The sequence below is a fragment of the Hymenobacter sp. ISL-91 genome, assembly GCF_018613725.1.
GTDB lineage: Bacteria > Bacteroidota > Bacteroidia > Cytophagales > Hymenobacteraceae > Hymenobacter.
Genome location: NZ_JAGGPS010000038.1, coordinates 1 through 57,671 on the forward strand (window position 1 = coordinate 1; position 57,671 = coordinate 57,671).

The 57,671-nt window shown below is 60.7% G+C and carries 48 protein-coding genes and 1 tRNA gene; 31 read left to right on the forward strand and 18 right to left on the reverse strand.

Going from position 1 to position 57,671, the window contains the following annotated elements:
- The first annotated feature begins 234 nt into the window (after positions 1-234).
- The 3 genes from J7E24_RS14570 (at position 235) to J7E24_RS14580 (ending at position 3,155) form a co-directional block, all read left to right on the forward strand.
- The gene (locus J7E24_RS14570) at positions 235-1,536 is read left to right on the forward strand and encodes a bifunctional folylpolyglutamate synthase/dihydrofolate synthase (RefSeq protein WP_215138858.1); all 1,302 of its coding nucleotides are present in this window, start codon (positions 235-237) and stop codon (positions 1,534-1,536) included.
- Between the two features lie 93 nt (positions 1,537-1,629).
- Positions 1,630-2,292, forward strand: coding sequence for a tRNA (guanosine(46)-N7)-methyltransferase TrmB (gene trmB / locus J7E24_RS14575; RefSeq protein WP_215138859.1), 663 nt, complete (start codon positions 1,630-1,632; stop codon positions 2,290-2,292).
- A gap of 26 nt (positions 2,293-2,318) precedes the next feature.
- Complete coding sequence (locus J7E24_RS14580) at positions 2,319-3,155, forward strand: maleylpyruvate isomerase N-terminal domain-containing protein (RefSeq protein WP_215138860.1); 837 nt, start codon at positions 2,319-2,321, stop codon at positions 3,153-3,155.
- Between the two features lie 10 nt (positions 3,156-3,165).
- Here J7E24_RS14580 and J7E24_RS14585 read toward each other — a convergent pair whose 3' ends face one another.
- The gene (locus J7E24_RS14585; RefSeq protein WP_215138861.1) at positions 3,166-3,741 is read right to left on the reverse strand and encodes a hypothetical protein; all 576 of its coding nucleotides are present in this window, start codon (positions 3,739-3,741) and stop codon (positions 3,166-3,168) included.
- 254 nt (positions 3,742-3,995) lie between these two features.
- On the opposite strand from J7E24_RS14585, the gene mnmA reads away from it, so the two are divergent.
- The 3 genes from mnmA (at position 3,996) to J7E24_RS14600 (ending at position 7,799) form a co-directional block, all read left to right on the forward strand.
- On the forward strand, positions 3,996-5,195 hold the full coding sequence (gene mnmA, locus J7E24_RS14590) for a tRNA 2-thiouridine(34) synthase MnmA (RefSeq protein WP_215138862.1): 1,200 nt from the start codon (positions 3,996-3,998) through the stop codon (positions 5,193-5,195).
- Positions 5,196-5,208: 13 nt separating this feature from the next.
- Positions 5,209-5,979 carry a hypothetical protein gene (locus J7E24_RS14595; RefSeq protein WP_215138863.1) on the forward strand — a complete coding sequence of 257 codons (771 nt, stop codon included), beginning with the start codon at positions 5,209-5,211 and terminating at the stop codon, positions 5,977-5,979.
- 104 nt (positions 5,980-6,083) lie between these two features.
- Positions 6,084-7,799 (forward strand): S8 family serine peptidase, encoded by a 1,716-nt coding sequence (locus J7E24_RS14600; protein ID WP_215138864.1) that lies wholly within the window; start codon positions 6,084-6,086, stop codon positions 7,797-7,799.
- A 230-nt stretch (positions 7,800-8,029) separates the two neighbouring features.
- Here J7E24_RS14600 and J7E24_RS14605 read toward each other — a convergent pair whose 3' ends face one another.
- Both J7E24_RS14605 and J7E24_RS14610 read right to left on the reverse strand, forming a co-directional pair.
- Complete coding sequence (locus tag J7E24_RS14605; RefSeq protein ID WP_215138865.1) at positions 8,030-9,010, reverse strand: type IX secretion system membrane protein PorP/SprF; 981 nt, start codon at positions 9,008-9,010, stop codon at positions 8,030-8,032.
- 80 nt (positions 9,011-9,090) lie between these two features.
- Positions 9,091-13,161: a gliding motility-associated C-terminal domain-containing protein gene (locus J7E24_RS14610; protein WP_215138866.1), complete on the reverse strand. Its 4,071-nt coding sequence runs from the start codon at positions 13,159-13,161 to the stop codon at positions 9,091-9,093.
- 448 nt (positions 13,162-13,609) lie between these two features.
- Here J7E24_RS14610 and J7E24_RS14615 point away from each other — a divergent pair, with 448 nt between their 5' ends.
- The 4 genes from J7E24_RS14615 (at position 13,610) to J7E24_RS14630 (ending at position 18,382) form a co-directional block, all read left to right on the forward strand.
- Entirely contained in the window at positions 13,610-13,921 is a 312-nt protein-coding gene (locus J7E24_RS14615) for a hypothetical protein (RefSeq protein ID WP_215138867.1), read from the forward strand.
- 217 nt (positions 13,922-14,138) lie between these two features.
- On the forward strand, positions 14,139-14,846 hold the full coding sequence (locus J7E24_RS14620; RefSeq protein ID WP_215138868.1) for a carboxypeptidase regulatory-like domain-containing protein: 708 nt from the start codon (positions 14,139-14,141) through the stop codon (positions 14,844-14,846).
- A 254-nt stretch (positions 14,847-15,100) separates the two neighbouring features.
- Entirely contained in the window at positions 15,101-15,799 is a 699-nt protein-coding gene (gene rpe, locus J7E24_RS14625; protein ID WP_215138869.1) for a ribulose-phosphate 3-epimerase, read from the forward strand.
- Positions 15,800-15,808: 9 nt separating this feature from the next.
- On the forward strand, positions 15,809-18,382 hold the full coding sequence (locus J7E24_RS14630; RefSeq protein ID WP_215138870.1) for a TonB-dependent receptor plug domain-containing protein: 2,574 nt from the start codon (positions 15,809-15,811) through the stop codon (positions 18,380-18,382).
- 127 nt (positions 18,383-18,509) lie between these two features.
- Here the strand turns inward: J7E24_RS14630 and J7E24_RS14635 are convergent, their stop codons facing one another.
- From J7E24_RS14635 to J7E24_RS14650, 4 genes are all read right to left on the reverse strand, one after another.
- A complete protein-coding gene (locus J7E24_RS14635; protein ID WP_251047211.1) occupies positions 18,510-19,334 on the reverse strand; it encodes a sterol desaturase family protein in 825 nt (274 codons plus the stop codon).
- A 184-nt stretch (positions 19,335-19,518) separates the two neighbouring features.
- Entirely contained in the window at positions 19,519-20,082 is a 564-nt protein-coding gene (locus tag J7E24_RS14640) for a Crp/Fnr family transcriptional regulator (RefSeq protein ID WP_215138871.1), read from the reverse strand.
- A gap of 132 nt (positions 20,083-20,214) precedes the next feature.
- Positions 20,215-21,444 carry a PQQ-dependent sugar dehydrogenase gene (locus tag J7E24_RS14645; RefSeq protein WP_215138872.1) on the reverse strand — a complete coding sequence of 410 codons (1,230 nt, stop codon included), beginning with the start codon at positions 21,442-21,444 and terminating at the stop codon, positions 20,215-20,217.
- 114 nt (positions 21,445-21,558) lie between these two features.
- A complete protein-coding gene (locus J7E24_RS14650; protein WP_215138873.1) occupies positions 21,559-22,560 on the reverse strand; it encodes a DUF2911 domain-containing protein in 1,002 nt (333 codons plus the stop codon).
- A gap of 542 nt (positions 22,561-23,102) precedes the next feature.
- Here J7E24_RS14650 and hisG point away from each other — a divergent pair.
- From hisG to hisIE, 8 genes are all read left to right on the forward strand, one after another.
- Entirely contained in the window at positions 23,103-23,954 is an 852-nt protein-coding gene (hisG, locus tag J7E24_RS14655) for an ATP phosphoribosyltransferase (protein ID WP_215138874.1), read from the forward strand.
- 92 nt (positions 23,955-24,046) lie between these two features.
- Positions 24,047-25,357: a histidinol dehydrogenase gene (gene hisD, locus J7E24_RS14660; RefSeq protein WP_215138875.1), complete on the forward strand. Its 1,311-nt coding sequence runs from the start codon at positions 24,047-24,049 to the stop codon at positions 25,355-25,357.
- A 60-nt stretch (positions 25,358-25,417) separates the two neighbouring features.
- Positions 25,418-26,470, forward strand: coding sequence for a histidinol-phosphate transaminase (gene hisC / locus J7E24_RS14665; RefSeq protein WP_215138876.1), 1,053 nt, complete (start codon positions 25,418-25,420; stop codon positions 26,468-26,470).
- Positions 26,471-26,549: 79 nt separating this feature from the next.
- Entirely contained in the window at positions 26,550-27,665 is a 1,116-nt protein-coding gene (hisB, locus tag J7E24_RS14670) for a bifunctional histidinol-phosphatase/imidazoleglycerol-phosphate dehydratase HisB (RefSeq protein ID WP_215138877.1), read from the forward strand.
- 183 nt (positions 27,666-27,848) lie between these two features.
- A complete protein-coding gene (gene hisH, locus J7E24_RS14675; RefSeq protein WP_215138878.1) occupies positions 27,849-28,439 on the forward strand; it encodes an imidazole glycerol phosphate synthase subunit HisH in 591 nt (196 codons plus the stop codon).
- 161 nt (positions 28,440-28,600) lie between these two features.
- On the forward strand, positions 28,601-29,317 hold the full coding sequence (hisA, locus tag J7E24_RS14680) for a 1-(5-phosphoribosyl)-5-[(5-phosphoribosylamino)methylideneamino]imidazole-4-carboxamide isomerase (protein ID WP_215138879.1): 717 nt from the start codon (positions 28,601-28,603) through the stop codon (positions 29,315-29,317).
- 175 nt (positions 29,318-29,492) lie between these two features.
- Positions 29,493-30,251, forward strand: a complete 759-nt coding sequence (gene hisF / locus J7E24_RS14685; RefSeq protein ID WP_215138880.1) for an imidazole glycerol phosphate synthase subunit HisF — start codon at positions 29,493-29,495, stop codon at positions 30,249-30,251.
- A gap of 90 nt (positions 30,252-30,341) precedes the next feature.
- Positions 30,342-30,983 (forward strand): bifunctional phosphoribosyl-AMP cyclohydrolase/phosphoribosyl-ATP diphosphatase HisIE, encoded by a 642-nt coding sequence (hisIE, locus tag J7E24_RS14690; protein WP_215138881.1) that lies wholly within the window; start codon positions 30,342-30,344, stop codon positions 30,981-30,983.
- 71 nt (positions 30,984-31,054) lie between these two features.
- Here the strand turns inward: hisIE and J7E24_RS14695 are convergent, their stop codons facing one another.
- Positions 31,055-31,681: a hypothetical protein gene (locus J7E24_RS14695; RefSeq protein ID WP_215138882.1), complete on the reverse strand. Its 627-nt coding sequence runs from the start codon at positions 31,679-31,681 to the stop codon at positions 31,055-31,057.
- Between the two features lie 202 nt (positions 31,682-31,883).
- Between J7E24_RS14695 and J7E24_RS14700 the strand changes: the two genes are divergently transcribed.
- Complete coding sequence (locus J7E24_RS14700) at positions 31,884-32,681, forward strand: glycosyltransferase (protein WP_215138883.1); 798 nt, start codon at positions 31,884-31,886, stop codon at positions 32,679-32,681.
- A gap of 11 nt (positions 32,682-32,692) precedes the next feature.
- Positions 32,693-33,403: a lipid-A-disaccharide synthase N-terminal domain-containing protein gene (locus J7E24_RS14705; RefSeq protein WP_317195662.1), complete on the forward strand. Its 711-nt coding sequence runs from the start codon at positions 32,693-32,695 to the stop codon at positions 33,401-33,403.
- Positions 33,404-33,466: 63 nt separating this feature from the next.
- On the opposite strand, the gene J7E24_RS14710 is transcribed toward J7E24_RS14705, so the two are convergent.
- On the reverse strand, positions 33,467-34,486 hold the full coding sequence (locus J7E24_RS14710) for a GDP-mannose 4,6-dehydratase (RefSeq protein WP_215138884.1): 1,020 nt from the start codon (positions 34,484-34,486) through the stop codon (positions 33,467-33,469).
- Positions 34,487-34,772: 286 nt separating this feature from the next.
- On the opposite strand from J7E24_RS14710, the gene J7E24_RS14715 reads away from it, so the two are divergent.
- Complete coding sequence (locus J7E24_RS14715; protein ID WP_215138885.1) at positions 34,773-36,500, forward strand: ArnT family glycosyltransferase; 1,728 nt, start codon at positions 34,773-34,775, stop codon at positions 36,498-36,500.
- Positions 36,501-36,727: 227 nt separating this feature from the next.
- Here the strand turns inward: J7E24_RS14715 and J7E24_RS14720 are convergent, their stop codons facing one another.
- The 6 genes from J7E24_RS14720 to J7E24_RS14745 form a co-directional block, all read right to left on the reverse strand.
- Entirely contained in the window at positions 36,728-37,756 is a 1,029-nt protein-coding gene (locus tag J7E24_RS14720; RefSeq protein ID WP_215138886.1) for a hypothetical protein, read from the reverse strand.
- Positions 37,757-38,634: 878 nt separating this feature from the next.
- Positions 38,635-39,774, reverse strand: a complete 1,140-nt coding sequence (locus J7E24_RS14725; RefSeq protein ID WP_215138887.1) for a tetratricopeptide repeat protein — start codon at positions 39,772-39,774, stop codon at positions 38,635-38,637.
- Positions 39,775-39,870: 96 nt separating this feature from the next.
- A complete protein-coding gene (gene gyrA / locus J7E24_RS14730) occupies positions 39,871-42,465 on the reverse strand; it encodes a DNA gyrase subunit A (RefSeq protein ID WP_215138888.1) in 2,595 nt (864 codons plus the stop codon).
- Positions 42,466-42,681: 216 nt separating this feature from the next.
- Positions 42,682-42,933, reverse strand: a complete 252-nt coding sequence (locus J7E24_RS14735; protein WP_215138889.1) for a hypothetical protein — start codon at positions 42,931-42,933, stop codon at positions 42,682-42,684.
- A gap of 50 nt (positions 42,934-42,983) precedes the next feature.
- Entirely contained in the window at positions 42,984-43,691 is a 708-nt protein-coding gene (locus J7E24_RS14740; RefSeq protein ID WP_215138890.1) for an HAD family hydrolase, read from the reverse strand.
- 88 nt (positions 43,692-43,779) lie between these two features.
- Positions 43,780-44,457, reverse strand: coding sequence for an HD domain-containing protein (locus tag J7E24_RS14745; RefSeq protein ID WP_215138891.1), 678 nt, complete (start codon positions 44,455-44,457; stop codon positions 43,780-43,782).
- A gap of 144 nt (positions 44,458-44,601) precedes the next feature.
- Here J7E24_RS14745 and J7E24_RS14750 point away from each other — a divergent pair, with 144 nt between their 5' ends.
- The 4 genes from J7E24_RS14750 to J7E24_RS14765 all read left to right on the forward strand — a co-directional run bounded on the left by J7E24_RS14750 (position 44,602) and on the right by J7E24_RS14765 (position 47,299).
- Positions 44,602-45,048 carry an antitoxin Xre-like helix-turn-helix domain-containing protein gene (locus J7E24_RS14750; protein WP_251047212.1) on the forward strand — a complete coding sequence of 149 codons (447 nt, stop codon included), beginning with the start codon at positions 44,602-44,604 and terminating at the stop codon, positions 45,046-45,048.
- A 104-nt stretch (positions 45,049-45,152) separates the two neighbouring features.
- Positions 45,153-45,605, forward strand: coding sequence for an RES family NAD+ phosphorylase (locus tag J7E24_RS14755; protein ID WP_215138893.1), 453 nt, complete (start codon positions 45,153-45,155; stop codon positions 45,603-45,605).
- A 288-nt stretch (positions 45,606-45,893) separates the two neighbouring features.
- Positions 45,894-46,466: a fasciclin domain-containing protein gene (locus tag J7E24_RS14760; RefSeq protein ID WP_215138894.1), complete on the forward strand. Its 573-nt coding sequence runs from the start codon at positions 45,894-45,896 to the stop codon at positions 46,464-46,466.
- A 188-nt stretch (positions 46,467-46,654) separates the two neighbouring features.
- On the forward strand, positions 46,655-47,299 hold the full coding sequence (locus J7E24_RS14765; RefSeq protein ID WP_215138895.1) for a flavin reductase family protein: 645 nt from the start codon (positions 46,655-46,657) through the stop codon (positions 47,297-47,299).
- Positions 47,300-47,464: 165 nt separating this feature from the next.
- Here the strand turns inward: J7E24_RS14765 and J7E24_RS14770 are convergent, their stop codons facing one another.
- The 3 genes from J7E24_RS14770 to pdxH all read right to left on the reverse strand — a co-directional run bounded on the left by J7E24_RS14770 (position 47,465) and on the right by pdxH (position 50,170).
- The gene (locus tag J7E24_RS14770; RefSeq protein WP_410779735.1) at positions 47,465-48,076 is read right to left on the reverse strand and encodes a Maf family nucleotide pyrophosphatase; all 612 of its coding nucleotides are present in this window, start codon (positions 48,074-48,076) and stop codon (positions 47,465-47,467) included.
- Positions 48,069-49,391: a DUF1015 domain-containing protein gene (locus J7E24_RS14775; protein WP_215138896.1), complete on the reverse strand. Its 1,323-nt coding sequence runs from the start codon at positions 49,389-49,391 to the stop codon at positions 48,069-48,071. The genes J7E24_RS14770 and J7E24_RS14775 overlap by 8 nt, the downstream gene beginning before the upstream one ends.
- Before the next feature lie 125 nt (positions 49,392-49,516).
- Positions 49,517-50,170, reverse strand: coding sequence for a pyridoxamine 5'-phosphate oxidase (gene pdxH, locus J7E24_RS14780; RefSeq protein ID WP_215138897.1), 654 nt, complete (start codon positions 50,168-50,170; stop codon positions 49,517-49,519).
- Between the two features lie 241 nt (positions 50,171-50,411).
- On the opposite strand from pdxH, the gene J7E24_RS14785 reads away from it, so the two are divergent.
- The 6 genes from J7E24_RS14785 to kdpA all read left to right on the forward strand — a co-directional run bounded on the left by J7E24_RS14785 (position 50,412) and on the right by kdpA (position 57,638).
- On the forward strand, positions 50,412-50,978 hold the full coding sequence (locus tag J7E24_RS14785; RefSeq protein ID WP_215138898.1) for a YqgE/AlgH family protein: 567 nt from the start codon (positions 50,412-50,414) through the stop codon (positions 50,976-50,978).
- Between the two features lie 183 nt (positions 50,979-51,161).
- A complete protein-coding gene (locus J7E24_RS14790; protein WP_215138899.1) occupies positions 51,162-53,501 on the forward strand; it encodes a DUF349 domain-containing protein in 2,340 nt (779 codons plus the stop codon).
- A 158-nt stretch (positions 53,502-53,659) separates the two neighbouring features.
- Positions 53,660-53,732: transfer RNA gene (locus tag J7E24_RS14795), tRNA-Thr, on the forward strand.
- A gap of 309 nt (positions 53,733-54,041) precedes the next feature.
- Positions 54,042-55,397 carry a sigma-54-dependent transcriptional regulator gene (locus J7E24_RS14800; RefSeq protein ID WP_215138900.1) on the forward strand — a complete coding sequence of 452 codons (1,356 nt, stop codon included), beginning with the start codon at positions 54,042-54,044 and terminating at the stop codon, positions 55,395-55,397.
- A gap of 371 nt (positions 55,398-55,768) precedes the next feature.
- Positions 55,769-55,846, forward strand: coding sequence for a K(+)-transporting ATPase subunit F (kdpF, locus tag J7E24_RS18025; RefSeq protein WP_410779737.1), 78 nt, complete (start codon positions 55,769-55,771; stop codon positions 55,844-55,846).
- A gap of 91 nt (positions 55,847-55,937) precedes the next feature.
- A complete protein-coding gene (kdpA, locus tag J7E24_RS14810) occupies positions 55,938-57,638 on the forward strand; it encodes a potassium-transporting ATPase subunit KdpA (RefSeq protein WP_215138902.1) in 1,701 nt (566 codons plus the stop codon).
- The last annotated feature ends 33 nt before the right edge of the window (positions 57,639-57,671 follow it).

Genomic DNA, 57,671 nt, shown 5'->3' on the forward strand with positions numbered 1-57,671 from the left:
TCGAGGTATATTTGCTTATTTTTTGTTTTTTGAAGGCGAAAAAGGAAATGGGAGATGGAGAGGGGGCTCGGGGGCTGGGAGATGTGTATAAGAGACGGGTGTGGGGGCGGGGCTTGTCCCCGCCCGCCCTCAGAGCGATACGTTAATCCTGTTTGGAGGCCCTGCAAAGTCCTTGCTAACGGCGGGCGGGGACAAGCCCCGCCCCTACACCGTTCCGCTAACAGCTCAAGTAAAATGGACTACCAGCAGACTCTCGATTATCTCTATGCCCGGCTGCCCATGTTCCAGCGGGTGGGGGCTGCAGGCTACAAGCCGGGGTTGCAGCGCACCGAGGCGCTGGCCCAAGCAACCGGCCACCCCGAGCGGCAGTTTCGCAGCGTGCACGTAGCCGGCACCAACGGCAAGGGTAGTTCCAGCCACTTGCTGGCGGCGGTGCTGCAGGCGGCCGGCTACCGGGTAGGCCTATACACTTCGCCCCACCTGAAGGAGTTTACCGAGCGGATCCGGCTGAACGGGCAGCCGCTGGAACCGGCGTTTCTGGTGGAGTGGGTGGCGCGCTGGCGGGCTACGTTTGAGCAGGCTGAGGCCTCATTTTTTGAGGTATGCGTGGCGCTGGCCTTCGATTACTTCGCCCAGCAAAAGGTAGACGTAGCCGTGGTAGAAGTAGGCCTGGGTGGCCGGCTCGACTCGACCAACATCCTGCAGCCGCTGGTGTCGCTCGTCACCAACATCAGCCTCGACCACCAGGCCCTACTCGGCGACACGCTGCCGCTGATTGCGGCCGAAAAAGCCGGCATCATCAAGCCCGGCATCCCGGCCATCATCAGCCAGACCCAGCCCGAGGTAGCGGCCGCATTCGAGCAAAAGGCGCAGCAGGAGGGAGCCCCGCTGGTATTCGCCGACCAGCACTACCGCGCCGAGTTGCTACGCGCGCCTGCCCCCGATGAGGCCAGCCAGCACCTGCGCATCTGGCACGACGACGAAGTTGTGCTGGACGATGTGGAGCTGGGCCTGGTAGGCGACTACCAGCGCCTGAACCTGCCCGGTGTGCTGGCCACGGTAGCTGAGCTGCGCCGCCAGGGTTTCATCATCGAAGAAGCCCACCTGCGCGAAGGCCTGCGCGACGTGACGCGCCTGACCGGCCTGCGGGGCCGCTGGACCATCCTGGGCCGTCAGCCGCTCGTCGTCTGCGACACAGGCCACAACGAAGCTGGCATCCGCTTTATCGTGGAGCAACTGGCGCGGTTGCCGAAACGGCGGCTGCACATGGTGCTGGGCGTAGTCCAGGACAAGGATGTGAGCAAGATGCTGGCCTTGCTGCCCCACGAGGCCACGTATTACTTCTGCCAGGCCACCATCCCGCGGGCCCTACCGGCCGCCGAGCTGGCCGTGCAGGCTGCCGCTTTGGGCCTGCGCGGCACCACCTACGTCTCGGTGCCGGCCGCCGTAGCCGCCGCCCGCGCCACCGCCGAGGAAGCCGATGTAGTGTTTATCGGAGGTAGTACCTTTGTGGTGGCCGAAATCGAGGATCTATAGGTTCGTTTTTCGTTGCTGGTTCTTCGTTTTTCGGCTCTAACGGAAAAGGAATTCAGCAACGAAAAACGAAGAACCAATAACAAAAAACGAAAAGTGAGCAGAAGTAAACTCCGGCGCTTTGCCGCCAACGCCGAGCGGCCGACCATTGTAGAACCGGGCAAAGAAACCTACGAGCAGCTGGCCGGGCGCTGGCACACCGAATTTTTTGATAACCAGCACCCGATTACGCTCGAAGTGGGCTGTGGCAAGGGTGAGTACACCGTGGGCCTGGCCGCCCGCTACCCCGAGCGCAACTTCCTGGGCCTCGACATCAAGGGCGACCGAATCTGGAAGGGCAGTACCCGGGCCCTGGAGCAGGAGCTGACCAATGTGGGCTGGCTGCGCACCCGCGCCCACGAGCTGGCCGCGCACTTCGCCGTCGGCGAGCTGCACGAAATCTGGATTACGTTTCCCGACCCGCGCCCCCGCGACCGGGACATCAAGCGCCGCCTCACGTATCCGCGCTTCCTCGATCTGTACCAGCGCATCCTGCGCCCCGGCGGCCGCCTGCACCTAAAAACCGACAACGCCGACCTGTTCGACTACACCCTCGAAACCCTGCAGCAGCGCCCCGGCGCCACCATTGTGGCCCAGACCCGCGACCTGTACGCCACGACCGAGCTGCTGCCCCACGCCGAAGACATCCAGACCACCTTTGAGCGCAAATACCGCGAATTGGGCGTCCCGATTAAGTACGTGCAGTTCGAGCTGAGCTGATTACGAAACCGCTTAAAGCCCCTGCCATGCATTCGTTGCCGCCGGTTCAGACTATTGACCTGTTTCCGGTGCTGGACCGGCATTTGTTCGACCTGCTGGCTTCTCTCGCCCCGGCCGACTGGGAGCGGCCCACGCTGGCCCCGCAGTGGAAGGTGCGCGACGTGGCCCTGCATCTGCTCGACGGCAGCCTCCGGGCGCTGTCGATGCTGCGCGACGGGCACTTCGGCGTGGCACCGGCTGGCAATTCCTATTCAGAGCTGGTGGTTTTTCTCGACCAGCTGAATGCCGATTGGGTGAAGGCCGGCCAGCGGCTGAGCCCCACCGTTATCCGAGAGCTGCTGGAGCAGGCGGGGGCCGAGTACAACCAGTATCTGGCCAGCCTCGACCTTTGGGCTCCGGCCATTTTCGCGGTTGGCTGGGCGGGCGAAACCACCTCGCCCAACTGGTTTCATATTGCCCGCGACTACACCGAGAAGTGGCACCACCAGCAGCAAATCCGGCAGGCGGTGGGGCAGGAGGGCGCGCTGCTGGTGCCCGCGCTCTACCAGCCGTTCCTCGATACCTGCGTGCGGGCGCTGCCCCACCACTACCGGGCGGTGCCGGCCAGCGCAGGGAGCGTTATTGCCTTTACGATTGTGGGCCCGGTGGGCGGAACCTGGTATTTGCAGCGTGAGGAGGAGGCCTGGGTACTTGGCCAGGGATACGTCGGCCCGCTGGCTGCTACCGTTGAACTGGATGGCGCGGTGGCGTGGCGGCTGTTCACCAAAAGCCTGCCACGGCAACAGGCCCAGGCGCACGTGGCCATTAGCGGCGACGAACGGCTGGGCCTGCCGGTTTTTGGCCTGACGACGGTAATGGGCTGAGAACCGGCGGCTATTCTTCCAGCGCCTCAAAAATGGCTTCTAGCTCGTCGAAGTCGCGGATGCCGGGCTTGATTTCGTCGCCACCTTGCAAAATAAGGCCGGCGGGTTGCAGCCGGGTTAGCAGGTCTGTAACCTGAGCGGGAGCTGGGTTGCCGCTCAGCCAAAAGGGCTGCTGGCTGCCTACCGCTCCGGCCAGTGGGCTAATCAAGTCGAAGCCGGCGGTCAACACGGTGCGCAATCGGGCCAGGGTATCAGGGGCAGCGGCCGGCAGCTCGACCAGCGCCGGAACAGCTACTGGGGCATCGGGTACCGAGCCGGTAGCCGGTAGGTTGAGCACAATGCGGGTAAGGCTGCATTCTTCCACGAGTCGGTTGATTTCCGATACGGGCATTTCGCCGCCGAATTCACCGATGATTTCTACGCCGGCCACCCAGCCGGCTAACTCCTTCACCGTAACCACATCCACGGCCCCAGGCAGGGCAGGGTCGAGGGTGAAGATGAGGCCGTCGGCGCCCATGCCCGCGCAGTAGCGGGCATCGGAGAGGTTGTTGATGCCGCGGACGAGGACGGGGAGGAGCAGGGACATGCGGGAACGAATGAGTCGGTGAAGTAGTAAATGTGGGAGCAAAGATACTGTCATCCGCTATCTGTCATTCTGAGCGGAGCGAAGGACCTTCCCCCGGTAGCACTATATTATTACGGCGACACTGCTACCGGAAGAAGGTCCTTCGCTCCGCTCAGGATGACAGCGCTTCTTCCTCACCCCACCTCATCCTCCGAAACCGTATCTTTGCTTATTCGGCCGGAACCTTTCACGCTCCGGGCGCAATTACAACAGGTATGAACACAACGAAAGGACGGGTGCTGGTAGCCATGAGCGGCGGCATCGACAGCTCGGTAGCGGCCGTGATGCTGCACGAGCAGGGCTATGAAGTGGTTGGTATGACCATGAAAACCTGGGACTACGCTTCGGCCGGTGGCAGCAAGAAGGAAACCGGCTGCTGCTCGCTCGACTCCATCAACGACGCCCGCCAGATTGCCGTGGAGCTGGGCTTCCCGCACTATATCATCGACATCCGCGACGAGTTCGGCGAGGCCGTCATCGACAATTTCACCGACGAGTACCTGGCCGGGCGCACGCCCAACCCCTGCGTGCTCTGCAACACCCACATCAAGTGGGATGCCCTGTTGCGCCGCGCCGACCAACTCGGCTGCGAGTTCATTGCCACCGGCCACTATGCCCAGGTACGCGAAGAAAACGGCCGTTACGTTATCACGAAGGGCATCGACGACAACAAGGACCAGAGCTACGCCATCTGGGGTGTGAGTCAGGAAAGCCTCTCGCGCACGCTGTTCCCGCTGGGGGAGCTGCGCAAGTCGGCCATCTACGACTTTGCCCGCGAGCGGGGCTTCACCGAGCTAGTAAACAAGCCCGAGAGCTACGAAATCTGCTTTATTCCCGACAACGACTACCGCAGCTTTTTGCGGCGGCGGGTGCCGGGCCTGGAAGAGCGCGTGGCCGGTGGCGAGTTTGTGCTGCGCGACGGTACGGTGGTGGGCACCCACGAGGGCTACCCGTTCTACACGATTGGGCAACGCAAGGGCCTGGGCATTGCGCTGGGCTTTCCGGCCTACGTTACGGCCATCGACCCCGATACCAACCGCGTGGTGCTGGGCAACTTCGAGGAGCTGGCCAGCTCGCGCACGTTGGTTGGGAAGCTGAACATGGGCAAGTATGCCTCGCTCGAAGGCCGCGGCCTGGTGCCAAGCACCGTGAAGATTCGCTACAACCACGACGGCGCGGCGGCTTTTCTGGAGCAGCGGGGCGAGAAAATTTACGTGTATTTTGAGGAGCCGGTACATGCCGTGACGCCCGGGCAGGCCGCCGTGTTTTATGAGGGCGACGACGTACTGGGCGGCGGCTGGATCGAGCGCCACACCATTGGCGAAGTACCCGAGCCGCTGGCCGAGCTGAGTGCCTATGAGTGCCTAGGCGCCAATACCCCGTTACCAACTTCTCACTCGTTACCTTCCGCTTAGCAACTGCTACCTGATGAATAAGAGCTATATGAGTCGGACTGGATTGGTTGGTTTGCTGGGCCTGTCGGCGGCGCTACTGCTGGCCGGCTGCGGCGACAACGCCGAGATACAGCCGCAGCTACAACCCGATTACTACCCGCTCAGCGTGGGCAGCACCCGCATCTACGATGTAGCCGATACCGTGTGGCGTGACAACGTGCCCACGGCCAGCCGGTTCCAGTTTCGCGAGCAGGTACTGGCCGCTCCGGAAGCCAATGCGGCCGGCCAACTGGTGTATCAGGTGCTTCGGTCGCGCCGCGCCACGGCCGCCGCAGCCTGGCAACCCGATTCGGTACTGACCGTAACGGTGGCCCCGCTGAATGTTACGGAGCAGTTCAACAACCGCCGCACGGTGGCGCTGGTGCTGCCGGCCGTGGAGGGCAAAAGCTGGAGCTACAATGCTTTTAACAAGAACTACAATGCCGCTGACAGCCAAGATTCGATAGCAGCTGTCACGCGCATATATCGGAACGTGAACCAGCCATTCCGTATAACCCGAGGCGGTCAGACTTATCAGTATGCCAATACCGTTACAACGGTCAACGACAGTGACCCTGGCTCCAAAAATAATAATGCGGTCAGCCAGGTCATCCTGCGCACCACTTTTGCACTAAATGTGGGACCAGTAAACCGCGTCAGCCGCAGTTACAAAAACGACTGCTCAGGGGCTGAGGGATGCCGGAACCCTTTTGTTCGGAAGCTCGGCCAGTCGCGCAACGAGGTGCTGATTGAGAGCAGTAACTAGCCCGCCCCGCCAGGAAGTACAATAATACGTTTGACGCCCGGGGGGACCTGACGGTTGAACGGCAAAGTAAGGTCCCCAGAACGTTCCACCTACTTTGCCCCCGCATGCGTCGTTTGCTACTGATTGGATTGCTGGTAGGCCTGAGCCTGCCGACCCTGGCTGCCCGCCCAACTCCGCCTACTCGGCCCACTGCGGCAACGGATGAGGCCAAAAACACGGTACGCCGGCACCTGATTTACTTCCGCGACAAAACCGGCACGCCGTTCAGCACAAGCCGGCCCGAGGAGTTCCTTTCGGGGCGGGCACTACAGCGGCGCCAGCGCCAGCAGATTGTCGTGCTGCCCCGCGACCTGCCGGTGAGCCCCGGCTACGTGCAGCAGGTGAAGGCGGTGCCCGGCGTGCAGCTTTGGTACACCTCGCGCTGGTTCAACGCCGCCGTGGTAGCCTGCGACTCGGCCACGCTGGCGCAGGTGCAGGCGCTGCCCTTCGTGCAGAGCGCCCGCACCCTCAACCGCGGGCAGGCCGGCGGCAGCGCCCAGCCCAAACCTACGCCCGCCGTACCAACCCCCGCCCAGACTGCAGCCGACCGTAGCCAGTATGGCAAGGCCTACGCGCAGGTCAAGCAGCTAAGTGCCGAGAGCATGCACGCCGCGGGCTTCCGGGGCGAAGGCCTGCAGATTGCCGTGTTCGACGCTGGCTTTACGGGCGTGAATACGGCCTCGGTATTTGCCTCAATGTTCACTGAAAACCGCCTGCTCAGCACGTTTAACGTGGTGGAGAAAACGCCCGCCGTGTTCGGTCGCAACAGCCACGGCACGCAATGCCTGAGTATTATTGCCGGCGACGAGCCGGGCCGCTACCTGGGTACGGCACCCAAAGCCTCGTTCCGGCTCTTCATCACCGAAGATGACGTGGACCGCACCGAGCACCCCATCGAGGAAGTGAACTGGCTGATAGCGGCCGAGTACGCCGACTCGGCCGGGGTCGATATCATCAGCTCCTCGCTGGGCTACACTACTTTCGATGCGCCCTCGCCCAGCTACTCCTACGCCGACATGAACGGCCGCACGGCCCTCTCGACGCGGGCAGCTACCGTGGCGGCCCGCGTGGGCATGCTGGTAGTGAACTCGGCAGGAAACGATGGCAACAACGAGTGGCGCTATATCGCGGCCCCGGCCGATGCCGACTCTATTATGACAGTAGGCGCGGCCGACTCGCTGGGCCGGGTGGGCAGCTTCAGTTCGCGCGGGCCCACTGCCGACGGCCGCATCAAACCCAACCTATCGGCCATGGGCGTGGCCACGGCTATTGTGAACCCGAGCGGCACCATCTCGCGGGGCAACGGTACCTCGTTTGCCTGCCCGGTGCTGGCAGGTGTGGCGGCTGGTTTCTGGCAGGCCAACCCCCGCCTAACGGCCCAGCAGGTCATCACGCTGCTGCAGCAGTCTGGCTCGCAGGCCACCGCTCCCGACAACAACCTGGGCTACGGCATCCCCGACTTTGTGCGGGCCTACAACCTGGCTAACCCCGGCACGCCGCTGGCCAATGCCCATTCCCGCGCCCTGGCTGGCGTGTACGCCTATCCCAATCCGGTCGGGGCAGGCGAGCCGCTGTATCTGCTGCTCCCTGCCGGACTGGGCACGGGGGGGCTGGAAATCCAAATTTATGATGCCCGCGGGGCGCTGGTAGCCAGCCAGCGGGTGGCGCCGGCGGCTACCGGTGCGGTACGCCTCGAAACGGCGGCACTGCGACCGGGCATCTTCACCTGCCTCATCGGGCAGGGGCCGCAGCAGCAGGCCGTGCGCTTCGTGAAGCAGTAGCAGCGTACGTAGCCGTACATTGAACAGCAACAAAAAAGCAGGCCTACCGGACCTGCTTTTTTGTTTTACAAAATCATAAGAACGTCATGCTGAGCGGAGCCGAAGCATCTCTATCGCTTCGTTGTATTGGTAACCCAACGAAGCGATAGAGATGCTTCGGCTCCGCTCAGCATGACAGTTCCGTGACCATTGCCGGCGTAATACAAATACATGTTACAGGCCAAGCGCGGCTACCAGAAACGGTTGGTGCAGACGACTTGTGCCTTTTTCTTCAGCCGCAGGCCGAGCATTATTTCGTGGGTGCCGTTATGGTAGGGCGACAGCCGCGAATGGCCTATGTCGTAGGAGTAGCCCAGGGAAAACTGCTCGTAGTTAACGCCGGCCATGGCCACGGCTGCATCGGAAGTGCGCCACGAGATGCCGGCCCATAGCAAATCCTGATATTTGAGCTTGGCATTCACATCGACAGATAGCGGAGCTGGACTAACGGCTTTAACCAACACAGAGGGGACCAGGGACCAGTCATCGGTCAGCGGCAGCATCACGCCACCCGTGAAAAAGTAGTGCCGCCGGAGTGAGTTGCCCGAGCCGGACGCTAATTGGTTGGGACCGTAGGAGAAATCGAGCTTATTGGCCAGCAGCTGGGTGCTGGATACGCCCACGAAAAAATTTGAGCTGTACACCCAAAGGCCCACCGAGCCGTCGAGCACCCGCGAGGATTCGTTGGGGGCCAGCACCAGCGGGTCGGGGCCGGGGTCGAAGAACCGCAGCTTGCTGCCATCGACGGCAAACTGCTGCAGGCCCGCCGACATGCCCAGCGCCGCCCGCAGGTTGGGCCTGAGCACCACGTTATAGGCATACGAAACATAGGCGCTGGTGCGGCTGATAGGCCCCGTTTCGTCGCGGTACACCATGCCGCCGATGGCATGAAACGGCCGGCGCAGGTCGCGCCGGGTGCGCTTATTCGTGGTGAGCCACTTGCCCAGCGACGAGTTGACGCTGGCGTAGTAAGTTCGGGGGCCGCCCTCCAGCCCCACCCACTGGGTCCGGTAGCTGAACTTCACATCAATATAGTCCTCCGCACCCGTCGCGCCGGGGTTGATGAGGTAGTTGTTGTTCATGTACTGGCTGTACTGGGCCTCCTGCTGGGCCAGGGCCGGCGCGGCGGTTAGCAGCAGTAGCAGCGACAGGAGGGGAAAAGATGCTCTCATAACAGCAGGAGTATTACGTATCAGGTGTCATCTGCCAGTGCCCGGCCGCCAGCTGGTGGCCACCGGGCACTGATAGCAACTTAATAAAGTACCGTCAGCGACCCGCTGAAGGATTTGCCCAGAGGGCCTTTGGTCACTACCACGTAGTAGTAGGTGCCGACCGGCGCGGGCTTGCCGTTGATGTTGCCGTTCCACTCGTTGGCCCGGCTGTAGTTCTGGGCCGAGAAAACCTGGGTTCCCCAGCGGTTGAACACGGTAACGGTGTTGTCGGGAAATTGCTCGATGAACTCAATCTGCCAGGTGTCGTTGCGCCCGTCGCCGTTGGGCGTAAAGGCGTTAGGAATCCGGATGGCCTCGCGCACGGTTACCGTTACCTGGTCGGTGGCGGCGCAGCCGCCGGTTCCGGCCGAGAGCGTGTAAGTAGTAGTGGTGGTGGGGGAGGCCCGGGGCCGCAGCGGGTCGTTGCCCGAAAAATCCAGGCCGGCTGCCGGGGCCCAGGTAACAGGGTAAGTACCATCGGCGGTACCTTCCAGCACCACCGAGTTGCCGAGGATAATCTCCTTGTCGGGGCCGGCGCTTATTTTCACTACCGGCTGCACGCGCACCACTACGCCATTGGAAACCGCCGTTGCCGGCCCGCAGCTGTTGGCCGTGCTCAGGCGCAGGGTCACGGTCTGGCCGTCGCGCAGGGTGCTGCTGGTGAACACCGGGTTCGTGGCCCCGGGTACGTCGTTGCCATCCACCTGCCACTGGTAGGCGGGGTTCGTGCCGCCATTTGTTACGCTGGTGGCCCGGAAGGTCTGGGGCTCGCCCGCGCAGGCGGCCTGACCGGCTTCCTGGGCAATAACCAGGGTAGGTGTGGGGGTAGGAGTGCGCGTAACAGTAACGGTGGCCGTAGCCGGCCCGGTGCTGCACAGGCCCGGACTGGCGGTTACCTCCACCCGCACCCGGTCGCCGGTAACTACCGTGCTGCTGGTAAAAGTAGGCCCGCTGGCCACCGGAATGTCGTTAACAAACCACTGGTAAGCCGGCGTGGCTCCCGCGTCGGTGGCCACGGCCGTGAAGGTGAGAGGGGTGCCGGGGCACGAAGCGGGCGGAGTAGCCACGGTGACGGTAGGCGTTACCGAGGGCAGCACCCGAATAGTAACTACGTTGGAAACCTGGGTGGAGCAGGTGCCGGTGCCCGATGTAACGCGGCGGCGGAAGAAGGTGGTAGCCGTGAGAGCAGCCGGCTGGTAGGTAGGTCCGGTTGCCCCGCCAATAGCCGTCCAGGTGCTGTTGTTCAGCGACGACTCCCACTGGTAGGCAAACGTGCCGGTACCACCGCTGGCCGGGCCGGCGCTGCTCAGCGGCGCGGGGGCCGTACCGGTACAGACGTCCTGGTCGGCGGCAATGCTGCCGGCCAGCAGCTCGGGCAGCACCGTTAGCGTCACCACGTTTGAGGGAGCGGGGGCGCAGGTTGCGGTGCTGGCCTGGCGGCGGAAGTAGGTAGTTACCGTAATCGGGCCCGGCGCGAAGCCGGCGCTGGTGGCCCCGCTTACCGGCGTCCAGGTGGTATTGTTAGTCGAAATCTCCCACTGATACGTTACGGCGCCCAGGCCGCCGGTGGCGTCGCCGGTGCTGGTCAGTGGGGCGGGCGTGGCTCCCTGGCACAGCGTTTGGTCGGCGGCAATGGTGCCGGCTACTACTGCCGGGGCTACCGTAATGGTTACCACATTGGATATAGCCGGAGCGCACCCCGCGCCCGAGCTGGCCCGGCGGCGGAAGTAGGTGGTAGCCGTAAGAGCAACTGGCTGGTAAGTAGCGTTGGTAGCACCGGGAATAGGCGTCCAGGTGGCGTTATCAGCCGACGATTCCCACTGGTAGGTAATGGGGCCATTGCCGCCCGTGGCGGCCGTTGGGCTGGTAAGCAGATCAGGCGCGGCCCCGGTACAAACGGTCTGGTCAGCCGCAATAGTACCGGCCGTCAGGGCCGGCGTAACCGTGATGGTAACCACATTAGAGGCAATGCTGTCGCAGGGGCCGGAGCTTACCTGGCGCCGGAAGAAAGTGGTGACCGTGAGCGGGCCGGGCGCATAGGTTTCGCCCGTGCCGTTGGCTACGGCCGTCCAGATGGCGTTGTCGAGGGATGATTCCCACTGGAAAGCAAACGAGCCGGTACCCCCGGTGGGGGCCGCCGTGCTGGTAAGCGGGGCCGGCGCGCTACCCACGCACACCGTCTGGTCGGCGGCAATGGTACCAGGCACTACGGCCGGCGTTACGGTAATCGCAACCGTGTTTGAAGTTGTGAGCGGAGGGCAGAAGCCTGAACTAACTAGGCGCTTATAGTAAGTAGTAACATTGAGAACGGGCGGCTGATAGGTTTCACCGGTTGCGCCCGTAATGTCGGTAAACGTTACATTGTTTGTTGACTGCTGCCATTGGTAACTATACTGCCCGGTGCCTTCTGCCGCCGGGGTGGCGCTGGTAAGCAAAGCCGGGGTGTCACCGGCGCACACGGCCTGGTTGGCCGCAATGGTGCCCGGGGTAGGAGGGCCGAAAATCCGAACGATGCTCTTGCTTTCCCGGCAAAAGCACTCCGTTGTAATACGTAGCGTTACCTCGTAGTCGCCGGGGCGGGGGTAGAGGTGCGGGGGCGGGTTCTGGGCCGTTGAGGTGGTGCCGTCGCCAAAATCCCAGGCGTATTGGGGGTTCTCAAAATCAACTGGGGGCGCTTCAAATGTGTATTCCAGGCAGCCCGTCGGTTGTCCGCTGAAGCCAAAGCGTAGCAGGGAGCTTTGATTGAAATTAACCAGACCCAAGCCGCTGAGCCGCCCGCCCAGCTGCAGGCTGTCGTCGGCGTAGCCAATGGCGGCACCCAGCGAATCAGGGTAGGAAATAAAGCCCAGGGCTGGTTGGTCTTCGCGGGCCACGTAAATCTTGCCGTCGGGGGCTGTCTGCATCGAGCCCAGGTTCACCGGCGTAGTCTGCCCAAGCGGAATAACCTCGCGGCCCACCGGCCCATTGCCGGCGCCGGTACCAATAGTACTGATATCGAACTGCAACAGCTGCGGCAGCCGGGGCGCAGCGCCCAGCACCGTGGCGTATAGCCGGCTGCGGCCCGGCGAAAACGCCACGCCGTAGTAGCCACCCTGGTCGGCATCAATAGCTTTGCGGTTGCTAACCGTGCCCGACCCCTTATCAAAGCTAAACAGCTCGACGGTGCCGGTGCTGTCGCCAGCCAAGGCTACTTCGCTGAAGCGGGCTACGGCCAGCTGCTGCCCATCGGGCGTAATCTTCATCTGGCCCCGGTAGCCCTGTGTGTTCGTTGGGCTTGGGGCGTGTAGGGCACCAATGGTAGAAAGAATTGGTGGGTCGATAGTAACCGGCCCCGTACCCATGCCGCCGGTTGGCGGCTTCACGCGGTAGGCCAGAAAGGCGTCGCCGCGGTTGGCGGTACCCGAAGTAGCAGTGCCCCAGCCGTGCACGATGAGCCAGATGTCGCAGCCGTTCTTATGAAATACGGCCGTCATCTTCTCAGCGGTGCCCGTGGTGAGCAGTACGTTTTTAGTTACTACTTCCCCCGGCCCGCCGCCGGCCGGAATAATAATTTCGGAATAACGCAGGCCATTAGGACCGCCCGCCGCGTCCTGGGTGAACAGCAGGTAGCGCGTTGCCACACCCGTTGAACCCGGGGGCGGGCTGCCGGGCATCCGGATGGGCAGGGGGCCATCGGTAACGAGCCGGCTGCCGAGCAGGCCGGTGCCGTTGGTCATTACGGTGCCATCACCGTTCCATACGGTTTCGCCGTTGCTGTAAAACAGAATCTTGCCGTCGCCATCCGACATGACGCCGGCTCCGGCCGGCGCGTCCATGGCCCCGTTGGTCAGCACTGTAGGCAAAATGCTGTCGGTGGCCATATTGAAATCGAGCCCCGCCTTGAAGCCGAAATACCAGGTGTTGGCAAACTTCTCGTCCTCGCTGCATTCCGGCGGGCCCGTGGGGACTTGCGCGTAGGCTGCCCCACTCGTAAGTAGCAGTAACAGGGTAAACAGCCATCCAACAGCTGCCTGCCGCCGGCTGTTCAGGTACCGGCAGGCGGGTATCGGGCGAGTAGCCTTGGTCGGTAACAAAGAATGAGAAACGGGCAGGAGAATAAGCGTTGCGGGCATAAAGGGGCAGGCAAGTGGGCGGGCACTTATCAACAGGCAGGCGGATGGCTCTCAAACAGAGGGTTACCCGCTATTTTAAACGAACATAGTCTGCTAGATAATACAGTTATTCTAAAGAATCTACCAGCAGTACTTGGTAAAGCTACAGATTGTCGGTTAGGTTCGCTCCAGAGGCTGCTGAAGTAGAAATAAACGCATTAACCGAACTGCAAAAGAGTCAAGTGGATGATTGTCAAAAGCGTATGGGTTGGCTGCAGAGGCAATAACTGTGCGGGTGGTCTGTGAATCTTAATTGCCAATTTATTTAGTTTTGATGATGCAAAAATTATTAGTAATTTGGCATTGATTTCCAGTTGAAGTAGGTTGCCGGCAGCATCTCGGTTTTGGGCCAAGCCCTCCGCGTCGCTGTTAAGCAAGTCATCTTCTTTTCTCGTTCGTTATGCTGCAAATGATGGTTACCAGGCGCCTAGGGCGCCGCCAGTTTCACTTCACGGTCCAGGGGGCCAACTTCCACGAAACCGTGGCCGAGTACGACCGGCTCAGTTTCCCCGACGTGGCCAAGTGCGGCCTCTGCGGCTCCGATAACCTTGATCTGACCGCCCGCGAGGCTCAGGGTAAGTTCAAGTACACCAGCCTGCGCTGCCTCGACTGCCGCGGCGACGTTACCTTCGGTAAGCGCCAGGACGACGACCAAACCGTATTCCTGCGTAAAACTGAAGACGGCAAGCTTGACTGGCGGGCCTTCGAAAAGCCGGCTTAGGTAAGGGCTTAATCACACGTAAGCGCCCCCTCTCCGGAAGGAGAGGGGGCGCTTATTTCCGGGTCCTCCGCCTAAACCGCAATAGTGGCTACAGGCAAGTAGGTGCAAACCCTATCGCCCGGTAACAGATGCGCCTCTGACTTTGAGTATTGGTACAGGCAACTCCCACCCGGCTATAGTTTTTGCGCGCCTTCAACTTTCTGCTTAGTAATCGTCTATGTTTAAGTCTATTTTAGTGGGTCTGGTAAGCCTAGCTTCGCTGACCTCCGGCCAGGCGCAAACGGTCACGGGCCGCGTGGTATCCCAGACCAATGGCGCGCCACTGTCCCATGTTACCGTCCGCCTCGAAAGTCAGGTTGGCGTCACTACCACCACTGACGATAACGGGACTTTTCACCTCCCGCTGACCGCTGCTACGTCCGATGCCCAATTGCTCATCTCGCACTTGGGGTATCAAGCCAAAGCGCTGCCCCTAAACAGGCTTGGCCCAACCATAGCGCTTGAAGAATCATTGTATCAGATCGGAGAAGTGGTTATTAGGTATGAGCGTGTTCGTGAGTTGCTACTTAAGAGGTGGAAAATTGACGAAGGCTCGGTTGTGGCGGTTGCCGACAACGCCATCGCTGAACTGCAGCAGTCGGATTCGCTTAAAGCGAAGAAGCTGTTGCAAAATCCTGGCTCCCTACGGGCCGCGTTGAAGTTGGCGCGGCTGGTGTTTTTAGCTGATGGAACGGTTAAGACCAAGTTTGGACCGTTGGGTGCAAGTGCCGAGTGGCAGTTGGATGAACAGGAGCATACGCTACGCATAGTGAGGAAAAATGGCAGAAATACCCTAATGATTGTAGTGGAGCTCACTGCTGATCGTTTAGTAGTTTGCGAATCCAGGCTCGATAGGCAACCTGAAGTATACATTCCGGCTAATTAAAGGGGGCAACAAGTCAGTAGGCTATGATTCTGCGGAACGGCTGATGGCGGTTAACCTGCCGGACCTGGGCCTGCCCGGTGCCGGTATGTGGCTCTTTAGGCGATGCTGCCCTTGCTCAGAGCACAAGGAAGGAAGAGCAGGTTTCCGGCATACCAAACCGCGCCGCCGGGCGTTGGAAGAGCCGTGGCACCGGCCCGGGCAACTTCCTCAGGCGGGGTTGCCGTTAAGCCGTTGCTAACCCGTACTTTCGTGGCATGAACCCGACTCGTCGCCAGGCCCCGCTGCTGGCCCCCTCGCTTCTTTCCGCCGACTTTGGCAACCTGCAGGCCGAAACCGAAATGCTGGCCGCCTCGGCCGCCGACTGGCTGCACTTCGATGTGATGGACGGCCGCTTCGTGCCCAACATCTCGTTCGGCATTCCGGTGCTCGAAGCCGTGCATCGCTACGCCAGGCAGCCCATCGATGTGCACCTGATGATTGAAGAGCCCCAGCACTACCTGAGTGCCTTCCGCGACGCCGGAGCCGCAATTATAACGGTGCACTACGAGGCCTGCACCCACCTGCACCGGGTGGTGCAGCAGATCAAGCAGCTGGGCTGCCGGGCCGGTGTGGCCCTCAACCCGCACTCGCCCGTGAGCCTGCTCGAAGATATTGCCGCCGACCTCGACGTGGTGTTGATTATGTCGGTAAACCCCGGTTTTGGGGGGCAGGCCTTCATTCCGAACACGCTGCGCAAGGTGGCCCAGCTGAAAGAGTTGCTGGTGGATAGTGGCTCGTCGGCGCTGATTGAGGTGGATGGCGGCGTAACGCTCGACAACGCGCCCGCCCTGGTGGCAGCCGGCGCCGATGTGCTGGTGGCCGGCTCGTTTGTGTTCAAGGATGGCGACCCCGTAGGCACCCTGGCCCGGATGCGGGCCGAGCTGGCCCCCGAAGCCCTCGAAACCAACGACTAAGCCCTGCGGATGCTGCCTGATTTCCGCGCCCGTTTCTGTGCTCCGACTCGCCTGTGGCTCCGGCTCCTGACGGCCCCCGTCGTCCGCCCGGGCACTGCGGCGCTGTTGCTGCTGGCCGGCCTGGCCACGCCGGCGCTGGCCCAAACCAGCCGCGTAACGGTAGCCGGCCTAGTGCGCGACGGCAGCGGCCGGCCCCTGGAGGACGTAACAGTAGGCGTGGAGGGCCAGACTGGCAGCACCAGCACCAACGAGCAGGGCCGCTTTTCGCTGAGCGTAGCACGGCCGGCGGCCGGCGCGGCCGCCCCGGTGCTGGTACTACGCCGCCTCGGCTACCGCCTCGAACGCCTCAAGCTCGACTTAGCCCAGAACCCGGAGTTGCGCCTGGTGCTGGCCGATGATGGCCGGGCCCTCGACAACGTAACCGTACGCGGCCGCCAGGATGGCACCGATACTCGCGAGCAGGTGAGCATTATGCAGCTGGAGCCGCGCACAGCTAAAGAGATACCCTCGCCCTTCGGCGACTTTTCGGCCGTTCTCAAAACGCTGCCCGGCGTAACCAGCACCAACGAGCTGACCAGCACGTACTCGGTGCGGGGCGGCAACTACGAGGAAAACCTGATTTACGTCAACGGCTTCGAGGTGTACCGGCCGTTTCTGGTAACCACGGCCCAGCAGGAGGGCCTGAGCTTTGTGAACCCCGATCTGGTGAACACGATTGAGTTTTCGAGCGGGGGCTGGCAGCCCAAGTTCGGCGACAAGCTTTCGTCGGTGCTCAACATTGAATACAAGCGTCCCCTCAAGTTCGGGGCGTCGGCTACGGGCAGCCTGGTGGGCGGCACGGCCCACGTAGAGGCCGCTTCGCCCAACCGCCGCGTCAGCTACCTGGCGGGCGTGCGCTACAAAAATGCCACCTACGTCTTCAATTCGCTCCAGCAGCAGCAGGGCGGCTACAACCCTACTTTCTACGACGGCCAGAGTCTGATTACGCTGGCCTTAGGGCCCCAGGACAATCTCGACCGGACCACGGTGAGCCTGCTGAACACCTTTGCCCACAACGATTTTCGGTTCAATCCCGAAAGCGGCGTCAGCACGTTCAGCACCGGTGTCAACCAGTTTTCGCGCCTCGTTATCGACTACTCGGGCCGCGAGCGGATGCAGTACGACACCTACCAGGGCGGGCTGAGCCTGAGCCACCAGCTGCGAAACAACCTGCGCCTGGAGCTGCTGGGGGGGCTGCTGTACTCGCGCGAGTTTGAATACCGCGACGTGGAGGCAGCCTATTTCATTGCTGAAATCAACCGCGACCCAAATTCGCCCGACTTTGGGGCCGACCGCAACCGGCGGGGTGTTGGCTCACTTTTCAAGAACTCGCGCAACTCGCTCGACGCCCGGGTGGCCTCGCTCGAAACCCGCGGTACCTGGACGCCGGGGCTGCGCCACACCGTGCGCTGGGGCCTGAAAGCCGGCCGCGAGCAGATAAGCGACGTGCTAAATGAGTACAGCTTCGTCGATTCGGCCGACTTTGTGCCCGACTTCCGCCGTACCCGCCTGCGCTCCGACCTTAGCTTGAACAGTACCCGCACCCAGGGCTACGCCCAGCACACCATTCGCTTCGATTCGTTGCGCACACTTACCTACGGCGCCCGTCTCAACCACTGGACCGTGAATGGGCAGACCACGCTCAGCCCGCGGGTGCAATACGCCTTTCGGAGTGCCCGCAACCCGCGGCTGGCCTGGAAAGCGGCCGCCGGCGTGTACGTGCAGCCGCCCTTCTACCGCGAGCTGCGCTTTCAGTCCGGGGCCCCGCAAAGCCAGGAAGGCGCGCTTAACCTCGATTTGCGCGCTCAACGCTCGTTGCACTTTATTGTAGGCAACGAGCTGCGTTTCCAGAGCTGGGGCCGGCCGTTCCGCTTCACCGGCGAGGCCTACTACAAGTACCTCACCGACGTGGTGCCCTACGACATCGACAACGTGCGCCTGCGCTACCAGGCCAACAACAACGCCAAGGCCTACGCCGCCGGTTTCGATGCGCGGGTGAGCGGCGAGTTCATCCCCGGCACCGAATCGTGGTTTAGCCTGGGCGTGCTCACGACCCGCGAAAATCTGTTCGGCGACTCGCTCAATGTCTTCGATTCCGAGGGTCAGGTTATCGGCCGCCAGCCTAAGGGCTACATCCGCCGCCCTTCCGATCAGCGCCTGAACTTGGGCATTTTCCTGCAGGACAACCTGCCGAACGACCCCTCGGTAAAAGGCTACGTGAATTTCGTGTTTGGCACCGGCCTGCCCTTCAGCCCCCCCGACGCGCCCGATTTGCGCGGGACCAGCAAACTCACCCGCGCCTATCGGCGGGCCGATCTGGGGTTTACCAAAGTAGTGAGCCTGCGCTCGGCCGCCGAACTGGCTGCCCGCGGCCGCAGCGTGCAGCTGCAAACGCTATGGATTAGCCTGGAAGTGCTCAACGTGTTGGGCGCCAGTAATCTGGCCGGTTATAACTACGTGCAGGACCTCAACGGCCTCACCTACAGCGTACCTAACTTCCTCTCGAACCGCCTGGTAAACCTGCGGGTGATTGCTCGTTTTTAGCGGGGGAGAGAAGGATAAGGAACGTCATGCTGAGCGAAGTCGAAGCATCTCGCCTACTGACACTGCAACAGTAATCTGACATCAGCACGCGAGATTCTTCGCTTCGCTCTGAATGACGTTTCCTGTATCACTTCTCTGTACTCACTTCCCCGGCATGTACGTCTTTAAAGCGTAGCATATCGGTGAGGCGTTCCTCCATTTCGGGGTCGAAGCCGCAGGTGGCCTCGAAAGTGGCAGGGTTGCGGTAGGTACCGAAGAGGTAGTCCCAGACAACCAGGTCGCCGTAGTTGTGGCTGTGCTGCTGGTACTGATGATGGACGCGGTGCATTTCGGGGCGCTGGAAAATGTAGCCCACCCAGCGCGGCGTGCGCACGTTGGTGTGGTAGAAGAATTCGCCCAGCGCCGTGCAAAGCGTGTATACGGCCCCGACTGCCGGGCTCAGGCCCAGCACGGTAAACACCAGCAGCCCGCCCAGCACCGAATTGACGGTCATTTCAAGCGGGTGCTTGTAGAAGGACGTGATGACTTCGAGGCGGCGGGGGCTGTGATGAATCTGGTGAAAATGCAGCCACAGAAAGTCGTGGGTGTGGCGCCAGCGGTGCCACCAGTAGAAAATGAACGTGGCCACCACGTAGGCAAGCAACCCGCCTGCCACCGGCCCAAGGTAGCGCGAAACGTGCAGCAGCGAGTAGGCCGAAAACCATTTCTCCCAGGTGAGGCCCGCCACTACTACAACCAGCAGCTGAGCTCCGTTGATGACCAGCACCCGAAAGGGCCAGGTGGCCACCCGCGGCAGCTTCCAGCCCGGCACCACACGTTCCAGCACAAAGCAGAACGCGAAGGCTGCGAAAACAACAACCAGCATGGGTGGGGCGCCCCATTGAAGGAGATGGGGCAGGCTAAAGACAAAGTCGCAGCTTAACAGCAGCGGCAGGGAAAACAGCGGATTCATAGGAGCAGGGTTAAGGGGTAAAACCATGCTCCAAAGGTGCGGGCCGCTTCGCCCGCAACCCTTGACATTTGTCAAGAAAGAGCCGAGTGCCTGTAGCGCGAAGCTCCAGCTTCGCGTGTCGTTGCTGACTGCCACACGACGTCGTTCAACGACACGCGAAGCAGGAGCTTCGCGCTACGGCTGTTCAGCGGCGGGCGCGCAGGCGGCTCAGGGTTTCAGGGGTAATGCCCAGGTGCGAGGCCAGCATGTGCAGTGGCACCTGTTGCGTGAGGTCGGGGAAGTCGTGCAGCAGCCGGGCGTAGCGTTCGGCGGCGGGCAGCATGCGCAGGTCGAGGGCGCGCTGCTCGCTGAGCACGTAGTAGCGCTCGGTAAGCACCCGGCCGATGAAGTTGAACTCAGGAAACTGCCGGTACAGGGCCTGTACCTGCTCGTAGGTGAGCGACCAGCCCCGGCACTCGGCCAGCGCCTGCAGGTACTCGTGGGACGGCCGGCGCGAAAAGAAGCTCAGAATCGAAATCACGAAGTGGCCCGCCGGCATAAACCACGACGTTACCTCTTTGCCTTCCTTCAGATAAAAGCCCCGCACCAGGCCCGATTCCAGAAAATAAAGCCGCTGCGCCACATGGCCGGGTTCGAGCAGCAGGGTGCGGGCCGCCACATTTTCGGGTCGTGCCAGCCGGCACAACTCGGCCTGCAGGCCCGGGGAAAGCGGATGAATAGCGCGGCAAACTGCCAATAAAGCGTCCATGTGGGCCAAGGTAGCAGGACTTGCGCAATGCGCGTGCAGCGCCAGCCATAGGAGAATCGGTAAAATAAAAGCAGCCGCTGCATATAGCAACGGCTGCTTTATTTCGGGGCAGTAGTCTGTTGGAAACCGCGGTTAGCCGCGTTTCCGGGCTTTGCCGGCGGGCGCGGGTTTGCCGTTGCCGGCATACGCTACCCGGTACACAACGCCGGTAGCGTCGTCCGACACCAGTAGCGAGCCGTCGGCGTGCTGGGCAATGCCGCACACACGGCCGAACTGCTCCTTGTTGTCGTTCACGAGCCAGCCGGTCACGAAATCCTCGAACTTCTCGGGCTGGCCCTGCTCATTGAAATGCACCCGTACCAGCTTGTAGCCCGCGGGCTCGGCGCGGTTCCAGGAACCGTGCATGGTTACAATGGCGTCGTTCTGGTACTCTTTCGGAAACTGCTGGCCGTTATAGAACGCCATGCCCAGCGGAGCCGAGTGGGCCTTATAAAGCAGTTTGGGGTTGATTGTTTTGGCCGCGTACTCCGCGTGGGTCTGGCCGCCGGGCGGCTCGTCGGCCAGGTTGGCCTTGCCATTCTCGAATACGAAGGGCCAGCCGTAGTTGCCGCCCTGCTTGATTTCGTTCAACTCCTCGCGCTGCTGCTCGTCGCCCAGCCAGTCGATGCCGTGGTCGAAGCCGAACAGCTGCCCGGTGCGCGGGTGCCAGCCGAAGCCGATGGTATTGCGCAGGCCCTGGGCATACACGGTGCGGCCCGAGCCGTCGAGCTTCATTTGCAGCAGGGTGGCGTTTTCCTTATTGCCTTCGTCGCAGGCGTTGCAGGTGCTGCCCACCGAGAGGTAGAGCGTGCCGTCGGGAGCGAAGTTGAGGGTGCGGTTGGGATGCTGGCCGGCATCGGGCAGGTCGTCGTAGAGGCGCTTGAGGGGGCTGAGCGAGCCGTCCTTCTGAATATCGGCCACGTACAGCTCCCGGATGGCCGAGGCGTAGAGCTTGCCGTCGCGAATGGCCAGTCCGTGCAGGTGCTCGGCCTGGGCTACCTGCCGGGTCTGGTCGGCGCGGCCGTCCTGGTTGGAGTCGCGCAGCAGCGTGATGGTGCCTTTGTCGCGGTTCGACACGTACACGTCTCCGTTGGGGGCCACGGCCAGCATTCGGGGCTTGTCGAGCTTCTCGGCAAACTTGGTGATGGTGAAGCCGGCCGGCACCTTCAGCTGGGCCACGCGGGCGTCGGTGGCATCCACCTGCTTGGGCTTGAAGATGTGGCCTTCGTAGGAAGCGCGCACCGACTGCTGATAATCGTTCTGAGCGGTAGCCGTAAAGCCTGCTGTCAGCAGCGTAGCCAATAAAAAAGGGACCTTAACCATAAATCGAGTTGAATGCAAGCGAGTAATTTGCTTGCATTCAACTCGATTTAGGCCATCGATGTTACAAACCTGTCTGCCTAAGCGCTGGTAACCTGCGTGCTTGGCGGCGCAGTTTTAGTAGGCCCGGGCCTGCCATTCGGTGAGCGAAAGGCGCATATTAGGCAAGCGCGATTTGAATGCCTCGTCATCTTTATCGCCCATTTTGATTGCTTTGCGGGCATACACAATGGCCGTGCCGTAGTCTTGCTGCTGGGCCAGCAGGCGGGCTTTTATCCAGTTGTTGCTCACCTCGCTCTGCAGTCGAATCGACTCGTTTATCCAGCTCAGGGCGCGCTCGGGCTGCAGGTTGTTCTGCACGAGGTAGTCGGCGGCCTGGGCCAGCAGCTCCCAGTCGTTGGGCTGTTGCAGCAGCGCCCGCTCTACGCCGGCCAGTACCTGTTTGTGTACTTCCACTTCAAACAGCAGCACCACGGTGCGCTTTTCCCAGGTCAGGTTGAGGTGGGCTCCGTTGGGCCGCACGTTGGAAAACCAATACAGCAGGCTTTCCTGAAACTGCGCCTGCTCCGTCTGGACCGGCACCCGGATAACGTCCTGCTGCGGGTCGTAGCCATCGGTACCCCAATGAGTGATTACGCGGTTGAGCGCCACTTCCCAGTCGCGGTCCTGGTGCGGAATCACGTAGTAAGAGTACTGGCCGGCGGGCACGCTCTGCCCATTCAGCAGCACCGGGGTCGAGAAGCGGATGAGCGTGTTTTCGTTGGCGCCAGCGCGCCACACCTGCTCGTAGGGCACCAATCCGCCCCATACGGCCCGGCCCCGCACCGAGGGCGAGTGGTACTCCACCGTCACGTCGGTAAGGCCTACGGTTTGAGAAACCAGGGCCCGGGGGCTGGCCTGGGGTAACAGCAGCTCGATGCCCGTAGGCACGCCCGTGCTGGGCGGCGGCAGCGCCGCCGGTGCCGGCTCGCCAGCCAGGGGCGGCGGGGTAGCCGCCGATGCGGGCACCGGTGCTGGTGCGGGCGCCGGGGTTGTCTGGGCCAGGGCCGCCAGCGAGCTGCCAGTGCTCAAGGTAAGCAGGAGGCCGAAACGAAGAGCAAGAGAGCGGGCAGTAAACATAGAGCAGAAAACAAAGCGGGGCAGGAAACTGTACCATAGCCGGCACGGCAACCGCACCGCCGGTTATGCAGTAACAATGGTGCCAAAAGTAGGTTGACCTGTTACGGGAAACGTGAAGTTCCCGGTTTTTTGATAATTTTTTTGGGGAAAAGTTTTCATCCTATTGGTCTGCTCGTACATTTGCCCCGCTACTTAGCCCTTATGATTTTCTCCGCGCCCCGTATTGTTGTCCTCAGCCACCCGGCCGCCCCCGTAGCGGGCCGCCCGGCCGGGGCCGGCGCGTCTGAGTCTGCCGCTTGGCATCATCACGGGCACCATTCCTCTTTCTAGAGGAATATACGCATCATATTGACCCCGTTGGGCGAACCGCAACCGGTTCCCCGGCCACCCGAAAAACCGGTGGCCCGGCCTTGTTCTGGCCCATTTCCAACGTCCGGGTCCGCTTCTTGTTTTTCCCGAAACCTGTTTTGAGTTAGCTATTAAGAAAGCCCCAACAAACGGCCAGCTCTTAATTTTTAATTCCTACTTCTTAATTAAAAAACATGCTCCGTCTGGCTATCCAGAAATCCGGCCGCTTAAGCGAAGACTCCCTGAACCTGATTCGGGAGTGCGGTATCAGCTTCCTTGCGGCTTCCAACAAGCTCAAAACCGAAGCCACCAACTTCCCGCTCGAAATCCTGTACCTGCGCGACGATGATATTCCCGGCTACGTGCAGGACGGCGTGGCCGACCTGGGCATTGTGGGCCAGAACGTGCTGGTAGAGGCCGGCTTTCCGGAGCTGGAAGTAGAAGGGCTGGGCTTCAGCAAGTGTCGCCTGAGCCTGGCCGTGCCCCGCGCCGCCGCCTACGACTCCATCCAGAGTCTGCAGGGCGTGAGCATTGCCACTTCGTACCCCAAAATACTGGGTGATTACCTGGCCGGCCAGGGCGTGCAGGCCAACTTGCACACCATCAGCGGCTCGGTGGAAATTGCCCCCAGCATCGGGCTGGCCGAGGCCATCTGCGACATTGTGAGCAGCGGCTCAACGCTGCTTGGCAATGGTCTGCGCGAAGTGGAAACCGTGTTCCGCTCCGAAGCCGTGCTCATCGCCAACCAACACCTGAACGCCGAGAAGAAGGAGTTGCTGGAGCAGTTGATGTTCCGGATGCAGGCCGTGCGCCGCGCCCGCCGCAACAAGTACATCATCCTCAACGCGCCCGTCGCGGCCCTCGATGCGGTAAAGCAGCTGCTGCCCGGTATCAAGTCGCCTACGCTCACGCCGCTGGCCGAGGAAGGCTGGGTGTCGGTGCAGTCGGTGGTGAATGAGGACGATTTCTGGCACATCACCAGCCAGCTCAAAGCCGTCGGCGCCGAAGGCATTCTGGTGCTCCCGATTGAGAAAATGATCAGCTAACTCCGCTGTTAGCTACTAGCTGTTGGCTGATAGCTTCCGTTAGGGAAGCCCGGCCAGCGAGCTATCAGCTAATGGCTATCAGCTAACAGCTTATGAACGTAGTCCAATATCCTGCCCGATCTGAGTGGGCAGCGCTGCAGCAGCGGGCGGCTCAACAGCAGGCCCAGGACGTGGAGCAGCGCGTGCAGCAGATTTTCGAGGACGTGCGCACGCGTGGCGACGCGGCCCTGCTCGATTATGCCCGGCAGTTCGACCGCGCCGACCTTTCGGCTGCCGGTGGGCTGCTGGTGGGCCCCGAGGAGTTGGCCGCTGCCGCCGCCCGGGTGCCTTCGGAGCTGCAAACGGCCATCCGGCAGGCGCATGCCAATATTCTGCGGTTTCATCAGGCTCAGGTGCCGGCCGAAGAGCGGGTGGAAACCATGCCAGGCGTACTATGCTGGCGGCGCGCAGTGCCCGTGCAGCGGGTGGGCCTGTATATTCCGGGCGGCACAGCGCCGCTGTTCAGCACGCTGCTTATGCTGGGCGTACCGGCCCGGCTGGCGGGCTGCCCGCACATTGTGCTCTGCACCCCGCCCCAAAAGGATGGCTCGGTGAACCCCATTATCCTGTTTACGGCCCAGCTGCTCGGGATTGATATGATTGTGAAAGCCGGCGGGGCGCAGGCCGTAGCCGCTCTGAGCGGCGGCACCGAATCGGTGCCGGCCGTTGACAAGATTTTCGGGCCCGGCAACCGTTACGTGACGGCCGCCAAGCAACTGGCCACCCGCTACGGCGTGGCCATTGATATGCCCGCCGGCCCTTCGGAAGTTTTGGTGCTGGCCGATGCCACGGCCAACCCGGCTTTCGTGGCGGCCGACCTGCTCAGCCAGGCCGAGCACGGCCCCGATTCGCAGGTGATTCTGCTGGCCGACTCCTTATCTATAGTGGAGCAAACCAAAGCCGAAGTAGAACGCCAGCTGCGGGAGCTGCCCCGGGCCGAAGTGGCGGCGCAGGCCCTGACCGAAAGCCGCGCCATTCTACTGGAAAGCCCACAGGCTATGCTCGACTTCTCGAATGAGTATGCGCCGGAGCACCTGATTCTGGCCGTGCGCAACCCCGAGCAGCTGGCTGCGGGCGTCACCAATGCCGGCTCGGTTTTTCTGGGGCATCTGACCCCGGAAGCGGTGGGCGACTACGCTTCGGGCACCAACCATACGTTGCCCACCAACGGCTACGCCCGCAACTACAGCGGCGTCTCGCTGGATTCGTTCCTGAAGAAAATCACCTTCCAGCGCCTGACTCCCGAAGGCCTGCTGAATGTGGGCCCCGTAGTGGAAACGATGGCCGAAGCTGAAGGCCTGCGCGCCCACGCCCGCGCCGTTACGCTACGGCTGGAGTCGTTGGCGGAGGCAGGCAACGAGTAGAAACAAGCTATACACCTGTCATTCTTCGCGCTGCACCGGATGACAAAATAAACGAATACCATGTTCAATCTTGATAGCCTGGTGCGCCCCAACCTCCGGGACATGAAACCTTATTCCTCGGCCCGCGACGAATTTCAGGGCGAGGCCCAGGTGATGCTCGATGCCAACGAGAACAGCCTCGGCAGCGCCGGTCCCGAGCGGTTCAACCGCTACCCCGACCCACAGCAGCGTGCCGTGAAAGCCGAGCTGGCGAAGCTAAAGGGCGTGCTGCCAACCCAGATTTTCCTCGGCAACGGCTCCGATGAGGCCATCGACCTGCTGGTGCGCCTGACCTGTGTGCCCGGTCACGACAGCCTGCTGATTCTGCCGCCCACTTACGGCATGTACGAGGTGGCCGCCAACCTGAATGATGTGCGCGTGGAGCGTATCCAGCTCACGCCCGATTTTCAACTCTCACCCGAAATTGTGGCCGGGGTACTGGCGTCGGAGGCCAAGCTGGTGTGGCTCTGCTCGCCCAACAACCCCAGCGGCAACCTGCTGCATGCGGAGGCCATTGAGGAAATTCTGCGTGGTTTCCGGGGGCTGGTGGTGGTAGATGAAGCCTACGCCGACTTTGCGCCGGCCGCCAGCTGGATTACCCGCCTGGCCGAATTTCCGAACTTGGTGGTGCTGCAAACCTTCTCCAAGGCCTGGGGGCTGGCCGGGCTGCGCCTGGGCATGGCCTTCGCTTCGCCCGAAATTATCGGCTACCTCAACAAAATCAAGCCGCCCTACAACATCTCCGAAGCCACCCAGCAGCACGCGCTGGCCGCCCTGCACGACGCGCCCCGCGCCGAGCGGCTGCGCCGGCAGCTGCTGGAGGGCCGCGACTGGTTGGCCGAGCGCCTGCCCGCGCTGCCCATCGTGGAGCAGGTGTTTCCCTCGGATGCCAACTTCCTGCTGGTCCGGTTCAAGCCCGATGCCACGGCGCTCTACAATTTCCTGGTGAGCCGGGGCATCATCGTGCGCAACCGCACCACCCAGCCCGGCTGCACCGGCACGCTCCGCCTCACCGTGGGTACGCCCCCGGAGAACGAGTTGCTGCTGGAGGCCCTGCGGGAGTTTGCGGGGTAGGGGATATACGGAATAAAATACGTCATGCTTTGACTCCGGCTTCGGATATGCGCAGCATAACAACGACTTTTAATCACTCATGAAAAAAGTACTCTTCATTGACCGCGACGGCACCATTATCCTTGAGCCGCCGACGGATTTTCAAGTGGACGCGCTGACACGGGAAAAATTTCAGTTTGTGCCCGGCGCCATCACTGGTCTGGCGCGCATTGCCCGCGAGCTGGATTACGAGCTGGTGCTGGTGAGCAACCAGGATGGCCTGGGTACCGCGAGCTTCCCCGAGGAAACTTTCTGGCCGGCCCACACGATGATGCTCGACGTGCTGCGCTCGGAAGGCGTGGAGTTTGCCCGCGAGCACATCGACCGGAGCTTCCCCCACGAGAACCTGCCCACCCGCAAGCCCGGCACCGGCATGTTGCAGCAGTACTTGGCCGAAGGGGCTTATGACCTGAAAAATTCCTTTGTTCTCGGCGACCGGCTGACCGATGTGGAGCTGGCCCAAAACCTGGGTTGCCAGGCCATCCTGCTGCAGCCGGAAGGGGAGGAGGTAGCCGATGCGCACGCCGCCCTTCAGACGATGAGCTGGGAAAAAATATACCAATTCCTGCGCCTGCCCGCCCGCACCGCCGTGGTACAACGCGACACGAACGAAACCAAGATCAGCATCGCGCTCAACCTCGATGGCAACGGCCGCCCCGAGATGCACACCGGCCTGGGCTTCTTCGACCACATGCTCGACCAGCTCAGCAAGCACTCGGGCGTCGATATGAAAATTACGGTGCAGGGCGACCTGCACATCGACGAGCACCACACCATCGAGGACACGGCCATTGCCCTGGGCGAGGCCTTCACCCAGGCCCTCGGCGACAAGCGCGGCCTGGCCCGCTACGGTTTCCTGCTCCCCATGGACGACGTGCTGGCCCAGGCGGCCATCGACTTCTCGGGCCGCCCCTGGATTGTGTGGGACGCCGAATTCAAGCGGGAGAAAGTAGGGGATATGCCCTGCGAAATGTTTTACCATTTCTTCAAAAGCTTCTCCGACGCCGCCCGCTGCAACCTCAACATCAAGGCTGAGGGCCAGAACGAGCACCACAAGATCGAAGCCATCTTCAAGGCCGTTGCCAAATCCATTAAGATGGCGCTGGTGCGCGACGCCGGCCGCATGGAAATTCCCAGCACTAAAGGCATTCTGTAGTCTATCCATTTGTTTATTCAAATGTGTAAGATACCGACGTTGACTGGCCTGCCCGGAATAATGCTTTCCTATTTTCCGATAGGAGTGTTATTTAAGCTAACGGGCAGCGCATTACGAGAATAATGACTTAAAACATTTGTTTAAACAAAAGGATAGGCCTCGCTCATCACTCGATATATTCAAATGGAAATAGCTGTTGTTGATTATAAAGGCGGTAACGTGCAGTCGGTGCTGTTTGCCTTGGAACGGCTAGGCGTGCAGGCCACGCTCACGGCCGACCACGAGGTGTTGCGCAGGGCCGACAAGGTGCTGTTCCCCGGTGAGGGTGAGGCCGCATCTGCTATGCAGGAACTGCGCGCCCAGGGCTTGCACGAAGTGCTTCCCACGCTCACCCAACCCTTCCTTGGCATCTGCCTGGGCATGCAGCTGCTGGGCCAACACACGCAGGAAGGCGGGGGCACCGATATGCTCGGTATCCTTCCCTTTGATGTAGTGCGTTTCCCGGCCTTACCGGAATATAAAGTGCCGCACATGGGCTGGAATAATCTGCAAACTTTGAACAGTCCGTTGTTCGAAGGCCTTAGCGCCGAGGATTACGTGTACTTCGTGCACAGCTACTACGCGCCGGTCGGAGAGTACACCATTGCAGAGGCGGCATACCCGGCACCCTTCAGCGCGGCCGTGCAGCATGAGAACTTCTACGCCGTGCAGTTCCACACCGAAAAGAGCGGCCCCGTCGGCACCCGCATTTTGGAGAATTTTCTCAAGCTGTAAGTGGGTACCAAAAGAGCGTCATGCTGAGTGAAGCCGGAGGCACAGTCGAATCATCTCTACTGCTTCGTTGCAATCAGTAAGAATACCATTACACTAAAGATGCTTCGGCAAGCTCAGCATAACGTTCCATTGATCCGCTACCAGCACCAAGCACTAACCCCATGAACATCATTCCCGCCATCGACCTTATCAACGGCCAGTGCGTGCGCCTGACGGAGGGCGACTTTGCCCAGCAGACCACCTACGACGCCGACCCGCTGGCCGTGGCCCAGCGCTTCGAAGCGGCCGGCGTTAAGCGCCTGCACCTCGTCGACCTCGACGGGGCCCGGGCCCGGCAACCCGTGAACCTGCCGGTGCTCGAGCGCATCGCCCGTCACACCAGCCTGCACATCGACTTCGGGGGCGGCCTGCAGAGCGAGGCGGCCGTGCGCCAGGCCTTCGACGCCGGGGCCCAACAGATTACGGCCGGTAGTATTGCCGTGCGCGAGCCCGAAACGGTGAACGGCTGGCTCCAGGCTTTCGGGGCCGGCCGCATCATCATCGGGGCCGACTACCGCGACAACCACATTTCCATTAATGCCTGGGCCGAGCAGAGCGAACGGACCCTGCGTGAGTTTGTGGAGGGTTACCTGGCCAGTGGGGCCACTACCTTCATCTGCACCGACGTGAGCAAGGACGGCAAACTTCAGGGGCCCTCACTGGCCACCTACACCGAGCTACGCCAGCAACTGCCCGCCGCCGAACTTATTGCCAGCGGCGGCGTGACCACCATTGCCGATGTAGAGGCCCTGGCGGCTGTGGGCATGCACGGCGCCATCATTGGCAAGGCCATCTACGAAGGCACGATTACGCTGGAGCAGCTGCAGCCCTGGCTGTAGCGGTTACCGAACAGTTCTTTTGTCATCCTGAGCATGTTGCGCTTTGAGCAAGGACGAAGGACCTTATCGCGTTTGAAGGAGATATACCAACGGTTTCATGCCAGCGTGATAAGGTCCTTCGTCCTTGCTCAAAGCGCAACATGCTCAGGATGACAGTATATTTCAATAGCCAACCATGCTGACCAAACGAATCATTCCTTGCCTAGATATAAAGGATGGCCGCACCGTGAAGGGCGTGCAGTTTGAGGGGCTGCGCGACGCCGGCGACCCGGTGGCGCTGGCCGCCCGCTACGCCCGCGAAGGCGCCGACGAGCTGGTGTTTCTCGACATCACGGCTACCAACCAGAAACGCGCCACGCTGATAGCGCTGGTGCGCGACGTGGCCCGCGAGCTGGATATACCGTTCACGGTGGGCGGCGGCATTGGCTCGGTGGCCGATGTGGAGGCGCTGCTGCTGAACGGGGCCGACAAGGTGAGCATCAACTCGGCGGCTTTGGCGCGGCCCGAACTGATTGACGAGCTGGCTGCCCGTTTCGGCTCCCAGTGCATTGTGGTGGCCGCCGACGCCCGCTTTAATGCCGCCGACGGCTGGCAGGTGTACACCCGGGCCGGCACCCATAACACCGGCCGCGACGCCGTGCAGTGGTGCCGCGAGGCTGCCGACCGGGGCGCGGGCGAAATCCTGCTGACTTCCATGAGCAACGACGGCACCAAGGACGGCTTCGCCCTCGATATCACGGGGGCCGTGAGCCGGGCCGTAACCATCCCGGTTATCGCCTCGGGCGGCGCCGGCTCGAAGCAGGACTTCACCAATGTGTTCCAGCAGGCCCAGGCCGACGCTGGCCTCGCCGCCAGCATCTTTCACTTCGGCGAAATCGGTATTCGCGAACTAAAGGAGCATTTGCGCCAGGACGGTATTCCGGTTCGGCTATAATTGAGTTGTCAGTTGGTAGTTGCCGGTTGTCAGAAGTGATGATGGCGTGCCGGTACTGACAACAGACAACTATCAACTGACAACTACCAAATGGATTTTGCCAAAATGCCCGATGGGCTGATTCCCGTGATTGTGCAGGATGCCGCTACGGGCCAGGTGCTCATGCTAGGCTACCAGAACGAAGAAGCCCGGCGCGTTACGCGCGAAACGGGCCGCGTGACGTTCTTTTCGCGCTCCAAGCAGCGCCTCTGGACCAAGGGCGAAACGTCGGGTAATTACCTCACCGTAGTGAGCGAGCACGAAGACTGCGACCAGGACGCGCTGCTCATCCGCGCCATTCCCGACGGGCCCACTTGCCACCGCGGTACCACCAGCTGCTTCGAGCAGCCCAATGAGGCGGCTTATCCGGCCCCGGCTGTGGGCTTTATTGCCGAGCTGGAGCGGCTGGTGCAGCGCCGCCACCAGTTTCCCGACGAGGACCCCAACTCGTATACTGCCTCGCTCTTCCGCAAGGGCATGCCCAAAATCGCCCAGAAAGTAGGGGAGGAGGCCGTGGAAACGGTTATCGACGCCGTGGGTGGTAATGTGGATGGCCTCAAGGGTGAGGCCGCCGACCTGTTGTACCATTTGGTGGTACTGCTAACGGCCTCTGGCCTGTCGCTGGATGATGTAGTAGCCGTGTTGCGCGAGCGGCACAGCACCATCTCGGGCGGGGTGCGGCGGCCGGAGTAGGTAAGTAGTAAAGAAACAGGCTCTAAACACTCAAACGCTGGGGCGGCCGTTTACGGACGCCCCAGCGCTGGTTAAAAAGCGTAGCCGACCTGTAAATCCGCACCCGTAGTAACGTGCACATCCATGCCGCCCTTGCGCGGCCGGCCGGGCACTACATACGACTCGCGGCGGGCCGTGAAGTCGTAGCCGTAACTACCGCTTAGCAGCCAGCGGCCCTTGCGCAGTTGGTAGCCCACGCGGGCCGTAACCGGGGCGTGCACTTGAATGTCGCTAACGTAGCCGCCGGGGCTGTTGCTGTCCTGTTGAAATTCCTCCGCTACCACCTGCAGACCGCCGCCCACGAACAGGCCCGCGCCGGCTTTGCGTTGGGGCCAGAGAAAATACCGGAGCTGGGTGCTTACCAGAGCGCTGTTGAATACGCCGCGGCTGAGCCTAACCCGTTCGTATTCCCCGGTAGACGGGTTTAGCAGTACCGTGTACGTGCTGGCATCTCGATGCACGCCGCCAATTCCCACGCGCATTGCCCATCGCTCATTCATCAGCCACTCGTAGCTGAGGCTGGGATAGTGCGTAGCTCCGCCGTATTCTGCACGGTGTACGCCCAAGTACAGGGCGCGGCGCGCGATGGGCGGAGTAAGGACGGTCGAGTCGGCCGGTGCCGATAGCAACAGGCTGGTAATACTGGTTAAGAGTAACATCGTACAAAGACAATAAAGCTGGTAAAGATGCGGTAATAACGGTTGTAAACGCTGGAAATGATATGCTCCGTTGTGGGAAATCCGGCTCATACAATATAGTTTTCGCACAGCTGGGGTAATATACTCCCGATAGCGGGGCAGTTGCAGGGATGCCCCTTTTACATTCCTTCCGTACCTTGCCAGTTCGCCTCTTAGTCGTTCTATGTCCGCTGCCAACTCCATCTACTTGTCCGAGCAAAGCCTGACGGTGCTCGTGCCCGTGTATAACGAGGAGGAGAGCCTGGGGCAATTTGTGGTGGAGATGGACAAGTTTCTGGCCCTCACGCCGGTGGCCACCACGGTGCTGTTCATCAATGATGGTTCGACCGATGGCTCGCTGGCGCTGCTGCGGGCGGTGTGCGGCAGCAAGCCAGGCTACGAGTTTATCAGCCTGAGCCAGAACCGGGGCCTGAGCACGGCCATCAAGGCCGGCATCGACCACGCCCGCACCACGCTCATCGGCTACATCGACTCCGATATTCAAACCACGCCGCTCGACTTCCTGACTTTCTTCGAGTTTCTGCCCGAGTTTGATATGGTGAACGGCATCCGGGCCAAGCGGCAGGATACGCTGGTGAAAAAACTGTCGTCGAAACTAGCCAACGGGGTACGCCGCACGCTCATCAACGACGGCATCCAGGATACGGGCTGCCCGCTGAAAATCATCAAAACCGACTATGCCCGCCGGTTGCCGCTGTTCCATGGCCTGCACCGGTTTCTGGGGGCGTTGGTGCAGCTGCAGGGCGGCCGCGTGAAGCAGCTGCCGGTGCGCCACTTCCCGCGCTTTGCGGGCACGGCCAAGTACACCCTCTGGAACCGGGCCTGGAAGCCGCTCATCGACACGTTCGGCTTCCGCTGGATTCGCTCGCGCTGGAAGAACTATGAAATAGGGGAGCAGTACCGTGGTGCTCCTGCCGGCCCGGTTGGGCTGGCCGCTGCCAAACCGGCAGACAACCGCTAAGCTGGCTGGAGGTGGAGCTGCTGAAGCTACAGGCGCTGCTGACAACGGCCAACGTGGCGCTGGCCATTGGGCTGGTGTCGCAGCTCTTGTTTTCGAGCCGCATCGTGCTGCAATGGATCCAGAGCGAGCGGGCCCGGCGGGTGCTGGTGCCCACGCTGTTCTGGCAAATTAGCCTGGTTTCGTCGTTTCTGATGCTGGTGTACGGCCTGCTGCGCCACGACCCGGTGATTCTGGGCGCCCAGCTCATCAGCTACGCCATTTATGTGCGCAATCTGCAGCTGCTGGGCGAGTGGGGCAAACTGCCGGCCTGGTTCCGGGCCGCGGCCTACGGGCTGCCGGTGGCGCTGCTGAGCTGGTTTGTGGCCGGCAACCGTCATTTCAGCCTGCGGGCCATGCTGGGCACCGAAATACCCGGTGGCCTGCTGGTGCTGGGCACCGTGGGCCAGGTTATTTTCCTGCTGCGCTTCGTGTATCAATGGGTCTATTCCGAGCGCCGGGGCGAGTCGAGCCTGCCGCTGAGCTTCTGGGTGATTAGCCTGGTCGGCTCACTCCTGATTCTGGCCTACGCCGTGCTGCGCCGCGACGTGGTGCTGTTTATCGGCAACGTCTTCGGTACGGTGGTGTACGCGCGCAACATCGTGCTGCTGCGCCGGCAACTGCGGCAGGAGCCGGAGTCGCCCAGGGGCCCAGCCCAATCTGCAACGCCACCGGCGGGCCGCTAGGTGTACACCCCACAACGCCGGGGCGGAGCTTCCCCGCCATTGAACGGGGAAAACAGGTTTCGTTTAATGGTGCATGGGTACAGGTCCTGCCCCGGCGTCGTGGGGCAAAAGGCCCGTTGGCTGCTGCTTAAGCCACTCCACAAAAGCCCGGAGACCCTCGTCTAGGCTGGTCTGGGGCGCATAGCCCACTAGTTGCCGGGCTTTACTGATGTCGGCGTAGGTTACGTCGACGTCGCCGGGTTGCATAGGCCGGAACTCCAGGCGCGGCTCGCGGCCTACGGCCTGGCCTACGGCGGCAATAAGGTCTAGTAGCGGCACGGGCTGGTGGTTGCCCAGGTTCAGGGTTTCGTACACGCCGTCGTGTGCCAGCAGGTAGTTTACGCCCCGGGCAACACCGTCAACCGTATCGAGCACAAAAGTGTAGTCGCGGGCCGTGTTGCCGTCGCCGAATACGGGAACAGGCTCTCCGGCCTGTAACAGTCGCACGAACTTGTGGATGGCCAGGTCGGGCCGTTGCCGGGGGCCGTACACGGTAAAGAAGCGCGCATTGAGCACATCGAACCCATGAAGGTGATGATAGGTGGCCGTAAGCTGCTCGCCGCTGAGCTTGGAGGCCGCGTAGGGCGAGATGCAGCTGGCCAGTAGGTTCATATCCTCGCGGAAAGGCTGCTCGCGTGTGTTGCCATATACGGAGGAAGAGGAGGCGAAAAACAGCTTCGAGATGTCGCGCTGGCGCATCCACTCCAGCAGGTGGGCCGTGCCCAATACATTGGTGTCGAGGTAAGCCGCTGGTAGTTGCACCGAGGGGCCAACGCCGGCCTTGGCGGCCAAGTGCACCACTACGTCTATCGGGTCGGCGGGCAGGGCGTCCACCAGCGCGTCGGGGCCACGGCGCAGGTCGGTTTCGTGGAAGCTGAAGCGGGGGTGATTCCGGCAGGCCGCCAGGTTGCGCTCTTTCAGGGTGCGGTCATAGAAAGGGTCGAAGTTATCGAGACCGATAACGCGGTGCCCATCGTGAAGTAGGCGCTCGGCCAGGTGTGAGCCGATAAAGCCCGCGCAGCCTGTAAGCAGAATGGAAGCCATGGTATGAGCCAGAGAAAAGGTCAATCGGAGCCCGTAGAGGCGGATAAGCAAATGTAGTTCGAATTCGGCTCCCGTCGGTTCGTCGGTTGGTAGTTGTTTGGTGTCGGAACTGCCCACTGCGCGGCAAGCACTATGCGGCGTATTACCTGTAGTATGCCTGTCTGCGGCAGTGACAGCACGCGCTATAGCGTTGGCACCCAAAGTGCCGGTAGCCGACTACGTGCCAAGTGTGCGCCATTTAGCTGCTGGCATTACCTTGCCTGTTCTATCTCCTTCAACTGCTCTTATGCCGGATCAAGCTGCTTCCTCTCAACCCCACGTCTCATTTATCACCCGTTTGCTGACTTCGCAATGGGGCCGTGCATTAGTGTTGGCGTTGGTATGCGGGGTGAGTTTTTTCCTCTATAACGGCGCATCGGCAGTCAGCCTGATGGAAAGCCGCAACTTTGTGGCCGCCCGCGAAATGGTTGCCGGAGGTTCGTGGCTGATTCCGACAATGAACCAGGAATTGCGGTTGGCCAAGCCGCCACTGCCTACCTGGGCTGTAGCCGGCCTGCAGCAGCTGACTGGGCCTACCGATAATCTGGCGCTGCTACGACTACCTGCCGCAATGGCCGCTACGCTGCTTGTTTTCTTTTTCTGGGGCCTGTGTTGTGAGCTCACCCGGCGCCAGACCCACGACGACGATGCGCCGGGGCGTACCGCCTGGCTCGCGGCGCTGGTGCTGGCTACCAGCCTGCTCGTTATTACCACCGGGCGTGAAGGGCAGTGGGATATATTCGCCACCAGTATGGCAATGGGGGGGCTTTGGCTGCTGGTTGGCGGGTGGCAGCGGCCGGTTCGGCAGGCGTATCGGTGGCTGGCAGGGGCAGGGCTGCTATTGGGGCTGGCCGTGCTAAGTAAGGGCCCGGTACCTCTTTACGCGCTGGTTCTTCCTTTTTTACTGGCTTATTTGATTGGTCAGCCCTTCCATCGGCAGGCGGTACGGGCCCGGGCCGGAGCCACTGTGTTGGGGTTCGTGCTGGCTGTTATAATCGGGGGCAGCTGGCCCCTCTACGTCTGGCTGAAAGTGGCCCCGGCTGCCCGTTCTGTGGCCCGGGTCGAAATAGCGTCGTGGGCCGACCGGCATGTGCAACCGTTCTGGTACTACTGGCCTTTTTTTGCCTTCACTGGCCTATGGGCGCTGGTGGCGCTGGCCGCCCTGGTGTGGCCGTATGCCCGCCCGAGGCTGCGAGGCTTTATTCCGTACGCAGTGGTGTTGGGGTGGGCGCTGTTCGGGTTGCTGCTGCTGAGTATAGTGCCCGAAAAGAAGGAACGCTACATGTTGCCGCTAATGCCCCCACTGGCCTTGCTGGTGGCCGGCCTGCTGCGTGCCTGGCAAACCCAGCCCGCATATCCAGTCGGCCTCCGCAGTGCCCCCGATGCCTGGCTTCCCCGGGTCTGGGCCTTTCTGCTGCTGCTGTTACTGCTGGCTCTGCCCGTCGTCATGGCCTTGGCCGATTATCCCGGCTTCGGGGTCGGTTCGCTGCGGTTTGGGCTGATGGTGGCGCTGGCTACTGTGGTGGGAGTAGGGTTAGTCAGGGAAGGGATTATGCGGCGCCGGGTGAGTTTTCTTATCAGCAGCACGCTGACGATGGTGCTGGGTATTGTTGGGTTGGCTATGCCAGCCTACCCGCGTTGGGAAGGCCGGCGTGATGTTACCGACCGTCAGTATATGGGGCAGGTAAAGCAGTTGCCAGTCTTTCGGGGGGTGGGGGAGTGGTATAGCCTCGATACCCTGCATGTCAAGCAGGTGTGGGCCGCCGGGCAGTCTGTACCCATCTGGCATCCTACAATAAACCAGCTGGCTGACTTGGCCCGTCCGGTAGTTGTTGTATCGGAACGTCCGGCTGCGAAAAAATTGCCAGCGGGCTGGTCTAGGTTTATTCGCATCTCCCGGCAGGACTCCTTCTACTTAGATAGAAGCCGGAATTCGGGGTTATGGTTTATTTCCAGGTTGGAGCCAATTAGATAATAAGCTATTTTAATGCAAAATGACTGGCATTCAGCTACTAACAAATTATGTTTACTTAACATAATTATTAAACGTATTGAAATTTATAGATTTTTAAACTGTAGGGGCGGAGTAGACTACCTATGGAAAAGAACTACACCGGAGAGCCAGAAGAGTTCCTGCCTCTCCGGTGTAGTTCGGGTGCACACTAAAGGGTTGGAGTCTAAACCCAAACTACTATAACTATTCTAGCGCGATTGGTCGCCTAGCTGGCGCTTGATCTTGTTCAACAGCGCTTGAACAAGCTCTACATCATCAACATGTTCAATAGTAAGATGGGTGTTCAACCCAGGGCCGTGTAGATGGATAGCAAACGTATTTGAAGGGACAGTAAGCTCCTGTGGCACTGCTGCAGCTGCTCCAGGAGTGACTGCCATACCTTGGCTGGTAGTGGCCGGTGGTGTCTCCCGGGACTCTGGCTGGTCATGAACTTCGGCGGGCACAAAGTCGGAAGCTTGTCCAGGGCCTGAAGTAGCAATAGTATTAGCAGAAGTGCCGGCTTTGGGCTGATCATCCATATCGTTCGTGTCGAGTCCGAAGAGGCTGGATACAGCATCCGGGAGGCGTGATATTGGGGAAGGCTGAGGTACAAAGGCTGGGTTTGCCGATATACCGGACACCGTGGGTGTGCTAGATCCACTGCTGGGTATGCCCCCGGTGGTTGTAATCGCCACCGACTGAAAACGACTCAGTGGTAATTCAGTAGTGGCTAACTCCCGGCGAGGCTGTTGCTGGGCGGTAAGCTGGTCGATATCGGCAATAATATTCTGCTCATCGAGTACACCAACCATACGGGCACCATCAATGAACGCCTTGGTTACAGCCTGAGCATTTATTTCCTCCACACCGAACTCGCGTACCAGCATGACATCAAACATGTGTACGGGTAGCTCACGATTCCTGAACTTACGGCATATCTGGGTGAACAGGGGCGGATGCAGGAAGGCTTCGCGTTCATATATGCGCTCTTCCTGTTTGTCATACGCGTTTTTTATACGACGAAATAGGTTGGTAGTAGTAAGCAACTCCCGTTTACTGGTCAGGAGGCCAAACTTAACGGCTGAACCGATGATGGCCTTAAAAGAGCCACTCACCTTGCGGTTAAGCTTGCGGGCGGCTGTCTCAATAGCACATTTTCCCCCAGTGTCATCAACAACTTCAGCAACTTCCCAAGCACTCTGATAAGATGTGCGGGGATAATCTATGGTCTTAGGCATAAAGAAGCAAAGTGAGAATTAAGAGTTATAGCAAAGTATTCAAAAGTAGCATAAATAGTAATAACAAGCAATATATAGTATATAAAAGTAATACTTTCTTATACTTTTTGTGCTTTTTATTACTATCAAAGCTTCTCTCTCCATTATTTAATAGCCTTCAATGCTATCCATACCAGTGTTATAAATACCCTCTATAGCCGGAGCGAAAGAAGCGGGAGCAGGGAGTAGTTTAATGTATGGCAGCTTCTTCTGTATCTACAGCCACTCAACAGCATTATTTGTCAAGTTAACCACACCGGAAATCAACTATCGACAGAAGCCCGCTAACAGCGTTGAAATTGATGCATCATCAGGCGCCGAAGTGTTATTTTTCTTCAGCAGCTTTTCTGAGGAATCGGGTAAGCATAATTTCAGGATAGTGGCCAGCATACTGTAAAAGATCAACCAATGAAGGCCAGCCTGTTTTGTAGGGTAGTTGTAAAGCGTATGAGCAAGGCCACGAATAATCAAGCTAGTTAGTCGGTCTGCCAATCGGTTGAATACCGGTTGTAAGGGATACAAGTCTATGAGAGTTGCCTTATATCACTAGATTTCATGAAGCTGCTGGAGAGTCTACGCAGCAACCCGCGATGCAAGATGTATATACTTTGTATTGTAGTTCACGCAAATGACCCTGTGTCAATGTCAATTAGTGGAATCTTATAATCAGCATAGTGTAGCTGACGGTAACTATGCTGATTTCTGTAACATACTATTGTCTTATAATTTATATTATGTTAAGTCATGTATAGTAAAACAGGGCCGACTGTATAGCCGGCCCTGTTTTGACACTCCCCTACACTCACTATACAAGAAGTAGTACGGAAGCTCTGGTAAGCTTACTTAGCTGCATCCAGTTTACTCATCATTCGCTGAGAATCTGCTTTACGGTCTAGGCGCAGATACACTTTCTGAAGCGCGCTCATCGTGCCACGGTCATCGGGCTGTAACTCGAGCGACTTCTCGAAATACGGCAACGAATCGGCAAAATACTTTTTACCCTCCGTTTCCAGCTTTTTGCCCGACTTCTGGTATTCCGCCAAACTCATCTTGCTGGCCCGGGTATAATAATCCGCGGCCTTATTGTAGTTATAGATACCCAGGTTGAAGTTGGCATCGAAATTATTTGGGTCAATTTCAACAGCCTTCCGGTATGCGGCCAACGCTTCGGCCGGTTTCTTGTCACTGTCCAGAATGGAGCCTTTAACCGCGTAGAGATTCGCGTTGGTTGGATCGGCTGCAATGGCGCGGTCGATTTTATCAAGTGCCTCTTTGCCACGGCCGGCGCTCAGGTACATATTCAACTCTTCCAGCATGAAGCCTTTGTTGTTGGGATATACCTTCAGCGCGTCCTGCACTACTTTTAAGGCAGCAGCATCGTCTTTCTGCTGACGGGCAATCTGTAGCATCCGGCCATACATCTGAGTTGACTGGTAGCCGATGCCCTGGAGCTTGCCGTACATTTCCTTGGCGCCGGCGAAATTCTCATTCGCTTCAGCCGCGTAAGCCGCGTACAGGTACGCCGTCGTATCCTGTGGCTTGATTTGCTGAGCCATCCGATAGGAATCCATGGCCTTCGCGAAGTCTTTGCTATTGTAGCTTTCGACTCCGGCGTTCAGGGCCATACCGTACAGGCCATCGAGCTTGGCCTCGGCCTGCTTACCGTACTCTCCGTCCTTACCATCCAGGCTCAAGGCCTTCGTATAGGCTTCAAAGGCAATTTTAGCCCCGTCTTCGGTGCCGAGGCTTTTCTTATAGATGGGGCTGTTCACCATGCCCTCATAGATTTCGCCCCGGGTAAACCAGGTTTTAGCCTTACCAGACGTTTTTTCGTTGGTAACGGCCTTATCGATTTCGGTCTTGGCCTTGTCAAGCGTACCCTGGCGCTGGTAAAGAATAGCGTTGGTAACGGCCGAGTTCTGGGCCGAGGCCGTGTGCAGGGCGGCGGCGGCTACAAGCGTTAAAAGAACTTTCTTCATGAGAGTTGAGCGAAGAATCTGCAGTTTAGTGGAAGGAATTATAGCGCAAACGGCAGAACTTCCGGGGAAGTTCTGCCGTCGCAAGTTAACAACTGCTTAATTAGCGCTAAGCGTGTCCGGGTCGGTCAGCTCCGTTAGGTTGTCGTCTGGGGCGGTAGCTGGCAAGTCGGCCGGAGCACTACCGTTGGGCTCTGCTCCTTCCACCAACGCTGCATCCGCCTCAAGTTCCTCGATTTTCTCTTCGGCCGCTACTTTAGCCACCGACGAAATCTCGTCGCCATTGCTGATTTTCAGCAGCCGCACGCCCTGAGTGGCGCGACCGATACTGCGCAGCTCACTCATCCGCAGGCGAATGGTAATGCCCGACTTGTTGATGATCATCAAATCATCGGTGTCATCCACAGCCTTGATAGACACGAGCTGACCGGTTTTCTCAGTCAGCTTCATGGCCCGCACGCCTTTACCGCCACGGTTGGTGATACGATACTCGTCGAGCGGGCTGCGCTTGCCATAGCCGTTTTCCGACACCACCAGCAGTTCCTGCTCGCTTTCCTTATCCAGGCACACCATGCCCACTACCCGGTCGCCGCCAACCAGGTCGTCGGCCAGCGTGATGCCGCGTACTCCGGCAGCAGTGCGGCCCATCGAACGGACTTTGTGCTCGGGGAAGCGCACGGCCCGGCCCGAACGCAGCGCCAGTACCACCTCATCGTTGCCGTTGAGCAGCTGCACGTCGAGCAGCCGGTCGCCCTCGTTGATGCTGATGGCGTTGATGCCGGCGGTTCGGGGGCGCGAGTACGCTTCGAGCGGGGTCTTTTTCACCGTGCCCTGCTCGGTGCAGAACATCAGGAAGGTGTTGTCGAGGTAATCGGGGTCGCGCAGGCCGCGCACGTTGAGCACCGAGCGGATGCTGTCTTCGCGCGGAATCTCAATCAGGTTCTGAATCGGACGGCCCTTGGTGTTCTTACCGCCTTCGGGCACTTCATACACTTTCAGCCAGAACACCCGGCCGGCCTCGGTGAAGAAGAGCAGGTACTCGTGGGTGGTGGCCACGAACAGGTGCTCGGTGAAGTCGTCCTGTTTGGAAGCGGCCCCGCGGGCTCCTACCCCACCCCGGCCTTGGCTGCGGTACTCGTCCAGCGCCGTGCGCTTGATGTAGCCTTCGCGCGAGATGGTAATCACCATGGCCTCGTCGGCAATCATGTCCTCCATCGAGAAGTCGCCGCCGGCGTACTCGATGTTGGTGCGGCGGGCGTCGCCGTAGCGCTCCTTGATTTCGGCCAGCTCCTGGCGGATGATGTCGCGCTGCATATCCTCGGAGGCCAGCACGGCCTTGAGGTGGTCGATCAGGGCCATCAGCTCGTTGTACTCGGCCACGATTTTGTCGCGCTCCAGGCCCGTAAGGCGCTGCAGACGCAGATCGAGGATGGCGCGGGCCTGCACCTCGCTCAGCGAGAACCGCTCGATGAGCTGCTGGCGGGCCACTTCGCCGTCGCGCGAGCTGCGGATCAGGGCAATGACTTCATCCAAATGGTCAAGCGCAATCAGCAGGCCTTCCAAGATGTGGGCGCGCTTCTGGGCTTCGGCCAGCTCGTAGCGGGTCCGGCGCACCACTACGTCGGCGCGGTGCTCCACGAAGTAATGGATCAGCTCCTTGAGGTTGAGCGTCATCGGGCGACCCTTTACCAGGCACACGTTGTTGACGCCGAACGAGCTTTGCAGCTGGGTGTACTTATAGAGGTTGTTGAGCACCACGGTTGGCATGGCGTCGCGCTTGAGGTCGTACACAATGCGCATACCGTCGCGGTCCGACTCGTCGCGCAGGTCGGCAATGCCCTCAATCTTCTTATCGTTGATGAGCGCGGCCGTCTTCTCGATCATCGAGGCCTTGTTCACCATGTAGGGAATCTCCGTCACGACCACCTGCTCCTTGCCGGTAGCGGTGGTTTCGAAGTGAGCCTTGGCCCGCATCACTACCCGGCCACGGCCGGTTTCGAAGGCCTGTTTCACGCCCTCGTAGCCGTAAATGGTGCCGCCGGTCGGGAAGTCGGGGGCCGTTACGTGCTCCATGAGCTCGGCAATGGTGATATCGGGGTTGGCCAGAAAGGCCACGATACCGTCCACCACTTCCGTCAGGTTATGCGGGGCCATGTTGGTGGCCATGCCCACGGCAATACCGGTGGTGCCATTAACGAGCAGGTTGGGAAACTTGGCCGGCAGCACCGACGGCTCCTCCAGCGAGTCGTCGAAGTTGGGCTGGAAGTCGACCGTATCCTTGTCGAGGTCGCCGAGCAGCTCATCGGCCAGACGCTTGAGGCGGGCCTCGGTGTACCGCATGGCGGCCGGCGAGTCGCCGTCGATGGAGCCGAAGTTGCCCTGGCCATCCACCAGCGGGTAGCGCAGGCTCCACTCCTGGGCCATGCGCACCATGGTGTCGTACACCGAGGAGTCGCCGTGCGGGTGGTACTTACCCAGCACTTCGCCCACGATACGGGCGCTTTTCTTGTAGGATTTATTGTACGAAACGCCCAGATCGGACATGCCGTAGAGCACGCGGCGGTGCACGGGCTTGAGACCGTCGCGCACATCGGGCAGCGCCCGCGAGATGATAACCGACATCGAGTAGTCGATGTAGGCCCCGCGCATCTCATCTTCGATGTTAATCGGAATGATTTTTTCGCCTTCCGCCATAGGGAGCTGATAGTCGGCCGGTAAAATCCCCGGGATAAAAGAGGAGCTTACCGGCCCGTGAAAATGAACTTCATTGAAGCCTGCAAGATACGCAAAAAAGCCCGTTTTATCTAGCCTGAAAGCCTATTCCAACCAGCGCCGGGAGCCCCCTTACCAACCCGGCCGCAATGCCTGTCGGGCCCGGGTTCGAGGCACCATGCGCACCCGCCAATCCGCTTAGTCGTTGATGGTCCGGCTCCGGTCGTTTTTGCGTTTCACCGCATCGGGCTTATACACCTTTATTTTCTCGCCAATGGCCGGGTTCTGCTTTTTCCAGAGCGGCTGTCCGCGGAACTTGGTGCCGTTGTGTAAATGCACCTTACGGGTGTGGCAAGACTCCATGGGACAGGTGCGGCACGACGAAACGGCCAACAGGCAACCCACAGCCAGCAGGCCAATACGGGAGGAAAACGAACGGGGAGTAGTCATTGGCGTAAAGGTACCAAATATGACGAAGCGAAGATGGCGCCCGGCTGCGCTTAACAGGGCCCGGCCGTAGTGAGCACCGCATAAACCTGCTCCAGCGGCTCCAGGCTATCCAGCTCGGCTACTTTCGGTAGCAGCCGGGCGGCCCCGGTGCGGTTCAGCCACACCGGCCGGATGCCCACGGCCTGCGCCCCCACCACATCGGCCACCCAGTTGTCGCCCACCATCACGGTTTCGGCGGGCCGGGCCCGCAGGCGCTGCAGGGCCACGTGGTAGATGGCGGGGTCGGGTTTGAGCACGCCCACGGCCTCCGAGGTGATAAGTGCGTCGACCAGCCCGCTCATACCCAGAAGATCCAGCTTTTCCTCCTGCTCGGTGGTGCGGTTGTTGGTGACTACGCCAATCCCAAAATCGGGCTTGAGCCGCTGCAGCAGCGCCAGCGCCCCGGGCACCGGCTGCCGGAACTGCCGGTAATGGCCGTAGTGCTCCTCGGCCAGCTGCGCCAGGCTGCCGGCCGTCGGGCCCGACTCGTAGGGCGCTAGCAGCTGCCGGAACCGCAGCTCCCGGGCCGTCAGATAATCCAATTCGCCGCGCATCACCCGCGGGTGCATCTCTTCCAGCAGGTCGCTGTAGCGCTGGTAGAGCGCCTCAGCCGGCACACCGCGCAGGCTGGTGCGGCCGGCCGCTGTGGCTGCCAGCGCCGCCCGGGCCGTAGCGGTGTGGTCGTAGAGGGTATCGTCGAGGTCGAAGAGAATGGTCATAGTTTTTAGCTGAGAGCTGTCAGCTGACAGCTCTCAGCCTCTCAGGCTAACGTAGTGATAGAATGAACAGGAGCTAACGGCTCAACAGCTACGACGAAACATCCTCCCCTTCCCACTCGCGCAAAAACTGCTGCAGAAACTGCTCCATATAGGCATGGCGCTCGTCGGCTACCCGGCGGGCGGCGGGCGTGTTCATCCGCTCGCGCAGGTGCAGCAGCTTTTCGTAGAAGTGGTTAACGGTGGGTGCCGTGTTCTGCTTGTAGCTCTCGAACGTATCGTGGCTGACGGGCGGGATGGCGGGGTCGTGCAACTGGCGGTTCTTGTGGCCCCCGTAGGCAAAGGCCCGTGCAATGCCAATGGCCCCAATGGCATCGAGCCGGTCGGCGTCCTGCACCAGCGCCCCTTCTATGGAACTCATGGGCGTGGGTACGCCGCGGCCCTTGAAGCTGATTTCGCGGATGATGGCCTCTACCCTATCCATTACGGCCTCGTCGGCGTGCTGGCTGGTTAACCAGGCGCGGGCGGCGCGGGGGCCGGCTTCTTCGTCGCCGTCGTGGAACTTCCAGTCGGCCACATCGTGTAGCAGCGCCCCCAGCTCGGTCGTCAGCAGGTTGGCTTCGGGGGTTTGAGCGGCCAGGCGGCGGGCCACTTGCCACACCCGACGGATGTGCTCCCAGTCGTGACCCGAGCCCTCGTGCAGGAATTTTTCGCGGATGAAATCGGCTGTGGCCGTAATAAGCCGGAAATCGGCAGCGGAAAGCGACATAAGCAATCAGGATAAGAGAGGGTGCCGACAAAAGTAGGCCCAACCAACGGCCCCAACCAGTGCGCCAACAGGGAATTATTGAACGGTCGCGGAAGTTTACCGTATATTGCCTTCAGATGACGCTTTAAAAATCCGCAAATGACAATGGTTCGCAATACTTCCGTCGCCGATATGGTGGCCCTGATGGGTGGCCCGGCCGTTATTCCGCAGCTTGTGCGCAACGAGATGGACCTGCTGGGTGTGGCCATCAGGGGCCTGTCGGTACAGGCCGTGCGGGCGCTACAGCGCCACCTGGGCTTTTCCAACAAGGAGATGAGCGCCGTGCTGGGCGTCTCGGAAAGCACCCTGACGCGACGCGAGCAGAACCGCAAACCCCTCACGCTCGACGAAAGCGAGAAGGCCATTCAGCTCTCGGCCGTGCTGGCTAAAGGCATGGAGGTGTTCGAGGAGGAGGCCGACCTGCATTTCTGGCTCAACTCCCCTATTCCCGCGCTGGGTGGTCAGAAACCCAAAGACCTGCTCTATTCCGTTATTGGCCGGGGCCAGGTCCACGACATCCTGGGCCGCATCGAGCACGGACATTTTTCTTAAGCTGTTAGCTGACAGCTATTAGCTGTTAGCTTCCGTTCATCGAGTCAGAAATAAGCTAGCCCGAGAAGCTAGCAGCTAATAGCTCTCAGCTAACAGCTTATAAAATGAAGCTTTACCGTTTGGGCAAGGCCCCGTATATATCGGATACTTCGGGGAAGGGCGGGCTGTACTATGGAGGGCGCTGGCATCCGGTGGGGCGGCAGATTCTGTACACGGCCGAGCATTTGTCACTGGCCAAGCTGGAGGTGCTGGCCAACTCGCCGGTGCTGCCGCGGCACTACTTCGCCCTGACGCTCGAAATCCCCGACGACACGCCCTTTCTGGAATACGCCCCGGCCGATTTGCCCGCCAACTGGCAGCAGGTACCCTACCCGGCCGAACTAACCGAGCTGGGCCGGGCTTGGCTGGATGCCGGCTCGCACTGGGTGCTGCGCGTCCCTTCGGCCCACGCCCCGGCCGAGTGGAACTACCTGCTCAACCCGCTGCACCCCGACCACGACCGGCACCTACGTGCACTGAGCATAGAGCCGCACCCCTTTGATGAGCGGCTGAAGTAAGCATGATGGGCGCCCCTTTGCCGAATACCTGATACCATGGTCGCTGCTCTGTTTTTTTACTGCACCCTGTTTGCATATTTTACCCTTTTTATTAGCCATTAATTTTACTTTTCCAACCTTATTACTTGTTATTATACATACTGAACCAGGTGCATATGCTTTTTCATAAATCAGCTGCAGCCTGGCTTTTATTTTATTTTGAGTTGTAGTAAATCCGGAGTGCGGCAAAGGGGCGTAAGTGGGGGCAGATTGTTTCAATTGTCTCTTCTACATTCCCTTTTGTTTCCGATGAAAAAGCAACTTCTTTCCCTCGCTTTCGTGGCCCTGTTGGGCGGCGCTTCTGCTACTACCGCTTCGGCCCAGGCCAAGATGACGCCCAACACCGTAATGGTTGGCGGCATGGCGATGTACCCCAACAAGAACATTGTTGAAAACGCAGTAAACTCCAAAGACCACACCACCCTGGTAGCGGCTGTAACGGCCGCCGGCTTGGTAGAAACCCTGCAGGGCAAAGGTCCCTTCACGGTTTTCGCCCCTACCAACGCCGCTTTCAACGCCCTGCCCGCCGGCACCGTTGAAACCCTGGTAAAGCCTGAGAACAAGGCCACGCTCACCAAAATCCTGACTTACCACGTGGTAGCCGGCAACATGACGGCCGAAAAAATCATGGCTGCCATCAAGGCCGGCAAGGGCACGGCCACGCTTAAAACGGTAAGCGGCGGCACGCTAAAGGCCATGATGAACGGCCCCAAGAACGTGGTACTGCAGGATGAGAAAGGCAACGTATCCAGCATCTCTACCTACGACGTAATGCAGAGCAACGGCGTAATTCACGTAATTGACAAAGTGCTGATGCCCTAACCAGCATAACAATTAAAATAAATAAGCCCGCCCCGATATAAATTATATCGGGGCGGGCTTATTTATTTTAATTGATTGACAAACTAGAATAAGCATCAATTTACAGGAACAGCCAACCGGGTTTCCGGCTGGCCGGTGACTTTTACGAGCCGTCGTGGTTACCCTCTCTCCTACCATCTCCCCGCCGTATGCGCCACTTTACCGCCGCCGACCTCGGCCAGCTCGAAAAGGTTTACCGCCTCAACCTCATCAACGCCATCACGGGCTTCAAGCCGGCCAACCTGCTGGGCACGGCCGATGCGGCCGGGCGCACCAATCTGGCCATCATCAGTTCGGTGGTGCACCTGGGGTCCAACCCGGCGCTGCTGGGGCTCATCATGCGCCCACCCACCGTCGAGCGCCACTCCTACGACAATATCCGGGCAACGGGCTGCTACACGCTCAACCACGTGCATGAGGGCATCATCAAGGCGGCGCACTACACCTCGGCCAATTTCCCGCGGGAGGTTTCGGAGTTTGAGGCCTGCGGCCTGACACCCGCGTACCACGACGATTTTTCGGCACCCTATGTGCAGGAAAGCCGCTTGCAAATCGGGCTGGAGCTGCTGCAGGAAGTTGCTATCGAAGCCAACGGCACGGTACTGCTCATCGGCCGGGTGCAGCACCTGTACCTGCCCGACACGCCCGGCGTGCTCCGCCCCGACGGCTCACTCGACCTAACCGCCGCTGGCACCGTGGCCCTCAGCGGCCTCGACACCTATTACGCAGCCCAACCTGTAGCCCGCTATGGCTACGCCCGACCCAACCAGCATCTGGAAGAGTTGGATATGTAACCCAAGTTGAGGAGTACGCTGTAGGGGCGGAGCTTGTCCCCGCCCGCAGTCAGAAAGAAGCACTGAACAGTTATTTTGAGGCTCCCAACGTCCGGGCTAACGGCGTATTGACGGCGGGCGGGGACAAGCCCCGCCCCTACAGCGTGCTCACCTTGAGTCACCGTTTCAGACTACGCCAAACGCCGCCAACTCTTCCCAGACGCGGTGCACCGGTAGGCCCATTACGTTGAAATAAGAGCCTTCGAGGCGGGTGATGGCCACCATGCCAATCCAGTCCTGGGCGCCGTAGGAGCCCGCTTTATCAAAGGGCTGGTAGTGACGGACGTAATGTTCGATTTCGGCGGTGGAAAGCGCCCGGAAGTGTACCCGGGTTTCATCAGCGAAAACCACCTGGCGGCCGTTGGCAGCCAGCAGACATACGCCGGTGTACACCTCGTGGGCGCGGCCCTGCAGGCGTTGCAGCATGGCTATGGCCTCGGCTTCGTCGGCGGGTTTGTTAAGCACGTCGTCGTCGAGGCAGACAATGGTGTCAGCCGTGAGCACGATTTCGCCGGGAGCCAGATCGGGGGCATAGGCGGCCGCTTTGTGGGCGGCCAGGTACTCGGCAATTTCGGCCCGGCGCAGGTGGTCGGGGAAGCTTTCATCCACCTCCCGCAGGCGGATTTCGTAATCCAGGCCCAGATCGGAAAGCAGCTGGCGGCGGCGCGGCGAGCCGGAGGCCAGCACCAGCCGTGGCTGGTCCGCCATCGGGGCAGTAGTCAACACAGAATCAGGCACGGAAAACATCGGTAAACGGGGCGTTGGTTTCGCGTTCGGCAATGCTGCTGAACAGGAAACCGCCAATGGTTTTGGGAAAGAAAAACGTGGATTTGGCCGGCATTACGGCCCCCGAGTGGCACACGCGCTCCACTTCGGCCATGCTTACCTCGTTGGTGATGAAAGCGGCCCGGGCCTCACCCTTATCTACGCGGGTGAGGCACTCGGGAAAGTTGCGCACGTAGGCCACGCCGGGCCACTGCCGCTGCGCCTCCGAGCCCACAATATCCAGCACTTTTTCGAGCACGAAATAGTGAAGCACCGTTAGGTCGAGGTTTTTGACCTCCGTGGTTGTGGGCCAGCCGAGCTGGGCGTGTACTTCGGGGCGCAGGCGGATTTTGTACACCTCGCCTTCGCCCAGGTACAGCCCAAACGCCCACTGCTTGCCGGCAATCCGCTCAGGCAAATCGTAGGGGTCGTCGAGGGTGAGAACGGTGAAGTACGGCTCCAGGCGGGCCAGCAGATCGGCCGTGCCGGCAATGCCGGGCAGCTCCAGCAGCAGCCGGTGGGTGGGCAGAATCCGTAGGTCGTCGGCGGCCGCGTTGGTGAGGTACATGAGGTGAAAATTCCAGGCCTCGTGACCAGTGTAGGCCTCACCGGCCGCCGCCTGGCGCGCCTGGCGGTAGGCCAGCGAGCCTTCGTAGCGGTGGTGGCCATCGGCCAGAATCACCTCGCGGGCCGCCAGCACGCGCTGGAAATGGCGGATGACGTCGGCATCCTGAATAACGGCCAGTACGTCGCGGGCACCCTGGTAGTCCTCCTCCGTTTCGTAGAGCGGGCTGCGCATGGCCTCATCCAGGTAGGGCTCCAGGTTGAACTCATCGTCGCGGTACAGGCCGTGGGTGGCACTAGACTGAAACTCGGTGCGGGCCAGCAACTCGGCCCGGTCATTCACGGCGGCGGGCAGCGTGCTTTCGTGGCGCAGCACCACGTTCTCGGCCCAGTCGGTGGCCTTAATGTGGCACATAAACCCCTTGCGGCAGTACTCGCGGGGGCTGCCTGGCAGCCGGAAATACTGGTAGTACACGTAAATACCCGGCAGCTCATCCTGCTGCAGCACGCCGGCCTGCTCCCACTCGCGCAGCCGCGCCAGGGCCTGGCCGGCGGGGTCGTCGCCGCGGGGCACCGAGAGGTGGATGCTGTTGAGCGGATTTTGGTAGAGCGCCTCCCGCTGCCGGGGCGACACCACATCGAAGAGCGGCGAAACGAGCCGGTCAATCTGGGTACGTAGTCCGGGCCCGTAGCGCCAGCCCCGGATGGGTTGAATTTCAGCCAAACTTTTGGGTAATTATGAATTTTGAATTTTGAATTGGGCCGGGCCGCCGGGCAGTTCAGCGCCACCAGCAGGCCAGTCAATTCAAAATTCCTAATTCCTACTTATTAATTGCGCGCGCAGCGCGCCTACGGGGCCAGACGGTTCAGGTGCCACTGCCCAGTGGCCGTGCGCTCGTACACAATCCGGTCGTGCAGGCGCGAGGGGCGGCCCTGCCAGAACTCGACGCGGTGGGGCCGCAGCAGGTAGCCGCCCCAGTGCGGCGGGCGCGGCAGCGGCTCCTGGCCGGCGAACTGGGCTTCAATTTCGTGCTCGCGCTGTTCCAGGGCTTCGCGGCTGGCAATGGGCTGGCTCTGGGGCGAGGCCCAGGACCCGATCTGGCTGCTGCGTGGGCGGCTCTGGAAGTATTCGGTCGAGTCGGCATCGGAGGCTTTTTCTACCCGGCCTTCGATGCGTACCTGCCGCTCCAGGCCCGGCCAGAAAAACGTGAGGGCCGCCAGCGGACTACCAGCCAGTTCCCGGCCCTTGCGCGAGTCGTAGTTGGTGAAGAACAGAAAGCCTTCATCCTGGGGCAGGCCCTTGAGCAGCACGATGCGGGCGGCGGGCTGGCCGGCGGCATCCACGGTGGCCAGGTTCATGGCCGTGGGCTCATCGAGGCGGGCGGCCAGGGCCTCATCGAGCCAGGCCCGGAACTGGGCCACCGGCTCGGGCAGCACGTCGGCCTCGGTGAGGGTGCGCTGGGAATAGGTCTGGCGCAAGTCGGCCAGCTGCGGGTCGGTCATTTTAGTAGCTGTAAGCTGAAAGCTATTAGCTGGTAGCCTTTATTCTGACAGCCTCCAACCGGAAGCCAACAGCTAATAGCTTTCAGCTAACAGCCTATCGTAAGGTAAAGGTAGTACAATGCGGCGGGGCCGGAACCTTGCGCCCCCCGCCGGCCGTAAGAACAGTTTTAGCCGCCACTGTTCCCGGCATCTTCCCAAAAAAAGCTAACCGTTATCCGCTAGCAACTAACACCGTAACCCAATGGCCCGACTTCGCCCTGGCAACCTGCTTATTTCCCAGCCCTTTCTGGGCGACCCCAACTTTGAGCGCAGCGTGGTGCTGCTCTGCGGGCACTCCGAAACCGAAGGCTCGTTCGGGCTCGTGCTCAACCGCACGGCCAACCTGCAGCTTTCCGACGTGCTAACGCTGCCCGGCGGGGAGGTGCTGCCCGCAGCGGCCACGCCCCTGGGGGTGGGCGGGCCCGTCGAACCCGATACGCTGCACTTTATCCACCAGCGCGCCGACCTGCCCGAGGCAGTTGCGCTGGGCGGGGGGGTGTACTGGGGTGGCGACTTTGCCCGGCTGCTGGAACTGCTCATCAGAGGTGAGCTGACGCCCGCCGAAGTGCGGCTGTTTATCGGCTATTCGGGCTGGACCAACGGGCAGCTGGCCGACGAGGTGCGCGAGAAAGTATGGATTGTGGAGCCTGATGCTGCCGCGAAAGTGTTTACTTTGACTACCGATGCCTTTTGGCAGGCCATTTTACGCGAAAAAGGAGGCCGCTACCGGATGCTGTCCAACTACCCCACCGACCCGCGCCTGAATTGATTTTGAGCTATTAGCTGACAGCTGTCAGCTTGTTGTTCAGCATCGGCTTCCGCTTTACCCACCTATAGATTTGTCCGTAAACCGCCTCGCCTCATTGCCAATCAAAGCTAACAGCTGATAATAGCTAACCGCTAAATTCACCCACTGTGCCCCGCCCGATGCGGGGAGTTTTTGCCGACCCCTATGCACCCCGACCAACCGACCCCCAACGGCGCTTCCGCCGACGCCAACGCCGAATCGCCCCAGCAGATTCTGGCCCGCCGCCTGGCTGAACTCGCCGCCGACAAGCCCGCAGTGACTGGCCCGGCTTCAGAAGAACTGGACATTACCGAGCAGCCCGCCCAGGGCACCACGCCCCTGCCGGCCAACCAGCCCGCTGGTGCCGGCACGGCCGAACCCTCGGCCGCCGCCACCGAAACGGCGGAAGCCACGCACGCTGCCGCCGACCAGCCCAACACGCCCCCAGCTGCCGACGCGCAGCTGCCAACCAGCGTACCGGTGCCCCCCGCCCCTACTGCCACCGAGCCCCCGGCCGAAATGCCCGAGCCCAACAACGCGCCAAATAACGCGCCCAGCCAGTCAGCCGAAGCCACCAGCGCCGAAGCACCGCACGTTACGCCCGTAGTCGACGTACCGGCCGGCGAAACCGTAGCCGAGGCCCTGGAAGCCACGCCCGGCGTTGGCTCACTGCCCACTTCGTCTGACTCGCCGGCCAGCCCCGGCACTACGACCACGGCCCACCAGCCCGCCGCTCCGGCCTTACCCGACACTGCTACTGCTCAGGGCGATGCGAAGCCCCAGCCAGAAGCACCCAGCGTCGATTTTGATAGCCTCGACCTGGGCGGCCAAGCTGCCCACCTGCGCGGGTTGCTAGGCCAGTCCAACGCCGGCAAGAAGCGCCAGACCATCACCGACCTCTACCGCCGCTACGAAACCGGCCTGAAAGCTGAACGTGCCAACCAGCGGCAGCAGTTTGTGGAAGCCGGCGGTACAGCCGAGGATTTTGCCGCTACCGACCCTGCAGGCTATCAGGAGCTGCAGCAGTCCTACCAGGAGTTCCGCGCCAGTAAGGCGCGCGACGCCAAAGCCGAAGACGAGCAGCGCGGCAAAAACCTGGCCCACAAGCAGGAGCTGCTCACGCAGCTGCGTCAGCTGGTAGAGTCGGCCGAAACGGAAGACAGCTCGGCCCGCATTAAAAGCCTGCAGAACGACTGGAAGAACACCGGTCCGGTACCCCAGACCGACTCGCAGGAACTCTGGAACAGCTACCACGCGCTGCTCGACATCTATTACAACAACCGGGGCCTGTTCTTCGAGATGAAGGAGCTGGACCGCCGTCGCAACCAGGAGGCTAAGGAAGGCCTGATTGTGCGGGCAGAAGCGCTGGCCAGCCAGACCAACATAAACAAGGCCACCCAGGAGCTGCGCCAGCTGCACGAAGAGTGGAAACACATCGGGCCGGTACCCAACGAACAGCGCGAGCCGCTGTGGCAGCGTTTCCTGCAGGCTTCCGAGCTGGTGCACGGCCGTCGGCAGGAAGCCTCCACGGCCCGCAACGCCGAAGAAACTGCCAACCTGGAGCGCAAAACCGCCCTCCTGGCCCAGATTACCCCTTTCGGCGAGTTCGAGACGGAGCGCGTAAACGAGTGGCGCAGCAAAACCGATGAGCTGCAGCAGCTGAAGCAGGCGTGGGATGCCGCTGGCCTGGTGCCCCGCAAACAGGCCGAGCAGGTAAACAAGCAGTTCTGGAGCGCCTACAAGGGTTTCTTCCAGAAGAAAAATCAGTTCTTCAAGGCCCTCGACGAGGAGAAAAGCGCCAATCTGAAGCGCAAGCTCGAAATGTGCGAGCAGGCCGAGGCCGCGCTGCAAAGCCCCGATTGGGAGGCCAGTCGCCAGACCGTTATTCAGCTCCAGAAAGAGTGGAAGCTGGTAGGCCGGGTGCCCGAAAAGCAGTCGGACAAGGTGTGGAAGCGTTTCCGCACTGCCTGCGACGCCTTTTTTGATCGTAAGAAAGAGGAAGGCCGCCAGCGCGAGCAGCAGGTACAGCAACTCAGCGACGACCAGACCGCTCATTTGGCTACTGTTGCTGAAACCATTGCCGGCCTCTCGGCCGAGCAGCCCGGCACGCTGGAGGGCTTCCGCGAGCAGGTAGCCGGCTGGCGGGCCTTCGACGGTGCCACCCGGCCCCAGGCCGAGGAACGGTTCCAGAAACTGATGGCACAGTACCTCACCCAGGTGCCCGAGCTGGCTTATCAGGACCGCACCGACCTGCTCTTCAGCCTGCAGGTAGAACGCCTTAAGGCCTCGCCTGATGCTCAGCAGTTGCTGTATAAGAAAGAGCAGGCTCTGCGCCGGGAAATCAGCGAGTTGGAAAACGACATCTCGACGCTGCAAACCAACCTGGAGTTCTTCGCCCGCTCGAAAAACGCGGCCCAACTCCGCCAAGAGTACCAGGGCCGCGTAGATGAAGCCCAGACCCGCATCGAAAACCTGAAGCGGCAGCTCAAGGCCGTGCGTAGCTAACTTATAGCGCCACTAAATTCAGTTGGAACACCCCGCTGCTTAGGCTGCGGGGTGTTTTTATTTTTCGGGCAGTTAGCTAGTTAGTGTACCAGCGAAGGAAAATTTGCCTGATTACTTGGCAGGCTCATGTTCAAGACCTACTTTTGTGCCACTTCCCCGCCTCCTTAGCTCAGCTGGTAGAGCAACTGACTTGTAATCAGTAGGTCGTTGGTTCGATCCCGACAGGAGGCTCACGTATTTAATCCCGGAACGCCCGGAAAGTCGCTCATCTGGCAACAGAAGCGGTTTTCCGGGCGTTTTCGCGTTCGGGGGAAATGGCACTCCTGGGCGCGAAACTTTCACTTAACGGCGGAAGCGACGCTATTCGTTTGTGATGACTCAATTCGGACGAGACTGACCCGGCACCCAGGGATATACAGGCCCATGCTCTTTCATTAACCTACCATGCTATCCAACCACAAGGTACCTTGCGCGGATAACGGGCAGTTTACTGCACGCTACCACTCTAAAGTGCCTTATTCAGCTGCTGGTTGATACCTTATGCCCGACGGAACCCTGCTCATTATCGACGACGAAGCGCCGCTGCGCCAGGCCATTGCCCGGATGCTGGAGCTGGAGGGCTACACCGTGCGGCAGGCTCCCGACGCCCGGCGGGGCCTCGAAGACCTAGCCCAGCACGCCGACGAGGTGCTGGTAGTACTGAGCGACGTGAAGCTGCCCGACGGCTACGGTCTCGACCTGCTACCCCGCTACCGGGCCAAGGCTCCGTTGGCCGAAATCATTCTACTGACGGCCTATGGCACCATTCCCGACAGTGTGCGGGCTATGAAGGAAGGTGCGTTTGACTACCTGACCAAAGGCGACTCGGATGACCAGCTGGTAGTAGTGGTGGACCGGGCGGTGGAGAAGGCGCGGCTGCGGCGGCGGGTGGCCGAACTGGAGCAGCAGGTGGGCGCCCAGCACACGTTTGAGAGCATGATTGGCTCGTCGGTGGCGCTGGTGGAGGCCCAACGGTTGGCCCGCCGCGCCGCGCCTACTGGCAGCACCGTGTTGCTCGAAGGGCCTACCGGAGCCGGCAAGGAGCTGTTTGCCCAGGCCATCCACCAAGCCAGCCCCCAATGTGGCAAGCCCTTCGTGGCCGTCAACTGCTCAGCCTTCCCCAAAGATTTGCTTGAATCGGAGCTGTTTGGCTACAAGAAGGGCGCATTTACGGGCGCGCTGGCCGATAAGAAGGGGTTGCTGGAAGCCGCTAATGGCGGCACGCTGTTCCTAGACGAAATCGGGGAGTTGGAGCTGAGCGTGCAGGCCAAGTTCCTCAGGGTGCTCGAAACCCAGCAGTTCACCAAGCTCGGCGACACTCGGCCTACCACCGTGGACGTGCGGCTGGTGGCCGCCACCAACCGCAACCTGCAGCAGGAAGCAGCTGCCGGTCAGTTCCGGACCGATTTGTACTACCGGCTGGCCGTGTTTACGGTGCCGGTGCCGGGCCTCAACGAGCGGCGCGCCGACGTGCCCATTCTGGCCGATTACTTCCTCAAGTTCTTCGCCGCCAAGCTAGGCAGCCCACTGCGGAGCCTGGAGCCCGAGGCCCTGGAGCAGCTGCGCCGCCACGACTGGCGCGGCAACGTGCGCGAATTGCGCAACGTGCTGGAACGCGCCGTTATCCTGGCCGACGGCGACCGGCTGACCACCGACGATTTGCCCGCCGAGTTCCACCACTTCCAGCCCGACCCTGCCACCCCCGCCGACGCCAACGACCGCACCCTGCGCACGATGGAAAAGCAGCAGATTGCCCGGGTGTTGACCGAAACCGGCGGTAACAAGATGGAAGCTGCCCGGCAGCTGGGCATCGGCACCAAAACGCTCTACCGCAAGCTTCAGGAGTACGGGCTTTAGTCCGTCGGCATCCCAGCAGGCCTACCGGGCGTCCCAGACCTTCAGCCCAGGGGCTCGCACGCTACCCCAAACCGAGTTATTCTGACCTCCGCATCGGGTCAGGATGACTCGGTTTTTTACGTTCTGGCTCAGCCCACAAAGCAGGACAATAATAATCGAGCCTGACTACCAGCATAATAGCGCCGGACGAGATGCGGCAGCGAAAAACGGGGCCGGAATTGGCAAGCAGGCCGGCACACCAAGCAATCAACCCCGCTTATGTCCGCTGCCCTGCTGATTCCGCTGCTGACGGCCACTGGCCTTGCCGGCTTCTGGCTCTTCTACAAATCGGTCGACTTCTTCGACCACATCTAATGTCGCTCCAAGCCATGATGATTGCCTTACTCCTGCTCGGGCTTGCCACGTTCGGCTACCTCTGCTATGTGCTGCTTCGCCCAGAGAAATTCTAATTCAGTTGTCAGTTTTTAGTTGTCAGTTGATAGGCAATTCTCTCATCAACTGACAACTAAAAACTGACAACTAGCAACTCACAACTACCCTATGTTCTCTGAACTTCTTGGCATTGCCATCATTTTTGGCGCGACGGTGCTGCTGGCTATTCCGCTGGGCCTCTACCTGGCCACCGTGTACCGCGGCGACAAGAGCTGGTCCGATTTCCTGGCGCCGCTGGAGCGGCTGTTGTTTCGCGCCGGTGGCATCGATGCCCGCCGGGGCATGAGCTGGCAGCAGCACCTGATGGCCCTGCTCACCATCAACTTGGTGTGGTTCCTATTTGCCATGCTCATCCTGTGTACCCAAGGCGTGCTGCCGCTCAACCCCGACGCCAACCCCTCCATGTCGCCCGATTTGGCGTTTAATACGGCCATTTCGTTTCTGGTGAACTGTAATTTGCAGCATTACTCGGGCGAGTCGGGTCTGTCGTACCTCTCGCAGGTGGTAGTCATTATGTTCCTGCAGTTCGTGTCGGCCGCTACCGGTATGGCCGCTTGTGTAGTCGTGTTCAACGCGCTCAAGGAAGGCACCAACGAGAAGCTGGGCAACTTCTACGACTACTTCGTGAAGAGCCTCACGCGGGTGCTGCTGCCTATTGCGCTGCTCGTGGCGCTGGTGCTGGTGTTCCAGGGCACGCCCATGACGTTTGCCGGCAAGCAGCCCCTCATCACGCTGCAGGGCGACACTACGGCCGTGAGCCGCGGCCCGGTTGCCGCCATGGTGGCCATCAAGGAGCTGGGCACCAACGGCGGCGGCTTCTTCGGCGCCAACTCGGCCCACCCGCTCGAAAACCCGACCTACCTCACCAACATGGTGGAGAACTTCGCCCTGGTCCTGATTCCGATTGCCATGGTGTTCGCCCTGGGCTTCTACCTGAAGCGCCGCCGGCTTTCCTACATGGTGTTCGGCGTGATGACGGCCGGTTTCCTGCTGCTGCTGGCCCCCACCGTTTACTACGAGATGCAGGGCAACCCCGCCATTGCCCAAATGGGCACCGACATGCAGCTGGGCGCGATGGAAGGCAAGGAAATTCGTCTGGGCGCGGCCGCTTCAGCCTATTGGGGCATTACCAACACCATTATTTCGTGCGGCTCGGTGAACTCGATGCACGACTCGCACATGCCGATTTCGGGCATGAGTGAGATGCTGGGCATGATGACCAACGCCTTCTACGGCGGCGTGGGCGTGGGCTTTCTCAACTTCTTCGTGTTCGTCATCATTGCCGTGTTCATCTCGGGGCTGATGGTGGGCCGCACGCCCGAGCTGCTGGGCAAGAAGATTGAGGCCCGCGAAATGAAAATCGCCATTATCGTGGCCCTGCTGCACCCACTGATGATTCTGGGCGGCACGGCCATGGCGGCGCATCTATACGTGAGCAACCCCACCGAATACGCGGGCTGGCTGGCCAACCCCGGCTACCACGGCTTCTCCGAAATGCTCTACGAGTACACCTCGGCCGCCGCCAACAACGGCTCGGGCTTCGAGGGCCTCGGCGACAACACGCCCTTCTGGAACATCAGCACGGGTGTGGTACTGCTACTGAGCCGCTTTCTGCCCGTCATCGGCCCGGTAGCCATTGCCGGCCTGCTGGCCCGCAAAAAGTACACCCCCGAAAGCGCCGGCACCCTGCGCGTCGACACGGCCACGTTCGGCCTGATGGTCTTCTTCGTCATCTGGATTATTGCCGCCCTGGCCTTCTTTCCGGCCCTGGCCCTGGGCCCCCTGGCCGAGCATTTCAGTCTGTATTAGTAGTGAGTATTGGGTATTGAGTAGTGAACATTT

Bases quoted from the DNA above. Each gene is read 5' to 3' on its own strand.
- J7E24_RS14570 (WP_215138858.1), top strand. From the start codon at position 235: ATGGACTACCAGCAGACTCTCGATTATCTCTATGCCCGGCTGCCCATG.
- J7E24_RS14580 (WP_215138860.1), top strand. From the start codon at position 2,319: ATGCATTCGTTGCCGCCGGTTCAGACTATTGACCTGTTTCCGGTGCTG.
- J7E24_RS14585 (WP_215138861.1), bottom strand. From the start codon at position 3,741: ATGTCCCTGCTCCTCCCCGTCCTCGTCCGCGGCATCAACAACCTCTCC.
- mnmA (WP_215138862.1), top strand. From the start codon at position 3,996: ATGAACACAACGAAAGGACGGGTGCTGGTAGCCATGAGCGGCGGCATC.
- J7E24_RS14595 (WP_215138863.1), top strand. From the start codon at position 5,209: ATGAATAAGAGCTATATGAGTCGGACTGGATTGGTTGGTTTGCTGGGC.
- J7E24_RS14600 (WP_215138864.1), top strand. From the start codon at position 6,084: ATGCGTCGTTTGCTACTGATTGGATTGCTGGTAGGCCTGAGCCTGCCG.
- J7E24_RS14605 (WP_215138865.1), bottom strand. From the start codon at position 9,010: ATGAGAGCATCTTTTCCCCTCCTGTCGCTGCTACTGCTGCTAACCGCC.
- J7E24_RS14610 (WP_215138866.1), bottom strand. From the start codon at position 13,161: ATGCCCGCAACGCTTATTCTCCTGCCCGTTTCTCATTCTTTGTTACCG.
- J7E24_RS14615 (WP_215138867.1), top strand. From the start codon at position 13,610: ATGATGGTTACCAGGCGCCTAGGGCGCCGCCAGTTTCACTTCACGGTC.
- J7E24_RS14620 (WP_215138868.1), top strand. From the start codon at position 14,139: ATGTTTAAGTCTATTTTAGTGGGTCTGGTAAGCCTAGCTTCGCTGACC.
- rpe (WP_215138869.1), top strand. From the start codon at position 15,101: ATGAACCCGACTCGTCGCCAGGCCCCGCTGCTGGCCCCCTCGCTTCTT.
- J7E24_RS14630 (WP_215138870.1), top strand. From the start codon at position 15,809: ATGCTGCCTGATTTCCGCGCCCGTTTCTGTGCTCCGACTCGCCTGTGG.
- J7E24_RS14635 (WP_251047211.1), bottom strand. From the start codon at position 19,334: ATGAATCCGCTGTTTTCCCTGCCGCTGCTGTTAAGCTGCGACTTTGTC.
- J7E24_RS14640 (WP_215138871.1), bottom strand. From the start codon at position 20,082: ATGGACGCTTTATTGGCAGTTTGCCGCGCTATTCATCCGCTTTCCCCG.
- J7E24_RS14645 (WP_215138872.1), bottom strand. From the start codon at position 21,444: ATGGTTAAGGTCCCTTTTTTATTGGCTACGCTGCTGACAGCAGGCTTT.
- J7E24_RS14650 (WP_215138873.1), bottom strand. From the start codon at position 22,560: ATGTTTACTGCCCGCTCTCTTGCTCTTCGTTTCGGCCTCCTGCTTACC.
- hisG (WP_215138874.1), top strand. From the start codon at position 23,103: ATGCTCCGTCTGGCTATCCAGAAATCCGGCCGCTTAAGCGAAGACTCC.
- hisD (WP_215138875.1), top strand. From the start codon at position 24,047: ATGAACGTAGTCCAATATCCTGCCCGATCTGAGTGGGCAGCGCTGCAG.
- hisC (WP_215138876.1), top strand. From the start codon at position 25,418: ATGTTCAATCTTGATAGCCTGGTGCGCCCCAACCTCCGGGACATGAAA.
- hisB (WP_215138877.1), top strand. From the start codon at position 26,550: ATGAAAAAAGTACTCTTCATTGACCGCGACGGCACCATTATCCTTGAG.
- hisH (WP_215138878.1), top strand. From the start codon at position 27,849: ATGGAAATAGCTGTTGTTGATTATAAAGGCGGTAACGTGCAGTCGGTG.
- hisA (WP_215138879.1), top strand. From the start codon at position 28,601: ATGAACATCATTCCCGCCATCGACCTTATCAACGGCCAGTGCGTGCGC.
- hisF (WP_215138880.1), top strand. From the start codon at position 29,493: ATGCTGACCAAACGAATCATTCCTTGCCTAGATATAAAGGATGGCCGC.
- hisIE (WP_215138881.1), top strand. From the start codon at position 30,342: ATGGATTTTGCCAAAATGCCCGATGGGCTGATTCCCGTGATTGTGCAG.
- J7E24_RS14695 (WP_215138882.1), bottom strand. From the start codon at position 31,681: ATGTTACTCTTAACCAGTATTACCAGCCTGTTGCTATCGGCACCGGCC.
- J7E24_RS14700 (WP_215138883.1), top strand. From the start codon at position 31,884: ATGTCCGCTGCCAACTCCATCTACTTGTCCGAGCAAAGCCTGACGGTG.
- J7E24_RS14710 (WP_215138884.1), bottom strand. From the start codon at position 34,486: ATGGCTTCCATTCTGCTTACAGGCTGCGCGGGCTTTATCGGCTCACAC.
- J7E24_RS14715 (WP_215138885.1), top strand. From the start codon at position 34,773: ATGCCGGATCAAGCTGCTTCCTCTCAACCCCACGTCTCATTTATCACC.
- J7E24_RS14720 (WP_215138886.1), bottom strand. From the start codon at position 37,756: ATGCCTAAGACCATAGATTATCCCCGCACATCTTATCAGAGTGCTTGG.
- J7E24_RS14725 (WP_215138887.1), bottom strand. From the start codon at position 39,774: ATGAAGAAAGTTCTTTTAACGCTTGTAGCCGCCGCCGCCCTGCACACG.
- gyrA (WP_215138888.1), bottom strand. From the start codon at position 42,465: ATGGCGGAAGGCGAAAAAATCATTCCGATTAACATCGAAGATGAGATG.
- J7E24_RS14735 (WP_215138889.1), bottom strand. From the start codon at position 42,933: ATGACTACTCCCCGTTCGTTTTCCTCCCGTATTGGCCTGCTGGCTGTG.
- J7E24_RS14740 (WP_215138890.1), bottom strand. From the start codon at position 43,691: ATGACCATTCTCTTCGACCTCGACGATACCCTCTACGACCACACCGCT.
- J7E24_RS14745 (WP_215138891.1), bottom strand. From the start codon at position 44,457: ATGTCGCTTTCCGCTGCCGATTTCCGGCTTATTACGGCCACAGCCGAT.
- J7E24_RS14750 (WP_251047212.1), top strand. From the start codon at position 44,602: ATGGTTCGCAATACTTCCGTCGCCGATATGGTGGCCCTGATGGGTGGC.
- J7E24_RS14755 (WP_215138893.1), top strand. From the start codon at position 45,153: ATGAAGCTTTACCGTTTGGGCAAGGCCCCGTATATATCGGATACTTCG.
- J7E24_RS14760 (WP_215138894.1), top strand. From the start codon at position 45,894: ATGAAAAAGCAACTTCTTTCCCTCGCTTTCGTGGCCCTGTTGGGCGGC.
- J7E24_RS14765 (WP_215138895.1), top strand. From the start codon at position 46,655: ATGCGCCACTTTACCGCCGCCGACCTCGGCCAGCTCGAAAAGGTTTAC.
- pdxH (WP_215138897.1), bottom strand. From the start codon at position 50,170: ATGACCGACCCGCAGCTGGCCGACTTGCGCCAGACCTATTCCCAGCGC.
- J7E24_RS14785 (WP_215138898.1), top strand. From the start codon at position 50,412: ATGGCCCGACTTCGCCCTGGCAACCTGCTTATTTCCCAGCCCTTTCTG.
- J7E24_RS14790 (WP_215138899.1), top strand. From the start codon at position 51,162: ATGCACCCCGACCAACCGACCCCCAACGGCGCTTCCGCCGACGCCAAC.
- J7E24_RS14800 (WP_215138900.1), top strand. From the start codon at position 54,042: ATGCCCGACGGAACCCTGCTCATTATCGACGACGAAGCGCCGCTGCGC.
- kdpF (WP_410779737.1), top strand. From the start codon at position 55,769: ATGATTGCCTTACTCCTGCTCGGGCTTGCCACGTTCGGCTACCTCTGC.
- kdpA (WP_215138902.1), top strand. From the start codon at position 55,938: ATGTTCTCTGAACTTCTTGGCATTGCCATCATTTTTGGCGCGACGGTG.